Source organism: Clostridium sp. SGI.024 (assembly GCF_050315195.1).
In the GTDB taxonomy this organism is placed as follows: Bacteria; Bacillota; Clostridia; order Clostridiales; family Clostridiaceae; genus Clostridium.
Map to the genome: position 1 here is coordinate 1 of NZ_JBNPON010000001.1, position 57,671 is coordinate 57,671.

Genomic DNA, 57,671 nt, shown 5'->3' on the forward strand with positions numbered 1-57,671 from the left:
TATTCTTCTTTCATTCTCTCTATTGCTTCTTGTGGCGAAATTTCTCCCTTTTCTAATGCTTCTATAACATCACTAGTAGAGCTTTTTAAATTTTTAGAATTACTTTTATATCCTAATGAATTTATTACTTCATCCAGTTTTGCTCTAACTGTAGGATAAGAAATCCCTAGTTCTTTTTCTACATCCTTTATATTTCCTCTACACATAATAAAAACTTCTATAAACTTAAGTTGCTCCTTAGATAAGTACTCAAATTTAGAAAACTCAAATTCATTTTCAATAACAGTCTTACATGATGAACATTTTAATCTAGTTGCTTTCATTTTTTTATTGCATACTGGACAAGAAGTTATCACTTTATACATACTAATCTACCTCCTGTTAATTATATCTTATTCTCACTTACTAATTTTGTCAATATCAATATCAAATTTAATTATTATTTAATTAATAAAATTAATTTTTAACTTAAAATAACTTTATATTATTAATTTCCATATTAATTTTTTAAATAATATCTTAAAAACAGTATTTTTCTTTTATTAATATAAATATTAAAGAGGCTTAGTATTTAAACTAAACCTCTTAGAAATTAAATATTATATCTTGAAATTAAAATCTAAATTTTAATATATAGTGAATATATTTATATTACTTTACGAAATATCTTTTTTCCTTAATACTCTTAATAAAGATAAAATAGCTCCAATTAAAGATATAGTTGCGATACTTATAAAAACAAATCTCATTGCATAAATAAATACATCTGCTCTCCCTTCAACATAACCTGAAACTTTATAACCAATTTTATTACTCATAATTGAATATAAAATACTTGTTGAAAGGCCTATTCCAATTGTTATTCCTAAATTTCTTATTAATCCGTTAATACTTCCTGCAATTCCTAGTTTACTTTTATCAACAGTTGACATTATTAATGAGTTATTTGGTGATTGAAACATAGCATTTCCTAATGATACTAACCCTATAATAAGTGCCACTACAAATAATTGTGTATTTTCTTTAAACAATATTAAAGAAAATAAACCTAATGACATAATACTTAAGCCTAAAGCAGATATTTTCTCACTTCCTATTTTATCAGAAAGGTATCCACTCACAGGTGCAACTATTGAAAGTATTATAGGAGAAACTGTCATCATTAGCCCTGCTAAGCCTGGAGAAAGTTTTAGTACATCTTGAAGATAAAAAGGTAAAATTATATTTATAGCTCCAACTGATACAAAAGAAGTAAATCCACAAAATATACTTAATGAAAATAATTTATTTTTAAATATGTATAAGTCTAACATAGGATTATGTATTTTATCCTCAATCTTAATAAATAAAAATAATAAAAGAAGTGATAATACAAATGCACCTATTATAATAGGATTCGTAATACCTAAGCTTTGAGAAAAATTTATAGAACAAAAAAGTAAGATAATAGAAGTCATAAATAAAATATTTCCTTTAATATCAAAAGATATTTTTTCTTTCTTTTTACTAAAACTTAATATCTTTAACACTGCAATATATACTATAATTCCTATTGGTATGTTTATTAAGAATATATATTTCCAAGGTGCAACAGATACTATTAATCCTCCTAAAGTAGGTCCAACCATAGTTCCTAAAGCTACTGCTGTTCCTGACATTCCTAAAGCTCTTCCTCGTTCAGATGCTGGAAAAGTTTCTGTAATTATTCCTTGATTAGTTGCCATAGCTGCTGCAGCTCCTATAGCTTGAACTATTCTTGATATAATTAGCATTATTAGCGTGTTAGATAATCCGCAAAGTAAAGATCCAATTGTAAAAACTGCTATCCCTATTCTAAATACTCTACTTTTACCGATTATATCTCCAAATCTACCAAATAATAATATAAAAGCACATATTGTTATCAAATAACTAGTTACTACCCATTCGATGCCAGCCATAGTTGTTCCAAGTTCTCTTGCCATAGTTGGTAAAGCAACATTTACTATACTACTATCTAGAGTGATCATAAAAGTCATAGGTAAAACTACTAATAATATTGCCCATTGTTTCTTCATAGTTTCATCTCCTTGTAAAAAAATCATTAATCACTATATAATACTCCTATTTTTTTAAAATGAAAATCTATGAAAAAAAAGAAAATATTGAAATTTAGATAAATTTCTATATTTAACTTTAACTTTTTCATATTTTCATAAAATTTCTATGTTAAATACTTTCTTTATAATTAATTTATATTTATAACTTCTTTAAATATTTTTATTTTCAGAAAATATTGAGAATTTTGACACTAAATTTCCATATTAGAATATTAGAATATATGCTAAATAAAATTTAAAAGGAGAATTTATATGATAAAAGAATTAGGGGAGTATTAATTCATATCAACTAAAAAAATAGAGCATAAAATTTGCTCTATTTTTTAATATTATCCCTATACACAACTATGCTATTGCTTCTATTTTTCTTACTTCTTTAAGCTTTTCTTCAACTAATTCTATAAGCTTTTCTTTATCTTCCTCATTGTTTACAACATCCATTTTGTCCATGTCTATTATTAGAACTTCAGATGCATTATAACAATTTTGAACCCAATTATCATAATCTTTCCATAAAAAATGATAATATTCTCTTAAGCTATCATCAATTTCAAATTCTCTTCCTCTTAAAGCTATTCTATTTAAAACTGTTTCAAATGATCCCTTTAAATAAATCATAATGTCAGGTGCCTTCTTAGGAAGTTCTTCTAATTCTTCTAGCATATTGTTTAAAAGATCTTCATAAATCTTCATTTCTAACTCATTTATTCTTCCAAGCTCCATGTTTTTCTTGGCAAAATACCAATCTTCATATATTGATCTATCTAAAACATTATTATTGTTTACTAGTGCTTCTTTTATGCTTTTAAATCTTGTATTTAAAAAATAAAGTTGTAATAAAAATGGATATCTTCTTTTTTGAATTTCTTCTTCACTTTCGCTATAGAATAAAGGTAATATAGGATTATCATCTACACTTTCATAAAATACATCTGAATTGAAATGATTTCCTAGAATTTCAGCAACAGAACTTTTACCAAGTCCAATCATTCCTCCAACAACTATCAACATGCTTCACCTATCCTTTACTTTTTGTCTTTCTCTATATTACATAATAAAAAAATCACTTTCAAGTCTTGACTTTTATAATTTGTACTACATATGGTGCTATAAGTTTTAAAAACACTATATGTTGTGTAATTATCAAAATATTTTAAATCTTAGTTTCATAAATAAAAAGAGTCTTGATATTGATATTTTAATCAATGCTCAAAACTCTTATTATTTATATGTTAATCTACATTAAATTCAATATTTGCTTTTTTATATTTATAAATTCTTCAGTAGTAACTATATTTTCATTTCTTTCTTTAGGTAAATTAACTATAATCTCCCCCTTAATAATTGCAGGCTTTTCTGAGATTATATAAATTCTATTTGAAAGTAATATTGCCTCTTCTATATCATGAGTTATAAATAATATAGTTGAATTCATTTCTTTTGTTAAATCTAATAACCATCTTTGCATCTTCCTTCTTGTCATAGAATCTAATGCTCCAAAAGGTTCATCTAAAAGCATAATATCTTTAGATGTTAAATATGTCTTTAAGAAATTAGCTCTTTGCTTCATTCCACCTGATAATTGAGATGGATATTTATATTCAAAACCACTAAGTCCAAAGTCATTTATATGTTTCTTTACTTCTTCCCTAGAATCCTTCTTATTTTTACCCTTAAAAATAAGTGGAATACCTATATTATCTATTACCTTCTTCCACGGAACCATCATATCCTTTTGATACATATAGCTTATATCACCATTTATATTAATTTCACCATTATCACTGCTAATAATATTAGTTAATATATTAAATATAGTACTTTTTCCACTTCCTGAAGGTCCAAGTATTGAAATTAACTCTCCTTCATTAACTTCAATATTAATATCCTTTAATATTTCCATGTTATCAAAGGATTTAGAAATATTTTTTATTAAAATCTTATTTTGATAAGAATTCATTTGTATAAGCCTCGCTTGCTTTCATATCCTTATTAATTAATTTATTATCATACAAGAATTTAGTATAGTTATCCCATACACTATCCTTCATTTCTCCCCAAATATTAGTACCTTCCATATACTTATCAGCTAGATATTTTTGACTTTCTATTGCTAATTCTTCACTTATTTCAGGCACCTTGCTTACTAATAATTTAGCAGCTTCTTCTGGATTTGCTATTGCATCTTCATATCCTTTTGTAGTTGCTTCCATAAACTTTTTAGCTAAATCTTTCTTATTATTAACTGTATTCTCAGTTGTAGCAATAATAGGAGTATAGTAATCTAAAGCTGGATCTAAATCTCTAACTGGAATATAATTAATATCAAAACCTCTAAGCTTTGCTTCAATATTTGTCCAAGCTTCAAAAGTCCATTCAAAGTCTAAATTATTTTTGGTTGCTATAAAGAAATCTTCTGTACCTGCATCTACCATCTTTAATTTAGTAAAATCAGCTCCATTTTTCTCCATAACAGCCTTTAAAATAGCTTCTTCTGATGGACTTCCCCATCCACCGTAAACTTTATTTTCAAAGTCTTTTACAGTCTCTATTCCCTTTTCTTTAGGTGATGTAAAGCCTGATGTGTTATGTTGTATTATAGCTGCTATTGCCATAACAGGTAATGGACTATCTGATGTTCTAGCATAAGTTAAATCTTCTTGATAACTAACTGCAAAATCACCTTTTCCTGCAGCAAGAAGCTGTAGAGATGATCCTTCTGATGGCTGAATTATTTCAACATCTAAACCTAAATCCTTATAATATCCTTTTTCCTGTGCTACATAGAACCCAGTATGATTAGTATTAGGTGTCCAATCTAAAATTAATGTAACCTTTTGTAAATCTCCATCTTTGCTAGTTTCTTTATTATTACTACATCCTGTAAATAAAGTTAATGCTGCTACTGATGCTAATACTACTGATAATAACTTCTTTTTTATCATTATTTTCACCTCTAACTAATTATTTTCCCTTTTACTATTTGTTTTTTTATAATTCCATGGAGTAAAAATTTTTTCCATAATTGAAACTAAAATAAATATTGCCATACTTATAGCTACTATTATAACTATGGCTGCAAACATTTTATCTAAAGCATAGGCACTTCTTGCTCTTGTCATATATACGCCAAGTCCCTTATCTCCTCCAAGCCATTCTCCAATTACTGCTCCCATAATACTATAAGTTGCAGCTATTCTCATACCTGAGAAGAAACTTATCATTCCATAAGGAAGCTTTAAATGTATAAATATATTAAGCTTAGATGCTCCCATAAGCTTAAAGTGATTTATTAAATCCTTGTCTACACCTTCTAATCCATCTACTATACTTATTACTATTGGGAAAAAACATACAATTACAACTACAATTATTTTAGGTAAATAACCAAAGCCAAACCATATAATAAAAAGTGGTGCCAAAGCAATAGTTGGTATAGTTTGTGATATAACTAAAACTGGATAAAGAGCTTTCTTTATTAATGGAACCATATCCATAATTACAGCTAGTATAATAGATAGTCCTATAGAAATTATAAATCCAACAGAGCCTTCATATAATGTTGCTAGTATATGAGGTATCATGACTTTAAAGTCACTAATTAATACCTTAATAACATCCGTAGGAGCTGGCATAATGTATTTTTCTATTCCTCCTGCTCTTACAGCTACTTCCCATATGCTTAATAAAATTAATATAAATATTATAGGTGCAAGTTTATTCCCTATATTTTTTGATTTTTTCATCCATAGTCACGCCTTCTTTTTTATAGTCTATTTTAACCATAGAACAAACTCTTGATGCACCTTCTTCTGTACATATCTCTTGAGCCTTCTTCACTATCTCTAGTAAGTCATCTAGTTCTCCCTCCATTGTGGTTTCCATTGCTCCAACTTCATACTTTACTCCAGTAGAAGCAATATACTCAATAACCTTGTCCACTACAGGATAAATTCTTTCTTCACTAACTGAAGGTATTACCTGAAGACTTACATTGCAAAGTGCCATAAAAAATTCCTCCTCTATATTAAAATTAACTTAAATAATTTTTCCTAAATCTGATAGAGTATATAAAAACAAAAAAAACAGCATCCCTTGATAAGAATGCTGCTCAATAGCTTAATTTGTAATGAAAAACAATACTATTCTCCCTACGTTGGCATTATCCAAATCAGGTTTATGGGTCAAAATTGTATCAATTTTATCTCAGACAGTTCACTGCCCCCCCAGATAAATTATTAAGTTTATATATACATAGTATTCATTTTGGTTATAAATGTCAAGCTAATTAATAATAATTATTAATTATATACCTTTGTGGTTTATTATTACTTTATTTTCTATGCTCCATATATAACAACTAAAACTCCTTATTTAATAACCTTTTAAAATTTTCTTCAACAATGACTAAAAACTCATTCACATTAACATCCTTAAATTGAGCTACTTTCTCATATACTTTTATTATTTCACTTGGATATCCATACTCTCCATTAACCCATTCTAATGCTGTTGGTCCATCAGTTTCAATAAGTAATTTATCTATAGGTATTCTACTTAAGACTTCATAAGTTTTTTCTGAATATCCTATATCTACACTTATAGTAAAATAACATCCAAGATCAATTAACTTTTCTAGTGTATTTATATCCCCACTATACCAATGAATTATTGCTTTATTATAATTATATTTTTTAAGAGCCTCATATATCTCTTCTTCTGCATCTTTAGTGTGAAGGCTTATAACTTTATTTCTCTTAATGCTTTCTTCTAACATAAAGTAAAATATCCTTCTTTGTGGCTCAAAGGTACTCTTATCTTCTACCCAAAGATAGTCTAAACCTATTTCCCCTATAATTTCACTTTCTTCAATATATGGAATAAGCTCTTGTAAATCTTCCTTATATTCTGCTGCCTTCCATGGATGTATACCAAAACAAGGCATAATAAATTCACTTTTCTTACTGTACTCTTTATTTTTAATATAACTTTCTATATTCATACTATTAGCTATAGTAAGTATCTTATTATCATTAATATCGCTTATTGCTTCTTCAATTTTATCTTCAAAAAAATCTAAATGTGTATGACAATCTATATACATATAATCTCCTTTCATAAAGATGATTAATTAATATCTATATACTAAAGAGTAATTTATTATTCTTAATTATTTTTATTACTTAAATACTCAATGAGCTTTATTTCCCATTTAGAATCTGAAATATAGTCTTCTTTATTATCTAAATAATATTTAAGTAAATATATTTCTTCTTGTGAAAAAGCTTTAAATAATTCTATACTGTCTTCTCCCCAAAAGCACTCACTTAATATTTCTACTAAATCTCCTATACTTTTGACTTCTTGCTTTACAATAGATACTTTATCTGAAATAAATCTACAATCTTTTATTTCAGTAATTAAGTTACGTAGCTTTTCGTTATCCATAAGCTCATTATCTATAAATATATCTTTTTCAAAATTCTCTTCATTTTTGAAACTTAGAAATATATTTTCAATATCTCCTGTTAATAATCCAACTTCTATTCTAGGATAGATATTTATCACTGATTTTTTAATATATTCTATTTCTTCTTTATCGATTATGCCTATAGTGTTGCATACTCTATTGGATGAATTTATTAATTCTTCAATGATCTCTTCTTTAGATAGTCCTTTAAATATACTTAATAACATTTCTCTCTCTATTTCCGAAATATTTAATTTAAATATATCTCTGCCTAGAATTTCAAGTCCTATAGCATTTGTTAGTATAGGCTCAAAAATATTAATTAATAACCCTTTATAATCTTTGCAATACCCATTTAATATATTAATAATTTTATCCCTATGGAATGCTTTACAAAATTTATTTTCTATAAGCAATGATTTCAAATATTCATTTATATATTCAATTCCACAAAGGCTTTCAGATACAGGATTAGAAAGCTGATAATCTATGCTACATTCTATTTTATGAGCAAAGAATCTATAATCATATTTTTTAAATGATGCTTTTATTTCCTTTAATGTATCATTGTAAGATATGTTCCCAATATTAGATGAGTTTTTAAAACATCCTCTAATAGATTTTTACCTATTACAATCATAGACTCTATTATTTCCCATGAATCCTTTAATAAATCAATTAAATCTTTTTCCATTAAACTTTTAATTGGATCTTTTAATTTCTTTAATTCTAAACCAAGAGAAAAACAAATTGATTTAAGCAACTCTTCCGCAACTTCTATTGGAACTGAAGTACTATCTCCCATGGTATATCTTTCAGTCCATTTTCCAAGTAAATTGTAAATCTTTGCTTCAATTAACATTCTCTCTTCTTTAGTAATATTTCCGTCTATTTGTATTTCATCAGAAAATACTAATAAACTAGTATTATTTTCTTCCATAATACCTCCAAAACTTTATTCATACTTTTGCTAATCATTAATTAAATATTATAATATTTATTAAATATCAGTATATCTACCTCTAAATCCATATCTTGTATTTCTACAAAGCTCCTCTAAATTAGTTTCGCTCAAATACTCTAAGGATCCTTGGCACTCTTCATTAAAATGAATTTTCATAAAAGTGATAAGTTCGTCATCAGCTATTTGCTCCATAGCTTCACCTTTAAAGTAATAAAAGCAGTCTTGAAGTTCCATTAAAGTATCTTTATAATTTTGTTGCATTATATAAGGGGAATCACAAAAAGCTTCTACTATCTTTTTCATAACGCCTTCTGAAAATTCAATTCTTCCTGTATCCTTTAGTGCCTTAAAACGATACTCAACTAGCTCATTAATATCTTCATCAGATAAAGTTAAGCCGTATTTAATAGTTAGTTCATTGCAACCTTTAAGTTCTATTACAGCTTGCTTTTTTTGTATATTCTGAAATGCTAAAGTAATATTTTCATTCATGCAAATCACCTCTTTAATACACTCTACTCCTAACATAGCACTACTACAAGACTTGAAATTTTTAGAATTTTGTGGTAATATATAAGTGTAAAATAAATATTTTTATCAAATTTTCTTCATTTATAGTTTACTAACTTAAAATTAACATATATAAAAATAACTCTAAGTAGATGAACGACATAATCTACTTAGAGTTATTTTTAGTTTAAATTTAGCTTCTATCTAATATTAATATATTTTTATATATCCTAATCATAGTTTGCATATAATATGAGTTATAATTATCTATTGTATTTCTATCAGCATTAATTAATCTACTTTTAATCACAAAACTTTTGAAGGTCACTTTTTCCTCCTCCTATCTTTGATAAGTTATTTAATATATCATAGAAGAAGCTTTCTCTCGATTAATTTTTTTCTATACTATTTATAATATATCCATCTTTTAAAAATACAATTTTTTTATGTTAATTCATCTTCATTTAATTTACTTATATTTATTTGAATTAAGTTATTATAAATAAAAAAGATATCTTAGTAACCAACTAAATTACTAGGATATCTTCATTAATATTCAAATAAATCTTTTAAAAACTATCCATAAATAAGTTCTTTCCTTACTAATTTTTCTAAAGTTTCAGTGATCATAAATCCATAATTATGGTTTTATATTAATTACTATTTATAATCTCTGCTTCTATTAATTTGTTTGCTTCTAGCTCTTTTTCACGCTTATCTGTTATAAACTTCTCCATCTCAGCTTCTTTTTTCTTATCAAGAGGATAAAACATCATAGCAATAACTGAACATAAAAATGCAGCTGCTGGAATTAAGCTTTTCATGTATACAATTGCTTTTAATGTTTCTGGTGTTTGTTGTGTAAGATTTGCTGAATATCCTACAAACTGAAGGACATAACCCATTATAAATGCTCCAAATGCTTGTGAAAGTTTATTTACAAATGTAAATGTAGATGAAACTAATGCCGACCCATTTATACCAATTTTCCACTCTGCATAATTAGCAGAATCTAAAACAGCTGATCTACATAACATATTTGTAATAGCACCAATAAGAACTGATGATATTAAGAATATCATAATTAAAAAAGTATTTTTTACAGGAGCAAATATTAACCCAAGTGCTGGAATAATAGCTAGTGCTTCAGCTAAAATTATCCCCTTTCTCTTTCCAAGTTTACCTACATACCATCCAACTATAGCAATCAATACAAAAGAAAATATAGCGGTTGCCCATCCAAGATAACCCATGAGATGTTGTTTTTCTCCCATATTATATTTAAAAAAATACATATTTAGTCCATTTCCGATTTGAAGAGCTAAAGCATCTGTCCCAAAACTAATAAGTACCATTAATAAAGCTATATTAGAAGTAACAACTTTTATTTTATCTTTAAAAGGTATTTTCTTAGTTGATTGAGCTTTAGTATCTAGAGTAGGATTGTAAACATCAAGTTTTCTAACAGACATTGCAGATAATATAAACATTATTGTACAGAATATTGCAAAAATTACTGTTACTTTAAACCATGCATCTTTATTTCCATCACCACCAAACCACTTTAACATATAAATAGCTAATGATACAGCTGCTAAATTTCCTATATTGCCAAGGGCTTGGAAGATAGCTTGAACCTTTGTACGACGAGTTGTGCTATTACTCAAAATAATTGGAAGTGCAAGTTGCGGAATTTGTACAACTGTCCACGCTAAACTATACAAAATATAAGTTGTATATGCATAAACTATTTTTCCACTTACACTTAAATCTGGAGCCATAAACATTACTACAAATATAATTCCTAATACCGGTGCTCCAAATGTTATATATGGTCTATATTTACCAAATTTTTTAGTATTAGTTCTATCGATAATCATTCCCATAATTGGATCTGTTAATGCATCTATAAGTCTAGCTACCATAAATATTGTTCCTGCTACCGCAGCTGAAATACCTAAAACATTTGTGTAATAAAACATAATATATGTTCCTACAAAAGCGAATATTGCCGTATTAGCAATATTTCCTATACTATACAAGTAAACTTCCTTATTTGAAGCCTCTAATTTTTTCATAATTTTCCCCCCATTTTTATTAATTTTTAAATTATTTCCCCACAAGATGTAAATGTTATCATGAATTCTATTATGTTTTATTATAAAATATATTTTATATACTTATAAAATCACATAATAGTATTGAGTATCTTATAATATAAGGATACTTCATTTCTAAAATTCTATTTTTCTTTATAACTCCTCCCTATTCTATTATTTTTTGAAAACGATTTCTAAACCCTTCTGCAAATGTTAGTAGTTTTTATTTCCATTTTTTACCTTCTTATAATTAATTATAATTTTTAATTTTTAATTATTCAATATGTTTTTAAAAAAAATTAGTTATTCCTTTATTTTTATTTATTTATAATATTTTTTATACGATTAATTAATTATTATTTTTAATAAATAAGAGTGCTATACTTAATTCAAAACTAATATAAATTTAAATATATATCGATTTAAACTATAATTCTTAATGTTTTTCATATTTAAACCTTTACTGTTATACATAATTAATTAAAATAAATAATTAATTAAAATAAGTGATTAATTAAAATAAATAATTGATCTCATATTTAGGAGGTATTAAATTTTATGACTAATAAGAAAAACATAATTCTTATTTTATCTGATCAGCAAAGGTATGATACAGTTAGTGCTTATGGTCTAAACGATATATGTAAAACTCCTCATATCGATGCTCTTGCTAATGAAGGAATGAAGTTCACAAATGCATTTACATCATCTCCTATTTGCGCACCAGCTCGTGCAAGTGTTATGACTGGTCTTTATCCTCATAATCATGGTGTAATAGATAATTTTACAGATATCAAAGATGGTATTCCTGTACTTGGAAAGTGTATGAATGAACAAGGATATTATTGTGGTCTTGCTGGCAAATGGCATGTTTCTGCAACAAAAACACCTGAAGATTGTGGTTTTGAAGGAAAACCTTTTATGGGATATGGATTCCCTGGAAGCCAAGTATTTCCTAGCTTAATATTTAATCAACCACCTGATAACCTTCCTAATTACTATGAAGAATACTTAAGAGAAAACAATTTCAATATACCTGATGTTTCGAATGGCTTCTTAGGTAATAATCCTGCCCTTCAAATTCAAGAAATGTATGCTAAGCATGAAGGACCAGTAGAAAGTACTATAGAATACTTTGTTGCTCATGAAGCTAATCGTTTAATTGATGATGCTATTAGACAAGATAAACCATTCTTAATTTGGGCTAACTTCTGGGGTCCTCATTCTCCAAGTATTGTTCCTGAACCTTATTACTCTATGTATGACCCAAAAGATATTAAGGAACATCCAAGTTATAAAGATGATTTTAAGGATAAACCTTATGGCTATTACCTTACAGAAAAAATGTGGGGGCTTGGAGATTACGGATGGGATGGGTTTGCAGATATATCTGCTAAATACTATGGACATTGCACAATGATAGATGATATGGTTGGACTAATAGTTGATAAGTTAAAAAAACTAGGAATATATGATGATACTATTATTATATATGGTGCAGATCACGGTGATTGCCTTGGTGCACATAAGTTAATTGAAAAAGGTGCATTTACTTTCGATGAAATATATAGAATTCCAATGATAGTTAAAGGACTAGGAGATAAGGATAATGATAGCTTTGTTTATTTACAAGAAATCATGCCAACACTTTTAGAAATAGCAGGTACAAAACCACCTAAAGCAGTTGATGGTGAAAGTCTTCTTCCTTTAATGAATGGAACTAAGGAAAGCAATAATAGAACTGAAATATTTGGAGAATTCCATAATCACTTTTATGTATCACGTCAAAGAATGGTAAGAGATAATAAATACCAATTTACCTTTAATGAAAATGAAAAAGGTGAACTTTATGATTTTACCAACGATCCATATCAATTAAACAATTTATGTTATAATGAAAGATATAAAGATATAAAAAGCGAATATATGGAAAAGCTATCTCATCATTTGAAAGCAAGTAATGATCCAGCAAGCGTATGGTTTCATCGTATAAAAGAATTTTATTAAAAATATAAAATAGGAGTATAGATAGATTTTCACAAAAACAAATTTATCTATACTCTTCTTAGTATAAAATAGAAATTTTATTTTTAATTAATAAAGTAATCATAAACAACTCTAGCACTTGCTCCTATAGCTCCATTAATAGGTTTATACGTTACTAATTCTATATTAGAAAAATACTTATCTCCTATAAAACTTAAATCTTTTTCAATATATGATTTAAATTGATTAAATAAAGTCTTATCCTCAAATAATCGCCCATGCAAGAAAATTTTAGTTGGATTTATTATCATAGATAGATTTGAAATGGTCATACTTAAATATTTTAATGCTTCTATTATATATTGTCTTATAACTTCATCCCCTAAATTATATGCAGTTATAATATGTTCAATGTTCACCTCTTTATCTTCTTTCACTAAACTGTCCAAAATAATAGATGCTTTATTTTCAAGTAATATTTTCGCTGTTTTTATTAACCATCTTTCACTTGCATAAGTATTTAAACATCCATTTTTCCCACATTCACATCTCTTTCCATCTACCTTAACAATTGTATGTCCTATTTCTCCAGATATATAATCATTGCCTTGGAATAATTCTCCATTAATAACATTTGCGCAGTACATTCCAATGCCTAAATGAAAAAAAGAAAAATTTTCCGGACTTTTTTTAGGCTGAAATAAGTACATTCCCATAGCCATACACTTTACATTATTATCCATAACAATAGGTAAATTAAATCTCTCTTTAATTTTTTTAGGGAAAAAATTTTCCCATATATTAGAATCCGAAAATAGTTCTGTAGCGTTATTATTTATCTTACCTGGTACACCTATACCTATTCCTAAAATCTTATTATTTATATGTTTATTTTTTTGCATAAGTATTTGTGTATTTTTAATAATAAATTCTGTTATATTCGATATTTCATTATACGTTGTTGAATATATTAATTCATCTATAATATTACCTTTTAAATCAGCTATACAAAAAGATATATTTTTTTCATTAAATTCTATTCCAATTTCATAACAATAATTAGGATTTAAATCTATTAAAACACGCTTTCTTCCTGGCATATTATCACTTTGTTCAACTTCACCTAAATCTATAACAATTTCTTCGTTAATAAGTTCAGTTATTGTCATTGTTACTGTTGCAGGAGTAATATCGGTTTGCTCTGCTATAGTTGCTCTAGATACAGGAGCATTCCTAAAAATATACTCTAATATTCTACTTCTGTTAGTTCTTTTTATAGAATTCATATTCCCCCTCCTTTTCTACCTATATTTAATTAAATATATACTTATACCACATATATTTAATACCTTACTTTAATTTATTAAAATATTTTTATAAACTAAAAATTACCACAATCATATTATACATAAACATCTAAATTTATACAATTTATAGGATATCAACTATAAACTTTATCTTAATAAAAAGAAAGCTGTCTCATATGTAATTAATTAAATTACTGAGACAGCTTCTTTACTATTCAAATTTATTTGTTCTCTTTGCTATATATGGTAATATTAATCCTAATGCAATTAATATAAATGGAGTTATAATATTTAATAATAATTGGAATGTATCTTCTGAATACATTCCACCTATACAAGCAAATGCTGTAAAGGCAAAACACCAAGCACCAATAATTATTCCTAAAGTTCTATTTTTAACAAAATAGTATTCTCTTTGGAATTTGTCTCCTGCTTTCTTTAAAGCTATATATGCAACAAATACCCATAAGTATCTTAATGGCATACATACTGCATTTAGCTTTACTAACCATCTAACTAACTCATCAACACTACCTATTCCTATTGCTGGAACTATAATTAATATAGAAACTATAATAAATATTAACTTAAATCCATTAGTATATGCACCATTTTTATTTCTTACAAATAGTTTTTCTGGAATAAATCTTCTATCTCCACTATCAAGCAACATACGTAATGGAGCATCAATTGAAATTATTAGTACAGCAAATTGACCAATCATATTTGTAATTGCATAAGCTATAACAAATAAATTACCTACTCTATAATACTCACCTAACTTTTGGAATGCATAATATGCACCATTTGTCATTAAATCCTTAGGAATATTATTTGAATCAAACATCATTCCTAATGATATTGTTCCAAGTATTGCAGTAACTGCAACCATAATAGCTAATGCTATCATTCCCTTTGAAAAACCTTTTGCTGGATCTTTCATTTGATTTACATATGGTGATATTTTTTCACAGCCACCAACAGCAAAAACTAATATTGATAAACTCGTGAAAAATGCCATATCAAACTTTGGCATAAATGTACTTAATGACCAGTCAATTTGATTTAACTGAACATTTGTTATTGCTGGTGCTGCCATCATTAATAAAATAAATAGCATAGACATTACAAACATAGAAGTTCCTGCTAAAGAAGATAATTTCTTTAATGGATTTAATCCCTTAGATGCAATGTACATAGCAACTATAAAAATAATTAAACAACTTATTTGTAGTAATACTGTATTCATACTACTAATTCTACTATCTTGGAAGATAGCCCAACTTGTTGCAATCATAAAGCTATTAGGTTTTTGTGAAATGTATGGCATATGTACAATCCAATATGTCCACCCTGCATAATATGCTATCTTAGGTCCTATAGTTTCTCCAACCCAAGAACTAACTCCACCACCATGACTTTTGAATGCTGATCCTAATTCTCCTACCATTAAAGCATATGGTATAAAATATATTGCAAAAATTATTAACCAAGCAACAATTGCTTGTAGTCCATTGTATTCAGAAAATCCGTTGATTACATTACCAAATCCCCAAACACCTGAAAAGGCCATTAATGCAAGAGTATACCACATGATTTTTTTTCTTTCGTTTTCTAGCATAATTTTAACCTCACTTTAATAAAATAAAAAACTACAACTATTATAGTACCATATTTGTAGTTTTTTTTCATTATTTTTATACATTTTATTATTTATATTTATTAAATCCATTACTTTATTCTTGATAAATGACTTCGAAATCCTCAAAGACTACTAACATATCTTCAGTAAATTCATATCCAATTTCTTTTCCCTCATTGCTAAAAAATCTTATATGTCCTTCTCTCCAGCTTTCTAAGGAATCATCTTCTCCTTCTCGGCTACAGATATCGTAGGTAATATCTTTAAAGGGAATAATTGTAATATTCTTAGTTTCTATTATACATCTAGGATTTCCATCCCAATCAGTAACAATACTTAAATCTCCTATTTTAGGTAAATTGCTACCTTCTTTTTCATAAGCCTCAAAACTACTTGAAGTAGCTTTTTTCTTACCTTCAAGTACAAGCTTTAGTAATTTATTTGCTAAGTCTTCTGTTAATTCAAAATGAAAAGCCTCTAAGTATTTTGTATTCTTATCATATCCACTTTTCTCTAGGAATCTATTCCAAAATAAGTCTATTCTATTCATCTTTTATATTCCCTCAACCCTCTAAATAATTTTTTTAACTTAATTATCTAATTTATAACTTTAACATATAAAGAACTGCTTTTTCATTCATTTATCATATTAATAATAATTTGTCCATCCTCTTCAGTAATACCTATTTCTCCATTTACTCTAACTAAATGATTATTAATTTCTTTATTCTTTAAATCTAAATCATCTATAACAACATACTTCTCTATACTTTTATTATCATTTAACCATGCAGTAATTTCTTTAGCTTTTACATGACTAAAGGTTTTTCTACTTCGTATTTCTTCAGTACTAAAATCAAGTGTTTTTCCAAATAAGTTTATATTAAACTCACATAAAACTTCATATAGTTCTTTAGAATATCCATCCTGTGGAAGCATATTGTCATCAAACCATAATCTCCATCCAGATGACATAACAATAACTGCTCCAGTTTTATCAACTATACTTTTTAAAATGCTAACACGCTCTCTATCAACTACTTGACCTTTATTATTATTTAAAAACTTTTCCGAATTTAAAACACCATCTATATCAAGAAATATAACCTTCATACATTATACCTCCAAAGTATTTTTCATATTTAGTATTTAGTTTAATTAATTTACTTCATATATTTCGTAATAAACGTCATCTACTTCCAACCCACTATCTACATTTTTGTAATTTGTATAAGATACATGAAACTTATTACCACTATCACTCCATCCTGTTACCTGTAACCATTTATCATTACCTATTTTAGGTAATATTGAATTAGTTAATTCTTGAATATTAGATATTTTCAAATTCTCATCTATTCGTGCTAAGCTTATATTATTATTTTCAGTAAAAATATGATCCATATTTGAAATTATAATAAATTTTTTGTCTTTACTAATTTTAAAATAAGAGTAATCATATTTTAATTGTAATTGTTTTTCTAACTTCTTTGTTTCTATATTGTAATTCCAAATACCGTAATCCTCTTCAACATATCCCGAAAAAAGTATATTATTCTTACTATATACTACATCTCCTGTAACTCTAACCTTTATTTCACTATCCTCATCAAAAAACGTTATTAATTTATTATTTTCAATATATCCTAAAATGCTTACTTCTTTTTTTTCTCTATCAGTTAAAGAAACATAAATCTTGTTGTCTTCTGCCATTAAAATATTTTGCTGTTTATATTTAAAATTATCTAATAGTTTACTATCTACCTCATAATACTTACTATTTACTGTATCTACTATTAACATTTTTTCATAATTATCTTTATAATAAATTTCTAAATTATCATCAAAAGTTGACTTAAATGTATTTCTATCTACATTAGTATCTTTTATTATTTTTTCATATTCTGCAAATTCTTTCAAATTGTAATTTTCATCTAATGTATAAACTTTATCATCTTTTAATATTTTAAACTTTCCACCTGTCAATGCGTCCTCTGTAATTAATTGTCCATCAATCTCCTTATTTTCCCAAGTAACTACATTTCTATTATTTTGTATTTCATCTGTAATTGTTCCTATTGATAAACTACTAATATATTGCTTTTTAAATTGAACTGTAGAAATATCATTTATCTCTGTTTCTTCATTAAAATTTATATGAACTAATTTTCCATCCGATCTTAATATAGAAACATTTTTACTTCCTACAAGATTTTCAGTTGTTGCTATTTTAGTAATATTAATTTTATTATTTTTATTATTTTTATTAGCTGTGTCCTTTGCCTCTTCATCAATTACCACACTATCAATAACCTTTTCTTCACTTGAAATTTTACTTGTACAACCTATCATTATACTTGATGTAATAATCATTAAACCTATTAATAATTTTTTGTTTTTCATATTATCCCCCTTTCATACTTTAATTTTAATCAAGTATTATTTTTAAACTTGTTCTAACTTATTTCCAAGTTGTAAATTTTTAGGGATTTCTATAATAAATTTTGATTTATCATCCTCTAACATAAGATTAATCTTTCCTTTATGACCTAAAACAATATTTCTGCAAATATATAACCCTAATCCATTTGAGTTTTTAGATGAAAATCCTTTTTCTTCTACTTTTACAAAGGGTTCAAATATTTTATCTTTAAGCACATAAGGAATTTTCTTTCCTTTGCTTAAAATTGAAAAATGTAAATTGTTATTGTCTTCTTTTATTTCAATTATTATATTAGTCTTTTCATATGAATATTTAATTCCATTATCTATTAAATTACTAAATAATATTATTAAGTATTGTTTATTACCTCTAATATTTACTTCTTCAATATTTGTAATTATATTTAATTCCTTTTCTTTTATTTGTAGTGACTTTAAGCTTAGTAAATCCTCTATAATATTTTTTATGTTAACTTCTTGAAATGAATATTCTTCTAAATCACTGCTTTGCTTTGAAATATTAAGTAATGACATAACTAATTCATGCATTCTATTACTTTCAGATATTATTCTGTTTAAAGCCTTTTTCTTAAATGCTTCATCATTAAAATCATCTTGTATTAAGATTTGTGCATAACCTGAAATATTAGTTAATGGTGTTTTTAATTCATGAGTTATATTTCTAAAAATATTTTTTTCTTGATTATCCTTAAGCTTTAATTTTTCATTCATATCATTAAAGCTATTTATAAGTACACCTATTTCATCCTTAGAAGTACTTTTTATTTTTTCAGGATAATCTCCTTTACTAATTTCTAAAAGCTTGTCTTTCAATTTAATTATAGGTTTAATAATTGATGACGATAAAAAATATACACATATAAAAATTATAATAAATAACATAGAAACCATTATATTTATAATAGATTTTATATTTAGATTTCTTAAATAATCATTACTATAATCTTTAACTAAAACTAATACTCCTATTTTATTTTTCTCATTATAAATTGGAATACTTAACTTCCCAAGTACATTTCTATTTTTATTTATAATATCTACTACTGTTTTATTATTTTTAGTATTTTCAAAAGATGGTGGTAAATCTTTTATAATATTTAAATCTATACTTTCTCCATTATTTATTCCATTAGATATAACTTCACCTTTTATATTATAAAAAATCCCTTGACTATTAACTCTTTCAACAATAAAGCTCATAACTCTACTATTAAAATCCTCAGTAGTCATTTTACTTTTATCAATACTATTTAAAACTGTATAGTCTTCTAAGTTCTTACTTGATATTTTATAAATATCCTCCATGTCCTTTACTACAAATTCTTTAAAGCTCTTATCAAAGAATTTATTTAAAAGTATATTAAAAGTTATAAGTGATAATATAAAGACACTTCCTAAAACTAATCCATATTTTTTTCTAATCGTTAGCATTTTTCACCTTCAGCATATACCCAACCCCAAATATTGTTTCTATTTGAAATTCTCCACCTAACTTTTGTCTTAACCTTGTAATATGGACATCTATAGTTCTAGAGTCTCCCAAATAATCATATCCCCAAACTAAATCTAATAATTGATTTCTAGAAAAAACCTTATTAGGATTCTTTGATAAAAATAAAAGTAAGTCAAACTCCTTGGGTTTTAATTGAACTTCTTTTCCTAAAACACTTACACTTCTGCAATTTTCATTTACTTCTATATTATCTATAATAATTTCTTTTCTTTCTTTTAAATCCGATATTTTCTTAAATTCCTCTCTTCTTCTAAGTGAAACTCTAATTCTTGTAACTACTTCTCTTATATCAAATGGCTTTGTTATATAATCATCTGCTCCTAGCTCTAACCCCAATATTTTATCCATAATATCCACTCTAGCTGTAAGCATAATTATAGGTATTTTATAACTTGAAATCTTCCTACATACACTAAACCCATCAGTATCATTTAGCATTATATCTAATAATATTAAATCTGGATTAAATGCTTTTATTTCATCTTCAGCTTCTAATCCATTAGGATTTACTTTCACCTTATACCCTTCCTTAATTAAAGCAAACCTAAGTATTTCACTTATATCTTTATCATCCTCGATAATTAAAATATTCTCTCTCATTTTATTCTCCTAAAATTCTCTTTATATAAAGAATATACTATAAATATTAATATTCTTTTCTAAATTGTTTCCAGTTTGTAAATAATTCTATTAAATCATAAATTTATAAACTATAACCCCTAATAATAAAATCCAAACTAATACTACAGGTAATCCATATATATTACTTATTTATATATATTATACAATTTATTCCATTAGCTATAAACAAAATAAGACTATAAATATTATATTGGGTACACCTAGTAAAAACTCCAAGTCATCCTAATACAATATTTATAGCCTTCTATACTTAATGTAATAATTTAATTAGTCATCATGAAAAGTTAACTTTCATTGTGTACTTATATATTATTTATATCAAAAGATATTTCTATTCTCTTATTTTTAGGCTCTAATTTAGTCATCTTAACTCCAGCAGCACTAAACATTCTCTTTGATGCTTTAACTATATCTGTATCAGAATACTTATCTGATAGATAGACCACTTCCTTAATTCCTGATTGAATTATTGCTTTTGCACATTCATTACATGGAAATAAAGCAACATATATCTTTGTTCCTACTAAGTTACTTCCTCTACTATTTAATATTGCATTTAATTCAGCATGTACTACATAAGGATATTTTGTTTCTAGCATATCTCCTTCTCTACTCCAAGGAAATTCATCATCAGAACATCCTCTTGGTAATCCATTATAGCCTTGGCTTAATATCTTATTATCACTATCTACTATACAAGCTCCAACTTGAGTACTTGGATCTTTACTTCTCATTCCTGCTAAAATAGCAACTCCCATAAAATATTCATCCCAAGATATATAATCACTTCTTTTCACTTTAAATGCCCCCTTATCGCAATGAGAATACTATAATTAAACTAGTTACTTACTTTATTATATCTTATATATTATTTAATTTAAATACCTGTGTAACCTAGACAATATTAATTACTAAGGTTAAAATATCTATAATATAACTTTATTTTACTAAACTTTATATTTAAGGAAATAAATATACAATGGCGGTATGTACTTATGATTGATAAATTAAAAAATAATTATAAAAATATATTATTTATTTTTTTAGATACAGTAAATTCTACAAATACTTACTGTAAAGAAATAGCCGAAAAAGGCTTTAATAAAGAAACTTTGGTAATTAGTGATACACAAAGCAATGGAAAAGGTACAAAAGGTAGAAACTGGAGTTCTCCTAAAGGAAAAGGTCTTTGGTTTTCTATGTTATTAAAACCTTCTATAAAATTAGAAGATATAAACTTTTTAACAATTTTATCCTCTACAGCTTTACATAATACCTTTCAAGATTTTGGAGTAAATACTAAAATAAAATGGCCAAATGATATTTATTTAAATTCAAAAAAGCTATGTGGTGTACTTACAGAATCGAAAATTTCTAATAACAAACTTGAATATATAGTTATAGGAATAGGTATTAACGTAAATTTAGAATTAAATGACTTTAATGATGAACTAAAAAACAAAGCTACATCATTATTAACAGAAACCGGAAAATACTTTGAAAGAGAAGAAATTTTAAATAAATTCTTAGAAAACTTCTATGAACAATACAATGAATTACTAAATGAAAATAAAGATAAAATTCTAAAAATCTATAGAAATAATTCACTAATACTTAATAAAGAAGTTAACTTAGAATACAAGAATTCTATAAGAAAAGTTATCCCAATAGATATTTTAGAAGATGGATCTCTCTTAATTAAAAACTCAAATAATGAAATAGAAAAAATAATTTCCGGAGAAATATCTATCAGATTATAAACTCCGAACTCTGAGGAGTTTCTTCCTTTAGTATTATCGTGAAAGATATTATATTGTGGTGACTTGGAGCCTGCGACGGAACAAGCAATATAATATCTTTCGCGAATTTATTTAAATTTTCTAAACCTTTGATATCTTTCTTCTAATAATATATCTTTTGGTTTATTAAGTAAAATTTTAAATTCTTTAAGTAGTTCATCCTTTATAGAACTTGCAACTAAATCTAAATTTCTATGAGCTCCTCCCTTTGGTTCTTTTATTATTTTTTCAATTATTCCTCTTTCTAATAATTCATAGGAGGTTATTCCCATAATTTCTGCAACTTCCTTTGATTTTGATGGATCCTTTAATAATATAGAAGCAAATCCTTCAGGTGATAATATAGAATAAACGGAGTTTTCCAGCATCCATACCCTATCTCCACAAGCTAAGGCAATAGCTCCTCCGCTTCCACCTTCTCCAATTATTATAGAAATTATAGGAACAGTAATTTTAGATATTTCCATTAAATTTCTTGCAATTGCTTCTCCTTGCCCTCTTTCTTCTGCTTCTATGCCACAATATGCTCCAGAAGTATTTATAAAACATACAATTGGTCTATTAAACTTTTCTGCTTGCTTCATTAATCTTAATGCTTTTCTATATCCTTCTGGATGAGGAGAGCCAAAATTCCTCTCCATATTTTCCTTTAAATCCTTTCCTTTTTGAATACCTATTATAGTTGTAGGTCTACCATTTAAAAGTCCTATTCCACCAACTATAGATTTATCATCTCTAAATATTCTATCTCCATGTAATTCAAAAAAGTTAGTAAATATCTTATTTATATAATCTAGTGTAGTTGGTCTTTCTATCATTCTTGCAATCATTAATCTATCATAAGCCTTAATATCTTTCACCACTACACCTCCTTAACTATATGAAAATTTAGAAGAGCTGAAAGAGCCATTTTTAAATTATCTCTTTTTATAATATTATCTATAAATCCATGTTCTAATAAAAATTCTGCACTTTGAAAATCTTCTGGCAATTTTTCTTTTATAGTTCCCTCAATTACTCTTCTTCCTGCAAAGCCTACTAAAGCTTTGGGCTCTGCCAATATTATATCTCCAAGCATTGCAAAACTTGCTGTTACTCCTCCAGTTGTTGGATCTGTTAAAACTGTTATATAAAGTAATCCTGCATCACTATGTCTTGATAATGCACTACTAATTTTAGCCATTTGCATAAGAGAAAATATACCTTCCTGCATCCTTGCTCCACCTGAAGCTGTAAATATAATTATAGGCAGCTTTCTTTTTGTGGCTTCTTCTACTGCAATAGTAATTTTTTCTCCTACTACAGTTCCCATGCTTCCCATTAAAAAATTTGAATCCATAAAAGCTATAATGGCTTTATTTCCACCAATTTCACATTCTCCTGTTACAACCGCCTCATTAGTTTTACTTTTTTCTTTATTTGCTTTTAATTTTTCTTCATAGTTTTGAAAGTCCATTGGATTCTTTGACTTCATATACTTATTAAATTCCTTAAAGGTTCCTTTATCACAAATTTGATTAATTCTTTCATAACTACCAAGCCTAAAATGATAATTACAATTTAAACAAACACTATAATTTTCCTCTAAAGATTTTTTATATAGAATCTTTCCACAATTACTACACTTTATCCAAGTTCCATCTGGAACTACTGGTATATCCTTTTCTTCTAAATTAGTTATGTTTATAACTCCATATTGTCTTTTTTTAAAAATCCCCATACTTTTTCACCAACTATAAATTGTATTCTTTGCTTATAAAACTAGTATCATAGTCTCCTAAGCGAAATTTATTATTATTTAAAATATCTATCTGAAATTCAATATTATTGTCAATTCCTTCAATTACAAACTCCTCTAATGCTCTCAACATCTTATTAATAGCCTCTTCTCTATTATTTCCATAAGCTATTAATTTTGCTATCATAGAGTCATAAGTTGGAGGTATAGTATATCCTGTAAATACTGCAGTATCCACTCTTATTCCATTACCACCAGGTAAATTTAAAAATTCTATCCTTCCTGGAGAAGGTATAAATCCCTTACTAGGATTTTCCGCATTTATTCTGCATTCAATAGCATGCCCTTTAATTTTAATATCTTCTTGAGAAAAACTTAATCTTTCTCCATTAGCTATTTTTATTTGTTCCTTAACTATATCTATAGATGTTATCATCTCTGTTATAGGATGTTCCACTTGTATTCTAGTATTCATTTCCATAAAATAAAAATCTCCATGCTTATCTACTAAAAATTCTATAGTACCAGCATTTACGTAATTTACTGCTTTTGCTGCATTAATAGCAGCCTTTCCCATTTCACTTCTAAGATTTTCACTTAAAATCATTGATGGAGCTTCTTCTAACACTTTTTGATTTCTTCTTTGAACAGTGCAATCTCTTTCCCCTAAGTGAACTATATTACCATATTCATCTCCCAAAATTTGAAATTCAATATGTCTTGGATTTTCAATAAACTTTTCAATATAAATTGTATCATCTCCAAAATTTACTTTAGCTTCAGTTTTTGCAGTTAAATAAGCATTTTCTAAATCATTTTTACAATGTACTATTCTTATTCCTTTACCGCCTCCCCCTAAAGCTGCTTTTATCATTACTGGATATCCTATTTCTTCTGCTTCTAAATATGCATGTTCTAAACTTTTTACTATTCCATTGCTTCCTGGTATTATTGGAACACCTGCATTTTTCATAATTTCTCTGGCCCTAGACTTATCTCCCATTATTCCAATAGTCTTACTAGTAGGTCCAATAAATTTAATATTACATTCTTCACATATTGCAGCAAACTCCGAATTTTCAGATAAGAATCCAAAACCTGGATGTATTGCATTGCATTTAGTAATTACTGCTGCACTTATAATATTACTTTCATTTAAATATGAGTCCTTAGATTTAGGTTTTCCAACACAGATAGCTTCATCTGCTAACTGCGTATGCATAGCATCTTTATCAGCCTCTGAGTAAATGGCTACTGTCTTTATACCAAGCTCTTTACAAGCTCTTATTACTCTTACTGCTATTTCTCCTCTATTAGCTATTAATACCTTTCTAATCATAAAACACCTCTTTATTAACCAACCATAAAGGTTAGCTCTGCCTCACATACCTTTTTTCCATCTACATAAGCAATTCCCTTACCTATTCCTGCTACTCCCCTAATTTTAGTTAGTTCAACTTCTAATCTCAAAGTATCACCAGGCACTACTTTTTTTCTAAATTTAGCATTGTTTATTCCACCAAAATAAGCTATTTTCCCTTTAAATTCATCTCTTTTTAGTAAAGCCACTGCTCCAGTTTGAGCCAAAGCTTCTATAATTAATACACCTGGCATAACTGGTTCTGTTGGAAAATGCCCTTGAAAGAAATATTCATTCATAGTTACATTTTTTATGGCAACTATTTTATTATTTTCTAATTCTTCTACTTTATCTATTAATAAAAATGGATATCTATGTGGTATTATTTCCATTATCTCTTTTATATCCAAAGCTTTCACCTACTTTATCTTAAATAATTCCATTCCAAATTCAACTATATCTTCATCATTTCTTAATACTTCAACTATTTCACCATCAAATTCGGATGTTATTTCATTCATTATCTTCATAGCTTCTACTATACAAAGAACATCACCTTTTTTTACAGTATCTCCTTTTTTAACATAAGCCTTTCCTCCAGGTGTTCCAGAGGAATAGTAAGTTCCCACTAATGGAGATTTAACTATATTATAAGAAGTTTCACTAGAATCAATATTAATTTCATTACTACTTGATTCTTCTATATTATTATCTAAATACTTATTAATTTTAGGTAAGCTACCTTGTCTTTGTGATTTATTTACTTTATTATTATCTTCTTTATTACCATTAAAGCTTTCTTCGTTTTTACTTAATTTTAATTTAAAATCTTGGTCTTCTAATTCAAAAACCCTAAGAGAAGAGCAATCTATTGATTTTATTAAATCTTTAATTTGTTCATAAGTTAACATCTTATTTCCCTCTCCACTTTTTTAATATTATTGTTCCATTATGTCCACCAAAGCCTAGTGAATTTGACATAGCATATTCTATTTCTTCATTTTTCCCATTATTAACAACTAAATTCAAATCACACTCTTCATCTGGATTTAGATAATTTATATTTGCTGGTATAAATCCTTCTTCTAATGCCTTAATTGAAATTATAGCTTCAACTGCACCTGCTGCTCCTAGTAAATGCCCTGTCATAGCTTTAGTAGAACTTACATATACATTTTTTACTGCTTCTGAAAAAGCTTTTTTTATTGCTAAAGTTTCAACCTTATCATTTAATTCTGTAGAAGTTCCATGAGCATTTATATATCCAATTTTATCTGGAGATATGTTAGCATCTATTAAAGCATCTCTCATAGCTCTATAACCACCATCTCCATCTGATCTAGGGGATGTAATGTGATGAGCATCACAGGTAGTTCCATATCCAACTACTTCAGCATATATTTTAGCACCTCTACTTAAGGCGCTATCTAAATCTTCTAATAATAATGCTCCTGCACCTTCTCCCATTACAAAACCATTTCTATCTTTATCAAAGGGAATAGAAGCCCTATTTATATCTTCACTTTTACTAAGAGCAGTCATAGATTGGAACCCAGCAATACCAAACTTACATATTGATGCTTCTGTACCACCAACTATAGCTCTATCTAAGTATCCATCCTTTATGCTTCTATAGGCTTCTCCTATACAATGTGTGGATGATGCACATGCTGTAGTAATACTTAAACAAGTTCCTAGAACTCCTAATTCTATAGCAATTGCTCCAGCTGCCATATTGGAAATTATAGTTGGAATAGCTAATGGAGACACTCTACTAGGGCCCCTATTAATTAAGGCTGTCATTTGATTTTCTATAGTTATAAGTCCTCCTATTCCAGAACCAAATATAACTCCAAATCTTTCTTTATCAACAGACTCTAAATCAATATTACTATTTTTTATACACTCCTTTGCAGATATTAAAGCAAATTGTATAAATCTATCTAATCTTTTTGCATCTTTTTTTCCTAAATATTCTTCTGCATTAAAATTCTTTACTTCAGCTGCTACCTTAACTTTAAAATCTGTTGTATCAAAAGACTTAATTTTTTCTATTCCATTTTTCCCTTCCTTTACAGAATTCCAAAAGCTATCAATAGAATTACCAATTGGTGTTATAGCTCCTAACCCTGTAACCACAACTCTTCTTTTCATAATATTCTCTCCTTTAATGCATAACCATTCCACCATCTACATTTATCACTTGCCCTGTAATATAATTAGATAAATCAGATGATAAGAATAAAGCTAAATTAGCTATTTCTCTAGGTTCTCCTATTTTTTTCATAGGAATAGTTTTTAAAATCTCTTCCTTAACTTTTTCAGATAAACCATTAGTCATATCTGTATTAATATATCCTGGAGCTATTACATTTACATTAATATTTCTTGATGCAAGCTCTCTTGCTACTGATTTAGAAAAACCTATTACTCCAGCTTTAGAAGCTGAATAATTGCATTGACCAGCATTTCCAGCTACTCCAACTACAGATGAAATATTAATTATCTTTCCAAACCTTTGTTTAATCATTATTGATGATACAGCCTTTGTCATATTGAAGGTGCCTTTTAAATTTACATCAATAACATCATTAAAGTCCTTTTCACTCATTCTTAATAATAGTCCATCCTTCGTTATTCCAGCATTATTAACCAATATATCAACACTGCCAAAGTTATTCTTAACTTCTTTAATAAAATTATTAACTTCCTCATCATTTCTAACATCGCATTTTATAGCTAAAACATTAACTCCTAAAGACCTTAATTCTTCTACTAAATTTTCTACTTCTTCATTATATTTTCTATAATTAATTGCAATATTAGCTCCATTCTTTGCTAATGTTTTTGCTATTTCTTTTCCAATTCCTCTTGTTCCACCTGTTACTATTGCATTTTTATTAACAATCATTTAATACCTCAATCCCTTCTAATGTCTTTTTTAGAGATTTCATATCTTCAACATTAAATATATTAAGTTTTAAACCTTTTTCTCTACCTATTTCTTTTATAAATCCACTTAAAACTCTTCCTGGCCCAAGCTCTATAAAAGTATCTACTCCCATATCTATCATCTTATTTACACTTTCAGCCCATCTCACTGAAGATTTAATTTGTTTACAAAATATCTCTTTTATTTCTTCCTTATTTTCTATAATATCAGCAGTAACATTTGAAATTATATTAATTTCTGGTTTGTTAAATTCTATTTTATTTAATTCTTCTCTAAGCTTAACTGAAGCACTTTCTAATAAAGAAGTATGAAATGGTCCTGACACCTTAAGTTCCATTACTCTTCTAGCACCCATCTCTAAGCATAATTCCTTTGCTTTTTCAACTGCTACCCTTTCTCCACCAATGACTATTTGATTATTAGTATTATAATTAGATATTTCTACTACTCCAAATTCACTAGCTTTATCTATAGCCAAATTTATTTTATCTAAAGATAAGCCAATAACAGCTATCATTGATCCTTTTCCTATTGGAACTGCATTCTGCATAAATTTACCTCTTTTTCTTATTAGCGGGATAGCATCTTCAAAAGTTAAAGATTTTGCTGCAATTAAAGCAGAATACTCTCCAAGACTTAATCCAGCTACTACATCCGGCTTTACACCTTTTTCTTCTAAAGCTCTCATAGCCATAATTGATGTCACTAATATTGCAGGTTGAGTGTTTTCTGTAATATCTAATTCTTCTTTTTTACCATTAAAAATTAATTCTTTAATATCAAAATCTAATAAGTACTTTGCTTTATCAAGAGTATTTCTACAAACTAAAACATTATCGTATAATTCCTTACCCATGCCTATATATTGAGAGCCTTGGCCTGAGAAAATAAATGCTATTTTCATATTTTCATCTCTCCTTAAAAATTCCCCTTAATTTTTTCATATTCAAAGAAGATTTCTTCAATAATATCTCTAGCACTTTGTTTTTTTCTTACAAGTCCTGAAATTTGTCCAGCCATAATGGATCCATTTTCCATGTCTCCATCTTTTACAGCTTTTTTTAATGCTCCTCTTCCTAATTCTTCAATTTCTTCCAAGGATACATTTTTCTTTTCAAGATTAATATATTCTCTTGCTAATTTATTTTTAATAACTTGAACTGGGTGTCCTGTTGGTCTACCTGTTACAACTGTATCTATATCTTTAGCATTTATTACTGCTTCCTTGTAATTATCATGAATTGTACATTCATTAGCTACTAAAAATCTAGTTCCTAATTGAACTCCTTTTGCCCCAAGTATAAAAGCTGCAGCAACACCTCTTCCATCTCCAATTCCACCTGCGGCTATAACAGGAATATTTACAGAATCTACTACTTGTGGCAATAAAACCATAGTAGTTAGCTTTCCAATGTGACCACCAGCTTCGCATCCTTCTGCTATAATTGCATCAGCACCTGCTCTTTCCATTCTTTTTGCTAATGCTACTGACGCAACAACTGGAATTACCCTTATACCTGCCTTCTTCCACTTTTCAATATATTTCCCAGGATTTCCGGCACCTGTAGTAACAACCTTAACTCCTTCTTCTATTACAATATCTGATAGTTCATCAGCATTTTCAGATAGTAGCATTATATTAACTCCAAAGGGTTTATCAGTTAATTCCTTAGCTTTTATAATTTCCTCTCTTACAAAACTTGCAGGAGCATTTCCACCTGCAATTATTCCAAGACCACCAGCATTTGAAACTGCTGCCGCTAGAGAACTATCTGAAACCCATGCCATTCCTCCTTGAAAAATAGGATACTTAATATTTAACAAACTGCATATATTGTTATCCATGAGTCTTCCTCCATATAAATTTATATAAATATATCCTTATGCAATACTTTCAATATACTTAACTGCATCTCCAACAGTTTTAATCTTTTCTACGTTTTCTACCTTTACGTTAAAAGCATCTTCGATTTCCATAACTACTTGAAATAAATCTAATGAATCAGCTCCTAAATCTTCAATAAAGTTAGTTTCTAATTTTACCTCATCTTCATTAACTCCTAATTGATCAATAACTATTCCCTTAATTTTTTCAAATACCATTTTATTTTCCTCCTAAAATTTAATTAATGCTCCAGCCCAGGTTAATCCTCCCCCAAAAGCTGCTAATAATATTTTATCGCCTTTATTTATAAGCTTTTTTTCTAATAATTCACTTAAAACTATTGGTATACTTGCTGCAGAAGTATTTCCATATCTATCTACATTTACATAAAATTTTTCTTTATCTATTTTTAATCTTCTAGCAGCCTCATCTATTATTCTTAAATTTGCTTGATGTGGAACAATATATTTAATATTGTTTATATCCTCATTTGCCTTATCTAGTAATTCTTTAACTATTTCTGGCAAAATCGTAACTGCAAATTTAAAAACTTCTCCACCCTTCATTTCTATATATTTTTTTTCATCAGAATTATCAAAAGAAAAAGGAGTTTTTATTTTCATTTCTGCTGCTACTAAGGACTTTTCACCTAAGTTCCCATCAGCTCCAAAACAAGTACTTATAATTGAGTCTTCCTCTTCACATAATTCTATTACTGCAGCTCCTGCTCCATCACCAAATAATACACAGGTATTTCTATCGGACCAATCAATTATCTTAGATAAAACTTCAGAGCCAATAACTAAAGCCTTCTTTTTATCTGTTGTCTTAATTAAGCTTGATGCAACTATTAAAGAATATACAAAACCTGAGCAAGCTGCTGATATATCGAATGCTGCTGCATTCTTACATCCTAAAAGCCCTTGAATACTACAAGCTGTTGATGGCATTAGCTTATCTGGAGACGTAGTTGCAACAATTATTAAATCTATATCCTCTTCACTACATTTACTATTTCTTAAAGCATTAAGTGCTGCCTTATATGCTAAATCAACAGTACCTTCTCCAGTTGATATTCTTCTTTCTCTTATGCCAGTTCTTTTTACTATCCATTCATCTGTGGTTTCAACTATAGATTCTAAGTCTCTATTTGTAACTATATTACCTGGGCAATAATTACCAATCCCAAGTATTCTAACTCCTTTCATTATTCACCTCTTTCTGAAATACAAAAATTTCTTTTGGTACTTTTTACTTTCAAAACAAATTATTATACTATACAGATAAATTTAATTTTATTGTATTAACTACTCTACTCCCTACTAAAGCTGTTATTATTGATTTCAATAAGTCCCCTTGAAGAGTTAATAAAAATCCATTGTAAATTGCTAAACTTATAGTCATATTACTTCCTAAATAAAATTTATTAATTAGATAAAAATATGTTACTCCTATAAGATAAATAAATATAATGCCTAAAAAGTTTGCTAAAAGTAAATTTCTAAAGTTTTTCTTCTTTTTTTCAACCCTTTTTCCAATTACATATGCTGCTAATACTAATCCAATTAAATATCCAAAGGTTGGTTGAAATATATACTGTGGACCTCCACCTTTAGTAAATACAGGAATTCCTATAAGTCCTATAAAAATGTATAATAACTGTGATAATGCACCTTTCTTTCCTCCAAGAATAATTCCACTCATACTACAAAAGAAAAATTGCATTGTAAAAGGAACATAGGGTATAGGTATACTAATAAAGGCTCCAATAGCTGTTAAAGCTGCAAAAATTGATATTAATACCTTATCCCCTATTGTAAGATTCATTATGTCACCTCCTTCAAATATTTTGATTATCAAAATATTAAAATCATAATAATATTATTTCTTTATTTTGTCAATATTTAAATTATTTTTTATATTTATTGTATTTTTGAAATTTATAGACTATACTGTTAAATATACTTTGATAATCAAAATATTTTTAACAGTATGAAAGGAGTAAATTTATGAATATAAATCCATTAAAAATAGGAGATTTAGTTGCTAAAATCCCAATAATTCAAGGTGGTATGGGTGTTGGTGTATCTTTATCAAATCTTGCTGGAAATGTAGCAAAACATGGAGCAATAGGTGTAATATCAGCTGCTCATCCAGGATATCTAGAAGAAGATTTTGAAACCAATACTCTATCAGCTAATATAAGAGGATTAACTAAACATATAAAAAAAGCAAAAGAAATAAGTTCTAATGGAATAATTGGTGTTAATGTTATGGTTGCAATGAATAATTATATTGAACATGTTAAGACCGCTATAGAAGCAGGGGCAGATCTGATAATTTCAGGTGCTGGATTGCCTTTAAATCTACCAGATATAACAAAAGGTAGTTCTATAAAAATAGCTCCAATTGTTTCATCTTCAAAAGCTGCAAGAATAATACTTACTTATTGGAAAAAACACTTTAACAAAACAGCTGATGCAGTAATAGTTGAAGGTCCATTAGCTGGAGGACATCTTGGTTTTAAAAAAGACAAGATAGATGAGGAAACAAATAGTTTTGATAAAAATGTTCAAAGTGTAATAGAAGAAGTCAAAAATTTTGAAAATGAATTTAATAAAACTATCCCTGTTGTTGTAGCAGGTGGAGTATTTACTCACCAAGATATGATAAAATATTTAAACATTGGTGCTAGTGGAGTTCAAGTTGCAACTCCATTTGTAGCAACTTATGAGTGTGATGCTCACATAAACTTTAAAAATGCCTTTGTAAATTGTAAAAAAGAAGATATTGAACTTACTATAAGTCCTGTAGGTATGCCTGGTAGAGCTATTAAAAACAAATTAACAGAAACATTAAAAACTCAAAAGGTTAAAATAACTAAATGTTATAACTGCTTAATTCCTTGTAACCCTACTAGTACTCCTTATTGCATTAGTTCTGCACTAATAAAAGCTGTTAAAGGTGATGTAGAAAATGGATTAGTTTTTTGTGGTGCAAATGCATACAGAATAAATAAACTATCTTCTGTTAAAGAAATACTTAATAAGCTTATGAAAGCAACTTAATAAAAGTTATAGTAAAAAAGTTAATTCTGATAAAATAAAATTTTTAGTTTTTACACACAAAACACCTTTATAGAAAATTAAAAGATGTAGACATGTATTTACAGGAAAATAAAGTTGAAAATTTAAAATTAGCTCTAAAGAAACTTAATGGCTTAGAAATTAAGCCTGGAGAATATTTTTCTTATTGGAAAGTTATAGGCAAGCCAAGCTATAGAAAAGGATATAAAGATGGGCTTATTTTATGCCCTGATGGTAGCTTTAAACCTGGAGTTGGAGGTGGACTTTGTCAATTATCTAATTTAATCTATTGGATTACCCTTCATACTCCATTAACTGTAACAGAAAGATATAGACATAGTCATGATGTTTTTCCAGATGTAAAAAGAACACAACCCTTTGGTTCAGGTGCCACTTGTTTCTATAATTATTTGGACTTAGAAATTAGAAATACTACTAATACTAAATATCAGCTTATACTCTTTCTTACTGATAAATACTTAGTTGGTGAATGGAGAGCTTCTGCTCCTTGTAATTACAGATATGAAATTTACGAAAAAGAACATTCTATGACTCCTGGGTTCTTTGGACATTATATAAGAAATAATGTTATTTACAGAAAAGTGTACAACCTAGATAATGAATTAATAAATGACGAATACATTTGTGAAAACCATGCTTTTATGATGTATCAACCATATTTAGAGAATGTAAAATAAAAAGTGTAAAATGTAAAATTAAGGTGAAAACTTCTTCGGAGTTTTTGAATTAAAAAACTGCCTTTCGGCAGTTTTTTTATTTGTATGATTTCTTTAATGCTTTTAAGCTTACTTTTGGATCTTTCTTATATTGTGTAACTGGTATTACTTCTTTATGTTTAACACCTAACAAGGTATATACTGCTATTCTTGCAGCACGAACTGAAAATTCTTCTGTAAATACCATATCTTCAGGAATTTCAACAAATTGACTAGTCATAGCAAAGTTTGTTGAACCTTCTGGAACAACATTAGGTCTGTCAGTCATCTTTCTTGGTTGGAATTGTGAATCTATATATGGCATCATACATGGAATTACATTAACTACAGTTTCCATAATCTCTTCAATCTTATCTTCAAAATGAAGATGATATAATAACTCCGTTAATATTTCTTCACCAGTACATTTTCTCATTGGTTTCTTAACATAGTCACCAAGCTTATCTGTATATAGTCCATATCCCCAGAAAATAGTTGTATCCATTGGTTGATTTTTAAAATGAGGTTGTGCAGCAACTACAATACTCATTAACCAACTTGAATCCCTAAAAGTCATTAATGCACCACTTCCAGGTATATTCCCTGAAAATTGTTCTATAAGCTTTAACAATTTATTTCCTTTACAAGTTACAGTAAAGCTTTCCCAATTGGTATTGTCAGGATTACTAAAGAAAGGCGTAGGATTTCCTAACCCCATTTTCTTTTTTGCTACCTTTTCCCAAAGCTCTGCTGACATTGGTTTTTCAGGCTTATATTCTGGTGCTGTATTAAAATCTCCTAATGTTGCATTATCTGTCATACATCCATTAGTCATAATACATATATCATCATCTTTTAATTCTATTATTTTTTCATTTTCTCCATCATTTATATGAATTGCAGTTGCAGTTATCTCTTCTCCTGGTTTAAAATCTATATCTGTTACTATTGCATTTATGCTAAAATCTACATTATTTTTAGCTAAATATTCTTTTATAGGTAAAATAACTGATTCATATTGATTATATGGTGTACGAGTAACACCTTCTAAAGTTTCTATACGAGAGAATTCAAATATCATACGTTCCATATATCTTTTAAATTCAAATAAACTAGACCACTTTTGGAAAGCAAAGGTAGTTTGCCACATATACCAGAAATTTGTAGTAAAGAAATGTGGTGTATGTCTAAACCAATCTTCTATAGTTAAATCATCTAACTTTTCTTCTGGCATCATCATTAATTTACCTAAAGCTAAACGATCAGCATTATTAAATCCCATAGTTGTTACATCTATTTTATTTCCATACTTATCAACTAAACGTGCTTGTGCATGAGTTGGATGAAGATGATCAAAATTTAGTATTTCTTCAGTAACACTCATACCTGGCATATCAATTGATGGTATAGTACTAAATAATTCCCAGAAATTTTCATATGTTTCTTCATTCAACATTCTGCCACCACGAACAATAAATCCATTTGTAGCATCTCCAGCTCCATCATTACTTCCACCTAAAATATTAAGGCCTTCAATAATATGAATATTTTCTCCTTTAAAATTACAATCTCTTATTAAGTATGCTGCTCCTGCTAATGATGCTAATCCACCACCTACAAAATATGCTTGCCTTCCATCATTTTCATCAAAATTTTTACTAAATTTTATAAATGATTCTTTCTTTTCTTTATTATCTTTAAGCTTCTTTGCTGTTGCTGCTACAGCTGCTGCTCCTGCTATTGCTCCAACAACTAATAATGGATTAACTTTACTATTTCTTCGTTTATTGCTCATAAAAGCCTTACCTCAACTTTCATTATATATTTCTTTTTATATAAAATTATTATAGTTTATCTAATTGAAAAAGTATTTAGGCTATTGTTAATTTTTATATAAAATATTTTTAATTTATTCTTACTAAGTAACATTTTAAAATTTCTTAGCCAATATTTAATTTTAAAAAAAGGGCTGTTTCAACAGCTCCTTCTTATATTACTTCTTAGATAGTTCATCTAAGTATTTTACCGCACTAAGAGAAGCTATATTTCCTTCTCCTGCTGCTTTAATGTACTGATATGGTTTTCCTACACAATCTCCTGCTGCAAAACAACCAGGTATATTAGTTTTCATTAACCTATCTACATTAATATGTCCATCCTCTATAGCTAATCCTGGAACTAACTGCCCTGGAGAAATTGAATCTTTTAAAATAAATACAGCATTTGTTTCTATTTCGCTATTCTTTAAAATTAATTTCTTAACTTTTAGATCTCCAACAACTTCTTCTGGTTTATCTTCTATTAATGTTACATTCTCATTTAAATTATATTTTCCTTTATACATAGGAACATAATATACTTTTTCAGCAATTTCAGAAACATAATTGGTTTCATTTTCAGCTTCTTTGTTATGCCCTATTATAGTTACTATTTTATTTTTGTACAAAGGTGCATCGCAAGTTGCACAATATCCTACACCTTTTCCTAAAAATTCTTCTTCTCCTTTAATAGGTCTTGTATACTCTATTCCAGTAGCTATAATAATAGATTTTGCTTCAAAGGTTTTATCATTTGCCATTAAAGCGAAATAATCCCCCATAGCATATATACTATTTATTCTTTCCTCGCATATTTCAATGTTCATTGAATTTAAATGTTCTTGAAATTTTTCTTTTAATAATTCTCCTGTAACATCAGGAAAACCTAAATAATTATTTATTTTAGGGGCCTTAACTATCTTACTAGTTAAGTTTTTGTTGCCAAATATAATAAAATCCTTATTTCTTATTCTTGCGTTTAATGCAGCTGATATTCCTGCAGGTCCACTACCTATTATAGCAATATCATATCTTTTATCCAAAATTCTACCTCTATTATAGATGCTTAACTACAGCAGCCTTTAAAGAATCCTTTGGCATAAATCCTACTAAAGTATCAACTGGAGTACCATTTTTAAATATCATTAAAGTTGGAATACTAGAAATTTGATATTTATTTGCTAAATTTTCATTTTCATCAACGTCAATTTTTACAAATCTTGCATTGCTAACTTCCTTAGAAACTTCTTCAATAACTGGCGCAATCATCTTACATGGACCACACCAAGTAGCCCAGAAATCAACTAACACTACTCCTTCATAATTTAATACTACTTCATTAAAATCTACTTCTGATACATGTTGAACCATATAAATCTACCTCCTGATATACCCCTGCAGGGTATTTATTAATTAATTTTACTATATATTTATTTAATTAGTCAATATTCTCTATAGGTATTCTATCCATTATCCATAATTTTATTTCTTTAAATTTAAAAATTGTGATTCATATAATTCTTTATATAATCCACCATTTTCAAGAAGTTCTTCATGACTTCCTTTTTCTTCTATTCCCTTATCCGTTAGAACTAATATTTCATCCGCATTTTTTATTGTAGATAATCTATGTGCAACAACTATTGTAGTTCTTCCTTTAGATAATTCTTCTAAAGATTTCTGAATCATATATTCTGTAGTATTATCTAATGCAGAGGTTGCTTCATCTAAAATTAAAATAGGTGGGTTCTTTAAGAAAACTCTAGCAATAGAAATTCTTTGCTTTTGTCCACCAGAAAGTTTAACTCCCCTTTCACCTATGTAAGTATCATATCCATCTGGCAAGTTTATTATAAATTCATGTATATTAGCTCTTTTTGCAGCTATTATGACTTCTTCATCTGTAGCATCATGCTTACCATATAAAATATTTTCTTTAATAGTTCCAGTAAATAAGAAAACATCTTGTTGAACTATTCCTATATTTCCTCTTAAGGATTCTAAAGTAATTTTATATATACTTTTATTATCTATTGTAATATCTCCACTACTTACATCATAAAATCTAGGAATTAAATTACAAAATGTAGTTTTTCCTCCTCCAGAAGGACCAACTAATGCTAGCATCTTACCTGCTTCAATTTTTAAATTAATACCTTCTAATATATTTTTTTCATCGTAACTAAAGTGTACATCTTTAAATTCGATATCACCTTTAACATTCTTTAATTCTATATTACCGTCTTCCTCTATATCTTCATCTATTATAGATATAAATCTCTTAAATCCAGTCATACCATTTTGATATTGTTCCATAAAACTTACAAGTTTCTTAATTGGTTGAGTAAATAACTTTATATATAATAAGTAAGCAAAAAAGTCCCCTAAATTAATATAATTAAAGTAGGTAAATATTCCTCCTGCTATTAGTGATATATAATCCAATATATCTATACCAAATCCTACTCCTGCAGAATATTCAGCCATTACCTTATAAGCTCTTGACCTTGCATTCTTAAACTTCTTATTTCCTTTTTTGAACTTTTTTATTTCATATTCATGAGAAACAAATGCTTTTGTAATCCTAATTCCTGAAAGTGAATTTTCAAGATTTGAATTAACTGCGGAAGTTTCCACTCTAGTTTCCATAAAGGCATTAAGCATTTTATTCTTTTGTCTCCATGTAAATAAAACTATAAATGGAATAAATGCAAATATAATTAAAGTTAATGGAATATTTATTGTGCATAATACAACAAATGATCCTAAAAGCATAACAACAGAAATAAATAAATCTTCTGGTCCATGATGAGCTAGCTCTGATACTTCCATAAGATCATTTATCATTCTACTCATTAAATCTCCAGTTTTATTATTATCAAAATATGTATTAGGTAGTTTTTGTAAATGTAAAAACATATCCTTTCGCATATCTCCTTGCATATGAACCCCCATAACATGTCCATAATATTGCATGAAATATCCACAAGCTGCTTTAATTAAATAAATTATTATTAACATAATTGCAAAAACAATAAGCATTCTAATGTTCTTATTAGGAATACTATCATTTACTAATGTTCTAGTCATCATAGGATAAACTAAATCACAAGCTGCTGCTATAAAAGCTACTAACATATCTAAGAAAAATAATTTCTTATATGGTTTATAGTAACTAATAAATCTTTTTACCATATATAACCTCCTATATTACTACAAATTATTATTACTTAATAATATATTTATTTAGTAAACTTTTCAAGGTTAACTTTATAATTTACCTATATATATCCACTATTAAGCCTTGTATTTCATCTATTGATGCAGCTATATTTAAATTTTCCATCTCTCCCTTTAAAAGTGATTCTGTTAACTCCTCTAACTTTTTGTCTATTGTATCTACAGTTACGAAATACTGCGTTTGCCAAAAACTAATATCTTTTTTAGTATCATACATATACTTTAAGATTGATTCTAAATACTCTTTAATATTTTTTTTATAGGCAAGTACATCTCCATAAGTCTTAGTAATAACTAATCGACTTCCCTTTTTTTGAATATCTTCAATCATTTTTTTTAATTGTTCTTCAGATTTTCTATCTCTTGCCTGATTAAAACTTTGAGAAAAATCTTTTTTTTCAGAAACTATTTTTCTTTCTTGATTAATTATACTTTTTCTATTAACCCTTCCAATTTCCATAAATTTCACTCTCCTATAAATTATTATAACATTAAAAATTATTAAGCTATCACTTTTTATATGTATTATTATAAAGAAAAATAAATACAATATATTTATATAGGTTTTTCATAAATATATTTTGAAATTTGGAGGTATTTAAATGTGGTTTAACAAGAATTCTAAAGAAGTTATAAATGAACTGTCTACTGATTTAATAAATGGTCTTTCTTCTTCAGAAGCAAAATTAAGATTGACTAAATATGGATTAAATAAGATTCAAGGTAAAAAGAAAAAATCTATATTTCAACTTTTTTTAGCTCAAATTAATGATATTATGATTTATATTTTATTAATTGCCGCTATTATTTCTTTCGTTGTTGGAGAAGTTAGTGATTCAATTATTATATTAATAGTAATATTTATTAATGCCATTATAGGAGTTATACAGGAATCTAAGGCTGAAAAAGCATTAGAAGCATTAAAAAGCATGTCAACTCCAAAAGCAATTGTAAAAAGAGATGGTAATATTATAGAAATACCATCAGAAGAAGTAGTAATAGGAGATATTATAATTATTGATGCTGGAAGATATATTCCTGCTGATTTAAGAATAGTAGAAGCTGCTAATCTAAAAATTGAAGAATCAGCCTTTACTGGAGAGTCTGTCCCTTCTGAAAAAAATTCTAATACTATTACTGAAGGAAAAGATGTTCCTATAGGAGATCAGCATAATATGGCTTTTATGTCCACCTTAGTAACCTATGGTAGAGGTATAGGAGTAGTAGTTAATACAGGAATGAATACTGAAATAGGTAAAATAGCTAAAATGCTAGATTCAGAAGATGAAAATACTACACCTCTTCAAAAGAAATTAGCACAACTTGGAAAAATACTTGGTTTTGCTGCAGTTGGTATTTCAATAATAATGTTTCTAATATCTTTATTCCAAGGAAGAGATTTTTTAGAAATGTTTATGACTTCTATAAGTTTAGCAGTAGCTGCCATTCCTGAAGGATTACCAGCTATTGTAGCAATAGTATTAGCTCTTGGTGTACAAAGAATGATTAAAGAAAATGCAATTATTAGAAAATTGCCTTCTGTTGAAACCCTAGGTTCAGTTAATATAATTTGTTCTGATAAAACAGGTACATTAACTATTAATAAGATGACCGTAAAAAAATACTACGTAAATGGACAAATATATAATTTAAAGTCAATAGATATTAAAAATAAAGAAACTAAACTTTTAACTTATGGAATGATATTATGTAATGATGCAACCTCAAAGGATGGTGTTCAAACTGGAGATCCAACTGAAGTTGCCTTAATAGATGTTGGTAATAAAATAAATATATTTAAAGATGATTTAAATAAAGAATTTAAAAGAGTAAATGAAATTCCTTTTGACTCTGATAGAAAACTTATGACTACTGTAAATTCTTATGAAAATAAATATTATGTTTTTACTAAAGGTGCTATTGATAGCATATTAAAAATCTCAAATAAAATATTAATTAATGGTGAAATTAAAGATTTTGCTGATAAAGAAAAATCAGAAACCTTAAATGCTTCTAACTTAATGTCAGATGATGCATTAAGAGTTTTAGCTCTTGCTTATAAACCTATAGATAATGAACATGTTCCAATAGATGAACTTGAAAATGATCTAATTTTTGTTGGTCTTATGGGAATGATTGACCCTCCTAGAGAAGAAGTAAAAGGGTCTATAGAATTAAGTAAAAAAGCAGGTATTAGAACAATAATGATAACTGGAGATCATAAAAATACTGCTGTTGCTATTGCTAAGGAATTAGGAATTGTAGAAGATATTTCTCAGGCTATGTCTGGAAGTGAAATAGATAGCTATTCTGAAGAGGAATTTACTAAGATTGTTAATGATTTCAAAGTTTTTGCAAGAGTATCACCAGAACATAAAGTAAAAATAGTTAAAGCCTTTAAATCTTATGGAAACATAGTTTCTATGACAGGTGATGGTGTTAATGATGCTCCATCCTTAAAAGCAGCAGACATTGGTATTGCTATGGGTATTACTGGAACTGATGTTGCTAAAGGTGCTGCAGATATGGTGTTAACAGATGATAATTTTACAACAATAGTAAAAGCTGTAGAAGAAGGAAGAAATATCTTTAATAATATAAAAAAATCAATTATTTTTCTTCTAAGCTGTAACCTTGGTGAAATAGTTGCATTATTTTTTGCAATTCTACTTAATTGGCCTGCTCCTCTTTTACCTATTCATATACTTTGGGTAAATTTAATAACAGATAGTTTCCCTGCTTTATCTTTAGGTGTTGACCCTGGAGATAAAGGCGTAATGGATTTACCTCCTAAAGACCCTAAAGAAAGTTTATTTGCTGGAAGAGCAAGTATTTTATTAATATTAAATGGAATTCTCATAGGTGGTAGCACATTATTTGCATTTGTATTAGGAGAATATTTATCTCCTGACTCATTAAGACATGCTCAAACTATGGCTTTTGTTGTACTTAGTGTTTCACAACTCTTCTATTCTCTTTCTATGAGAAATGAAACTAAATCATTATTTCAAGTCGGTGTATTTAAGAATAAATGGCTAATAGCTTCAATATTATTTGGAATAGTAGTGCAACTAGCAATAATAACTATCCCATTTACAGCTAATATATTTAAGGTATATTCATTAGACTTTAAGGATTGGGGAATAGTAATATTAATTTCACTAATTCCTTTTGCAATTAACGAAATAGTTAAAATTTTCTTTAGAACTAATGATAAAAAAAGAGTTGCATAAGCAACTCTTCCTTACTTCTTCTCTATTCCATCCTAATTATCATTTTTAATTCTTTCATTATAAAAGTTTCCACTTGTTAATACTCCATTATTCATAGAGTAAATCTTATCTGCAACTTTCTCTGCAAAACTCATATCATGAGTTATAATTAACATACTCATTCCATCTTTAGCTAAAGATCTTATTAACTCTGAAACTTCTCCAGTTAATCCTGGATCTAAAGCTGATGTAGGCTCATCAAAACACATTAACTTTGGGTTTAAAGCTAAAGCCCTACCAATAGCAACTCTTTGTTTTTGCCCACCTGATAACTGATATGGATAACTACTTATCTTATCTCCAAGCCCTAAAAAGTTTAAAATTTCCTTTGCATTCTTAACAGCAACTTCTTCTGATTGTCCTAAAACTTTTTTAGGTGCTTCTATTAAGTTTTCTAATACACTCATGTGAGGGAAAAGATTAAAGTTTTGAAATACTAATCCAATTTCTCTTCTTGCCTCATTAAATTTATTTTTTTCTTCATATACTCCGTTTTTACATAAATATTTTTTATCTATTTCTATAGTTCCATTATCACAGTATTCTAGTCCATTTATACATCTTAATAATGTAGTTTTTCCACCACCAGAAGGTCCTACTATTACTACTACTTCACCAGAATTAACTTCTAAATCTATTCCTTTTAAAACTTCCGAATTTCCAAATTGCTTTTTTAATCCCTCAATTCTTAGCATAGTACTCCTCCTACTCATAATAATCAAACTTTCTTTCTATTAATTCTAATAATTTTGTTATTATTCCATTAAAAATTAAATATACAATAGCCACTACTACAAAAGGCATAATAGATGATATCCTATTAGATGCTATTTTAGCAATTTTTAATAATTCATCTAAACCTACAACATATATTAAAGCTGTATCCTTTACTAAAGTAACTACTTCATTTGCTACTGGTGGAAATATTCTTTTTAATGCTTGAGGCATTATTATTCTAAAAAATGTATCTTTCTTAGTTAATCCAAGAACCTCTGCTCCTTCAAATTGTCCTTTATCTATTGATAAAATACCTGCTCTAAATATTTCTCCAAAATAAGCTCCATAATTTAATACCATTGCTAGTATAGCTGCTGGGAATCTTGGAATATTTATATTTATTAATGGTAGTCCAAAAAATATAAATAATATTTGAAGCAATAAAGGTGTTCCTCTTAAAACTAACACATATATTCCTGTCAATGAATTAATTAACTTAATCTTAGATATTCTCCCAAGCGCAATTATTACACCTAAAGGTATTGATAATATTAATGTTATTGCAAAAATTTCAATTGTAACTTTTAAACCTTCTATTGCTTGAGGGAAAAAAGCTATTATTTCATTTATTAGTTCCAAAATAAACACCTCCTTGTTTTGAATTATTTAGCAATAATATCTTCGCCAAACCACTTCTTAGATATTTCTCCTGCTTTTCCTTCATTTATTAATTCCTTAAATGCTTTGTTAAAAGCTTCTACTAATTCTTTATCATCTTTTCTCATTCCTACTGCATATGCTTCTGAGCCAAAGTCTTCTTTTAATATCTTATACTTTTCAGCACCTCTTTGATTAGTATAATACTTAGCTAATATTTCATCAGCCACTACTGCATCTAATCTGCCTGCTTCTAAGTCCATTAAAGCTTCGTTGTTAGTGTCAAAAGTTATTATCTTACCATCCTTAAAAGATGCTTTTATATCACCATCAGCTTCTATAGCATCAACAGCGCTTGACTGATTTTGTGCGCCAACTACAGCCCCTGCCAAATCTGCTTTAGAATTAACATTAGAATCTGCTAAAGTAATTATAACTTGTCTATTGTTTAAATAAGGAGTTGAAAATTCAACCTTTTCTTTTCTTTCTTCTGTAACACTATATCCATTCCAAATAAAATCTATATTTCCATTATTAAGTTCTGTTTCTTTCATACTCCAATCTATTGGTTGAAGTTCTATTTCTTTCCCAAGTTTCTTTGATATTTCTTTTGCTAAATCTATATCAAAACCAACATATTCCCCATTTTCATCTTTAAACCCCATAGGTACAAAAGTATCATCAAAACCAAGTATTAATGTTTCTTTTTCTAGTGAACTTTCAACTTTTTTCTCACCACATGATATTAATGTAATTGGAAGTATTGACATTAATGCTATTGATAAAATCTTTCTCTTTATTTTTATATTCATATTGAATCCCCCTTAATATTTATCCCTTATTGCTTTTCTTATTCATTACTTTATCACAATAAAGTGATGAAGTCAACAAAATTTTATAAATTTTTTTTAAAATTTATTCACAGAATAATATTTTATGAATTCCTAGAAAATAAAAAAAGATAAGTATCATATTAGATATAACTTAATAAAGTCAACCTCATATGATATTTATCTCATTCAAATAATTAGTATTTTATTTTAATCTAGTTCCTTCTGTTTCTTGAATTATTTTACCTTCTTTCATTAAACCTCCAAGAGCCATTTTAAAGTAATTTTTACTTGTATTGAAAGTAGCTTTTATATCTTCTGGCTTAGATTTATCATTAAAAGGCATAAATCCACCATTTTTCTTTAAATACTTTAAAATATCCTCTTGAATTTTATCTCTTTCACTTAATCTTGTTTGTCTAGGAGTTAATCCAATTACTCCATCTTCATATATTCTTTTAACTCTTAGCTTCATTTCAGTTCCTGGATATATTTCTGTGTAATATTCATTTGGTAAAATTAATCCCCTATATTTTGAATCAATTGCAATGTGTACTGTTCCACCTTGAGTTTTACCATATACTTGACCTACTACTTCTTGCCCAACCTTATATTCTTTACCTTCTTCAATAGCATTTAAAATATAATCTTCAACATCTGTAGTTGCAGCTATTCTATCTGTTTTATCTAAATAAATGTAAAATAAATATTTGCTTCCTGTATGTAATTTATATCTTTGTTCTTTTAAAGGTACAAATATATCTCTATCTAGTCCAAAGTCTATAAAAGCACCAAATTCTGTTTGAAAAACTACTTTTAAATAACCGACATCACCAACAGTAACTAAAGGTTTCTTAAAGGTTGCAATTGGTCTATCCTTTGAATCTCTATAAACAAAAACATCTAATTTATCACCTATATTAATTTCTTTTCCCTCTGTCATTGACTTAGGTAATAATACATCAGTTTTACCTTCATCTCCTAAATAGTACCCAAATTCTTTTTCTCTTTTAACTTCTAATAAGTTATATTTTCCTATATTAATCATTTTACCTCCTGATTTTATAAGTATCTCCTGCTAATTTCCACATAATTTTTTGCAGACTGCTCTATATTCTTAATTTCATCTTCTGTAAGCTTTCTTACTACCTTAGCAGGACTACCCATAATAAGTACTCCTTCTTCAAATTCCTTATATTGAGTTACTAAAGATCCAGCCCCTATAATACTATTCTTTCCTATTTTTGCTCCATTTAGTATAATTGATCCCATACCAACTAAAACATTATCGCTAATAGTACATCCATGAATAATAGCTCTATGACCTATAGTTACATTTTTTCCTATATAAGTTTCACAAGGAAAATCTACATGGACAACTGAATTTTCTTGAATATTAGTATTTTCTCCAATATAAATTTTATTCATATCGCCTCTTATAGTAGTTCCAAACCAAATATTAGCATTCTTTTCTATTACAACGTCTCCTATTATATCAACACTTTCTGAAATATAGCAAGTCTTATCAATTGATGGTTTAATTCCATTAAAATCTAAAATCATTTCTACCCCTCCATATTATTTTATTTAAAGTTATTTTATCACTACTTAATATTATTGTCATTATTTATACTTGTTAAATACTATATATATAATATAACAATTTATTTTAAGGGGCTTAATTTGGGAAGAAAAAAGATTAAAGATATAGATAACTTCGATAAAACTAATATCAAATATTACTATGGAATTTCAAATTACGATACAATTTATTCAACTGGCAAAGCTTCTCCTATAGAAGCATATGAATATGCATATAAGATTGGATTAAATTTTATGTTTACAACAGATTATAATTACTACCTTTCTAATGAAGTATATTTAAAAGAAAGTAAATACTCAAAATTTCAAGGCAGTAAGATTTATGCAGCTAGAATAAGGAAAAAATACACTGATTTTATCCCTCTAGTGGGCTTTAAATGTAGCACTAATTCCTATGGTGATATAAATATTATTAATAGTAATAACTTTTTCACTAATATACTAGGAGATTTTAAAATTCTAGCATTATGGATGCTTAATAACATAGATGCATTTATAACATTCAGTCATCCAAATAAAAATACTAAATTACTTCCTTATAATGAAGTTTTAAACAAACTTATTACATCCGTAGAAATTAATGATAAAATACAAAAAAATGATAAATATTACTATAGCTTATTAGATTCTGGATGGCTGTTAGGTGCTATAAGTAACTATACTAATACTTTACTTAATTTAAGTGATTCTGAAAACTTAACTGCTTGCATTTGTAATACCCTCTCAACTTCAAATATAATTTCAGCTTTCAGAGAAAGAAGAACTTACTCAACTGAATCTAGATATCTTAAATTTTACTTTACAATAAATGATAAGTTTATGGGTGAAGAAATTTTTATATCCTCATCTAAAATAAGATTTATGATTTTTGCTGAAGATATTAAATACAAAATTAAAGAACTTCAAATAATAAGTAATAACGGAAAAACTATTAGAACAATTGAAAACATTAATTTAAATAGCATTAAATATTTATACGAACATAAGAAAGAAAATAATGAAACTTGGTATATTATTAAGATAATTGAAGATGATAATAGAGTAGCATTTAGCTCTCCAATTTTTATAAGTAACAATAGCCAAATAAATTAAATAAATAAACATGACATTATTTTAAAGAATGCCATGTTTATTTATTTTCAAAGCTTTTATTTTTTTTGATTTTGAATATGTTTTGCTCTATTTGGTTTAGCTTTAGGCCTAATCTCAATTTTCTTTTCCTTTTTCTTAGGTCCACCTGTGCTCTGAATATCTATAAACCACATAAAGAACCAAATTGTAAATATAGCAAATAACATAGTTATCCAAGGATTTTCAGGTTTAACAATTACCTGAAGCAATAATAAAGCTACAGATATTGCAAATATAATCCATTTGTTTACTCTTACTTTTGAAAATATATACTTTCTTCCAAATGTGAATGATAAAACCATTAATCCGATAGTAATAGCAATATATGCTATATAAAATAATAGGCTGTTCACAGTATAACTCCTCCTTTGAAAGCTTCTTATTATATATTAAAAGAAACACCTTATCTTTTCAATATAATTTAATATATATTTACTATAAATTAACTAATTATGTTATAATTAAAAATTTAATAAAGTAAAATTTAGTAAAATAATAATTATTACTAATATTTTTGTTAAATTTATTAAAATACCCTTCTAATTTAAATAATTATTTGATAAAATATATTAAGAAATTAAAAAATGTCAAAATGAGGTGATTTTATGAGTATAAACCTTACTAATCAATTAGATGAATTAGACTTTCAAATATTAGAATTATTAATAAAAGATTGTAGAACTCCTTACTTAGAAATAGCTAGAATATGTCATGTTAGTGGTGGTACTATTCACGTTAGAATGAAAAAAATGGAAGAACTAGGTATAATAAAAGGTACAAGAATCCTTTTAAATTTACCTAAGCTTGGTTATGACGTATGTTGTTTTGTTGGAATATATATAGACAAAACTTCTTCTTATGACTTAGTATTTGAAGAATTATCAAAAATTAAAGAAGTTGTAGAGTTACATCTAACTACTGGTACTTATAGTGTTTTTGCAAAAGTTGTATGTAGAAACATTTCTGACCTTCAAAACATATTATTGAATAAAATAAATCCTATTTCTGGAATACAAAGAACTGATACTATTATTTCTTTAAATCAACCTATAGACAGAAATATTACTATATAACGCATAAATCCTATTTCATTGGTTATACTATTATCATAACCAATAAAAGGGAGGATTTTTTATGAAGGTATTAGATTCAATTGTTCTTATCTTAGTTATTATCGGAGCTGTTAATTGGGGATTAATTGGATTTTTCCAATATAATCTAGTTAACAATTTATTTGGCTTTATGCCTGCTTTAGAAAGAATAATCTATGCATTAGTAGGTATTGCTGGACTATATTCACTTTCATTTTTCGGAAAAAACAGATATATTAGTTCAAATGAATAACATAAATATAAAGGGAGCATTTTAAATGCTCCCTTTATATTTCTCTAATATCACTAAATTTATAACCTAAATCATTTACTAAATTAACTATTTTCTTTAATATAGAATCTTCCTTATAATTATGTAATATTCTCCCACTATCCCTTACCCAAATGTCTATGCTTTTAATTTCTACAGTTAAATGATAAAAGAAGCTTAGTTCTCTACTATTATCATTTTTCTTTATTTCATTTATAATTCTTTCTCCATTATCATCATCCACATAGCCTAAAGGGGTTGGAATATATTTAGAATATTCATTATTATGACTAGTTATAATTTTTTTATTATAAATTCCTATAGCCGGTTCATATATTATTTTAAAATATTCCTCAAATATAGCTTGTTGTTTAGGTGTTGTTTTATAGTGTGGTGTTTCCCAATAACTTATGGGTATATTAATATCCTTTGCTACAGTTAATGCTTTTTCAACTCTATTCCTAATATCTTGTGGATTATTATATCCATTATCACCAAATTCATAACCAACCACACTATTGCTATCTTTATATTGATGAGTATAACCATGTATTCCTACTGAACCACCTCTATTCACAATATAATCTAATGTGAAAACAAAATTCGCATTTTTAATTGTTTCATTCTTAGAAATATCATTGTCAATATTACTATCTCTATTTATATATCTAGGTATCCAAGAAACACTAAAAGCTTGATTATTTTTATTCATATAATCAGTAACTAATCTTATCTTTTCTAATGCTCCCTTAGAAAGATAAACATCTCCTGCTGTAAAATCTTCAAATCTAATATAAGCTTTCTTATCATTTTTATTTTCCTTATAAGTTTTAATATGCTTGTCTATTTTATTGTCAATATAAATTGTATCATTATCATAGTTCCAAAAAGTAGTAAGATTAAGTATTTCACATAAATCAAATAAAGAAATATAGTATTCTCCATTTTCTACGAATAAATCACCTCTTAAAGGAATTTTATTCTTTTTCCTTTTAAAGGACTTTTCATTTACATCAATAGTAACTTTATCATTAATTATTATATTATTATCTTGAACTACTTCTTTGGAGTTAAGTTTGTTTACAATGTCTTTTAAACTTACATATATTCTATTATTTTTATATATAAGTTTATTTTCCAAATTAATTTTTTTATTTTCGTAAATAAAGTTTAAATTATATAGAACTTTTTTCTAATGTCACTTTCACTTCTTTTTTTCATTTAACTTTCTAACAAATTCTTGTCCTTGTGTATTGTAATATGCTTTATTTACAGCAAGACTAATATATGCCGGAAAGTTAAATAATGAAATAATAATGGAAAATGCAACTATGTTAGAAAACGTTTTTATTTTTCTTTTCACTTAAATACACCTCCTAATATTAATATATTAATATATTAATATTATTATTGTATACCTAATAAAGCCTACTTTTAAAGTAGGCTTTATTAATTATTTATTTAATTTTTTTTATAATATCAAATAACTCTATCGCAGCTTCTCTTGGTCCCTCTTTTTCTTTTCCTTCTAAAGCTAAACAAGTCTTAATTTGTCCAACTTTAACAGTTCCTTTAAACATGTTATCAAAATATTTTTCTATTAATTCATTAGTTTCTTCTTGCTTTTGAGCTGGTCCAAATGGATTGGCAAAGAAGCTTTCAACTAATCCTTTTTCTGATGTAGTTCCTTTAGCCATTCTAGCCCCTGCCTTAAAGACCTTTATTGCTTCTTCTGGAGTTTTAAAGTATTCAATTGACTTTTCTCCATCTTTTACTTCTGTATAGTTATTTGCATAAAGGAATAAATCAACTTCATATCCCTTAACAATTTCTTTATATGGCGCAACAGGCATTACTAATCTTGCATTAATTTTATCTGGATTCATAAATATACTTCTATCTATTTCCTTAAAGGCATATCCTTGATCCAAGTCATCTAGCCTTACAAAAGCACCTATTTCAGTTCCATATCCATAAATTTTACCATCTATTTCTTTAAAAGTTCCCATATCATCAAAAATAACAGTCATATCACTAATATAGTCCTCACTTAAAGTTCTAAAGGCTTCTAAGCTTTCTGACTTACCTGCTCCACTATCACCCATAATTACTACATTAGCTGTTTTTCCATCTTTAAGTTCGATATTAACCATAGCTCCGTGTATTGGTAAACATCCTCTCTTAATCATAACTAAGTTATGAAGTGTTAATGTCATTTTCTTCATATATCCAAAGTAATCTATTTCTTCTGAGTGATTAACATATCCTAACATAATATCATTTTCTTTATCATCGTAGAATACAGTTTTCTTTTTACCACTATTATCATTAGCACCAAATACATAAACTAAATCTGGTTTCTTACCTCTATATTCCTCTAATCTAGCCATTTCGAATAAATTACATAATGTTATTCCATGTTGCATAAAATCTCTATGGAAATAAATAAATGCAATTAATTCTCCTACCTTAGCTGGATAACAAAACCAATGATCTTTATTTAAGTAAGTATGAAGTAATGGATTTTCATTTACTTCAGTAAACATTCCACTCCTTGTATTTTTCTTAGGATATGTTATGAATGGAGTTTCTAACAATATACTATCTATAAATTCAATATCTTCAAGAGCTTCATATCCACTTGGTAATGGCCATAAAACTTTATTAATTATTACTGAAGCATTACCTCCAACTGGAATTTGTCTAAATACATTTGGTTTATAACCTAATATATTTTTCTCAATTTTTCTATATAATTTCAAGATTAAGTTAGATAATGAAGAATTTGCTTGAGTAAAACTAACTGCTGATAATCCATCCTGTAGCTTATTACTGTGTATAATAGTATATCTTTCTAACCTTCTCCAGAATAAATATAAATCTTCAATTAAAGCTATAAATTTGTCTTTATCTGAAAATAAATCTTTATATATAGGATTAGTTTCAACTATTTCCTCAACATTCATAACAGTAAAATACTTAAATATCTTAGTTAAATCAGCTGTTATTACACTTACATCTTCTGTCTTTAAGCTATCTTTTAAATATCTCCAACTTAATGTTACTTTTTTCTTTGATTTTTTTAAATATGTTTCAATTGTTTTACTAAACCCTTGACTTTCAACTAGTTCTTCAAATGTACTACAATATTTTGCAGTAAAATTAATTAATACCTTATCATTGCTTATAGAAAATTCTTTACGCATGTTTTGCCCCCTCTTTTTGAAATATACTTATTTATAAAATTTCATTTTCCTCTTGTTTTTTTATATTATAACACATAATATGCAAGTTTCGGAAGAATGTTTTTTCATTTTTTTTATAATTTATGATTTTTTAATATTAACACAAAAAGTAAACGTAATCATACCTATTTATAAAAATATTTTTTATAATTTATCAATATTACGAATTTTTTAAGGATTATTCTCATAATGTTTTATACTTATGCGAACCTTATATATACTGATTATATTATTGTTCATATTATTAGAATATCTTTAAGTAAAGTGTAAGATATAATTATTTTTCCAAAAATAAAGGAGCTATAAAAACAGCTCCTTTATTTACTATATTTTAATGAAGATTCTTTAATACTATTCCTCTAACCTTTTCCATTAATTCCTTTTCTTCTTCCCTAGTTAAATTTTCAGTATATATAGGTTCTCCAAAAGTAACAGTAATATCTATAGGTTTAAATTTCCTATCAATTTCATAAGCTCTATATGCACCATTTATTGAAACTGGAACAACAGGTGCTTTAGCCATAGTTGCAAGCTTAAGACTTCCTTTTTTAAATTCTCTAAGCTTTCCATCTTTACTTCTAGTACCTTCAGGAAATATTGCCATGCTATATCCATTTTTTATATTATTGGCACCTTCACGTATAGCTTTAATTGCTTCTCTAGCATTTTCTCTATCTAATGGAACACAATTATAATTCTTCATCCAATATCCTAATATCGGAGTTTTTACCATTTCTTTCTTAGCCACAAACCCCATACATTTACCAGCTGAATCAATTAATAGTGGTATATCTAATATACTTGTATGATTTCCTATATAACAACATGGTTCATCCGGTATATTTTCTTTACCAATAACAGTTACATTCATATTTAATGCTTTATGTATTGTATACCTTGCCCAGTCTTCACCTACTTTACCACTATAATCAATGGCAGCCCTTTCTCCTTTAGTTTTAAGTATATACCAATGTTTAATAGCTTTACACTGCATAAATAACATATAAAATCCATAGTTTATAATTTTATAAAACTTCATACAACCCACTCCCTGCATTATATTTTTTCTTTCTTTATTATAAATGCTAATTTTTCTTTCTTCAATTATATTTTTATTATGTATTGTCTATAATAAAAATATAAAATAGCTACTTATTCTATAAATTTATTTTATAATGGAGATTAAATGATAAAAAAATTTAAATTAATAAATAAAATTAAAAATATACTTATACCAATTTTAATATTTTTTTCACTCTGTTTATTTAAAGAACTTCTAAACAACAAGAGCTTTTCAATTAATCCTAACGAAATGAAAATTCACTTTATAGATGTTGGACAAGGAGATTCTATATTAATCCAAGTTAATAATAAGAATTTACTTATAGATTCTGGTTCAAAAAGTGAGAAAAAGAAATTAGAAAATTACTTAAAGTCAATTTATATTCCTCAATTTGACTATATAATCGCTACACACCCACATGAAGATCATATTGGAAATATGAATTATATTATTAATAATTATAAAATTAATAATTTTTATTCCCCTAAAATTCAAAGTAATACAACAGCCTTTGAAAGTATGGCAGAAGCTTTAGCTAGAAAAGATATTAAAATTAAAACATTAAAAGCTAATAATAATAATAATAGCATAGACCTTGGAGACAATACTTTAGTTGAAATTTTCTCTCCAAATTTAGATAGTTATGATAACTTAAATAATTACTCACCTATAATTAAAATTTCTTATGGTAATAATTCTTTTTTATTTACAGGAGATGCAGAAGAAGATGTTGAGGGAGAAGTACTTAGTAAATCTTTTAATTTAAAAAGTGATGTTTTAAAAATTGGGCACCATGGCTCCTCTACTTCAACTAGCAAAAATTTTTTAGATAGGGTAAATCCTGGAATAACTATAATATCAGTTGGAAAGGAAAATAGTTATGGACATCCATCTAATAAAACCTTAGAAAAAATTAAAGCCACAACTGTCTATAGAACTGATATAAATGGATCTATAGTTATTACTTCTGACGGGCAAACATTAAAATCTTCTTTCAAATGATAGATGCTCCTAAATACTTAGGAGCATCTATCATTTAAGAAGACTTTCTTAAATTAATATAAATTTATATTTATTCTCCTACTGCATCTTCTTGGTTAATTAAATTTTCTTCATTTTTCATTTCATTTATATCTATTATTTCACCATTAACAGTATCTAAGATTTCCTCTTGTACTTCTTTGATCTTAGTAGGCTTCTCGCTTTCATTAACTTCATTTAAATTATTTTTTTCATCATTATTCACATAAGATTTCCAAAGCATATATATATTATATAGATTAGTTACATCCTGTTCATTATATAATAATATTGTTTCTATTTTTTCCTTAGGCATCCTTAATATATAATCTTTATCTTTTAGTACTTTATTGAATGTCTTAGCAAGATTTGATCCACTTATGACTTCCCCTTCTCTATGAATATTAAAATCTTTTTCTAAATTCTTTAGGCCTATAGAATGTTTCATTTCTTTTTCATACTCTCTTTGAATATCTATATCTTCAAACTCTTTAGAAAAATTTAATTCAATTCCATATTTCTTAAATAAATAATTAATTACTGTATAATCATTATTTCCAGAAAAGGTGACAATAGCTTTTTTTCCTTTACTTTTCATCTTTAAAAAATATTTCTTTGCTAATTCTAATATTTGTATTGATTCATATTTATTTTCAATCATATACTGTGTTACAAATAGCTTACCATTTTCAAATACACAAGCACCAAAAACTCCTATACATTTGGGCTTTTTATATACATAATGTTCTAAATCAAAAAAAATAAGCTCTTCTGGTTGCCTACTTATATTAGCTGTTTTAAGCATAAATTCTCTGTTTCCAGAGTCTACCTCTATTATATTCTCTCTAATAATCACATTACCACTCTTTCTTCCTTATCATTATCACCTTTTAATTCCTTAATTTATCTTATAACATTATACCACCTTTTATAAGAATATAGAATAAAATTATAAGGCACTTTGCTCATATAACAGATATTATATAAATACAACACTTTATAATTACATAATATTATGTAATTTTTATTATGTTCATATAAATAGACATTAATTAATAAAAATTTTTACTTTATCTTATATATATATTTGACTATTATTTCGCACTTTGCTATTATTAAATTGTGATAATGATTTTCAATATTGATTTAATTATAAATATTATAGGTATATATTCTATACCATCTTTAATTAAATATTATATAAGAAGGTGTTTTAATGGAAATAATAATAACTTTAGTAATTGTATCTTTAGCAACATATATATTATTTAATACTTTTCACAATACCTCTAAAGGTAGCTGTAACTGCAAAAGCTGTTCTGACCATTGCCCAATGTACGAAGATAAATCTAATATACTAAAGATAGAAAAGGTTAAAAAAAATGCATAGCCATTGCTATGCATTTTTTTACATTTTATCTACTACTTCTATTCCAATTAAAGCTAATGAATTCTTAATTACTTGACATGTAGCTTTTACTAAATTAACTCTAGCTTCTTTTAAGCTATCATCTTCTAAATTTAATACTGAATGTGCATTATAGAATTTATTAAATAGTTTTGCAACTTCTATTGCATATCTTGTAATTATAGAAGGTTCTAATTTTTCTGTTGCTAAATGAATTTGCTTTCCAAAGCCTTCTAATGATTTAATTAGTTCAAACTCTTCCTTAGTATTCAACTTAGAATAGTCTGCAACTCCCTTTAATTCTCCAGCTCTAGTTAATATACTATTTGCTCTTGCATAAGAATATTGTACATAAGGACCTGTTTCACCTTCAAATGAAAGCATTTCCTTCCAATCAAATACAATGTCTTTTTCTCTTGAATTCTTTAGATATGTAAAGACTATTGCTCCCACACCTATTTTCTTTGCTACTTCTTCTTTATTATCTAAATTAGGATTTTTTTCATTAATAACCTCTAAAGTCTTATCTATAGATTCCTTTATTAAGTCATCTAATAATATTACTTCACCTTTTCTTGTTGAAAGCTTTCTATCAGCAAATTTAACTAATCCAAAGCCTACATGAACACAATCCTTAGCCCATTCATGTCCAGCAAGTTCAAGCACTTTAAATACTTGCTTAAAATGTAAAGCTTGAGGTGTTCCAACTACATATATGCTCTTATAGAAATCATAAGTTTTCTTTCTATACATAGCTGCTGCTAAATCTCTAGTTGCATATATTGATGCTCCATCACCTTTTAAAACAATGCATGGTGGCATATTGTAATCATCTAACATAACTACTTGAGCTCCATTACTTTCAACTAAAAGATTTTTTTCTTTTAGCTCCTCAACTACTACATCCATCTTATCATTATAAAAAGCTTCCCCAGCATATGAGTCAAATTTAACATCAAATATTTCATATATTCTTTCAAACTCTTTTAAGCTTAAATCTCTAAATCTCTTCCATAAAGCTTCAACTTCTTTATCACCTTGTTCTAAAGCTTTAAAATATGTTCTTCCTTCATCTTCTAAAGCAGGATCTTTTTCTGCTTCATCATGGAATTTAACATATATTCTTAATAATTCATCTATAGCATTTTTTTCTAAAGCCTCTTCATTTCCCCATCTTTTATATGCGGAAATAAGCTTTCCAAATTGTGTTCCCCAGTCACCTAAGTGATTAATTCCTTCTACAGTATATCCTTCCTTCTTAAAAAGCTTATATAGTGAATTACCTATTGCTGTAGTAAATAAGTGTCCTACATGAAATGGTTTTGCAATATTAGGTGATGAATATTCTACACATATAGTTTTCCCATTTCCAATATCACTTGAACCATAATTTTCACCTTGAGATAAAACTTTATCTATAGTATTTTTAGTAAACTCACCTTTGTCAACAAAGAAATTAATATATGGTCCTATATTAATTATTTTTTCAAAACCTTCATCATTTATTTTTTCTTTTAATTCTTCAGAAATCATATTTGGAGCTTTTCTAAAAGCTTTTGCTAATTGGAAACATGGAAATGCATAGTCTCCCATCTCACTTTTAGGTGGTATTTCAATTAACTTCTCAATACTTTCAATATCCATATCTACATGGTTACTTATAGCTTCAGCAACTTTCTTCTTATAATCCATTTTTATCCTCCTTACAATTTTAAGCATATTATAGATTTTCCAATCTTATAGCTGAAAAGATAAAGTTCTATATTTTATTCTTGGAAATATATTATGTAATATTATTTCCTAAAAAAATAAAAAACCGCCTCTTAAATATTATAAGAGACGGATAAATCCGCGGTACCACTCTGATTGCAATAAATGCCACTCAATGCTTTAACGCAGCAAACGAACTATCCTACTTAGTTTCAGTAGTTATCTCCAAGGCTCTCTTCCTATTATTCTATCTTATAAGGCTTGCACCATCCCTTACTCGCTAAAAAGACTCAAATATAGTACTCTTCTTTTCATAGATTTTAATATCTTCTTATATAATATCAACATTATACATAAATGAAAGA

At 27.2% G+C, this 57,671-nt stretch carries 58 protein-coding genes, 1 pseudogene, 1 riboswitch and 1 other annotated feature; of the genes and pseudogenes, 10 read left to right on the top strand and 49 right to left on the bottom strand.

The window, feature by feature from the left end; translation table 11 throughout:
• The 12 genes and pseudogenes from ACQRD5_RS00005 to ACQRD5_RS00060 form a co-directional block, all read right to left on the bottom strand.
• On the bottom strand, positions 1-365 hold a 365-nt coding region (locus ACQRD5_RS00005; protein ID WP_294363799.1), incomplete at its 3' end, for a DUF2089 domain-containing protein.
• Positions 366-656: 291 nt separating this feature from the next.
• Positions 657-2,057: an MFS transporter gene (locus ACQRD5_RS00010; protein ID WP_294363798.1), complete on the bottom strand. Its 1,401-nt coding sequence runs from the start codon at positions 2,055-2,057 to the stop codon at positions 657-659.
• 387 nt (positions 2,058-2,444) lie between these two features.
• Positions 2,445-3,110 (bottom strand): deoxynucleoside kinase, encoded by a 666-nt coding sequence (locus ACQRD5_RS00015; RefSeq protein WP_291630387.1) that lies wholly within the window; start codon positions 3,108-3,110, stop codon positions 2,445-2,447.
• Positions 3,111-3,336: 226 nt separating this feature from the next.
• On the bottom strand, positions 3,337-4,059 hold the full coding sequence (locus ACQRD5_RS00020; RefSeq protein WP_320628126.1) for an ABC transporter ATP-binding protein: 723 nt from the start codon (positions 4,057-4,059) through the stop codon (positions 3,337-3,339).
• Positions 4,040-5,044 (bottom strand): ABC transporter substrate-binding protein, encoded by a 1,005-nt coding sequence (locus ACQRD5_RS00025; RefSeq protein ID WP_320628125.1) that lies wholly within the window; start codon positions 5,042-5,044, stop codon positions 4,040-4,042. The genes ACQRD5_RS00020 and ACQRD5_RS00025 overlap by 20 nt, the downstream gene beginning before the upstream one ends.
• Before the next feature lie 15 nt (positions 5,045-5,059).
• Positions 5,060-5,845 (bottom strand): ABC transporter permease, encoded by a 786-nt coding sequence (locus ACQRD5_RS00030; protein ID WP_291630390.1) that lies wholly within the window; start codon positions 5,843-5,845, stop codon positions 5,060-5,062.
• Positions 5,817-6,107 carry an MTH1187 family thiamine-binding protein gene (locus ACQRD5_RS00035; RefSeq protein WP_294168345.1) on the bottom strand — a complete coding sequence of 97 codons (291 nt, stop codon included), beginning with the start codon at positions 6,105-6,107 and terminating at the stop codon, positions 5,817-5,819. Before ACQRD5_RS00035 ends, ACQRD5_RS00030 begins: the two co-directional genes overlap by 29 nt.
• 122 nt (positions 6,108-6,229) lie before the next feature.
• Positions 6,230-6,338, bottom strand: a riboswitch (TPP riboswitch).
• Positions 6,339-6,459: 121 nt separating this feature from the next.
• The gene (locus tag ACQRD5_RS00040; protein ID WP_320628124.1) at positions 6,460-7,203 is read right to left on the bottom strand and encodes a TatD family hydrolase; all 744 of its coding nucleotides are present in this window, start codon (positions 7,201-7,203) and stop codon (positions 6,460-6,462) included.
• 62 nt (positions 7,204-7,265) lie between these two features.
• A pseudogene (locus tag ACQRD5_RS00045) lies at positions 7,266-8,509 on the bottom strand (DUF6179 domain-containing protein).
• Between the two features lie 60 nt (positions 8,510-8,569).
• Positions 8,570-9,025 carry a DUF6323 family protein gene (locus ACQRD5_RS00050; RefSeq protein WP_320628123.1) on the bottom strand — a complete coding sequence of 152 codons (456 nt, stop codon included), beginning with the start codon at positions 9,023-9,025 and terminating at the stop codon, positions 8,570-8,572.
• 211 nt (positions 9,026-9,236) lie between these two features.
• Positions 9,237-9,371: a hypothetical protein gene (locus ACQRD5_RS00055; protein ID WP_291630394.1), complete on the bottom strand. Its 135-nt coding sequence runs from the start codon at positions 9,369-9,371 to the stop codon at positions 9,237-9,239.
• A gap of 325 nt (positions 9,372-9,696) precedes the next feature.
• Complete coding sequence (locus ACQRD5_RS00060) at positions 9,697-11,121, bottom strand: MFS transporter (RefSeq protein ID WP_291630395.1); 1,425 nt, start codon at positions 11,119-11,121, stop codon at positions 9,697-9,699.
• 579 nt (positions 11,122-11,700) lie between these two features.
• Between ACQRD5_RS00060 and ACQRD5_RS00065 the strand changes: the two genes are divergently transcribed.
• Entirely contained in the window at positions 11,701-13,149 is a 1,449-nt protein-coding gene (locus ACQRD5_RS00065; protein WP_291628568.1) for a sulfatase-like hydrolase/transferase, read from the top strand.
• 83 nt (positions 13,150-13,232) lie between these two features.
• Here the strand turns inward: ACQRD5_RS00065 and ACQRD5_RS00070 are convergent, their stop codons facing one another.
• The 8 genes from ACQRD5_RS00070 to ACQRD5_RS00105 form a co-directional block, all read right to left on the bottom strand.
• Positions 13,233-14,414 (bottom strand): ROK family transcriptional regulator, encoded by a 1,182-nt coding sequence (locus ACQRD5_RS00070; protein WP_291628570.1) that lies wholly within the window; start codon positions 14,412-14,414, stop codon positions 13,233-13,235.
• A gap of 232 nt (positions 14,415-14,646) precedes the next feature.
• Positions 14,647-16,056: an APC family permease gene (locus ACQRD5_RS00075; protein WP_291628572.1), complete on the bottom strand. Its 1,410-nt coding sequence runs from the start codon at positions 16,054-16,056 to the stop codon at positions 14,647-14,649.
• 115 nt (positions 16,057-16,171) lie between these two features.
• Positions 16,172-16,627, bottom strand: coding sequence for an ASCH domain-containing protein (locus ACQRD5_RS00080; protein WP_427746381.1), 456 nt, complete (start codon positions 16,625-16,627; stop codon positions 16,172-16,174).
• 83 nt (positions 16,628-16,710) lie between these two features.
• Positions 16,711-17,190, bottom strand: coding sequence for an HAD domain-containing protein (locus ACQRD5_RS00085; RefSeq protein ID WP_427746382.1), 480 nt, complete (start codon positions 17,188-17,190; stop codon positions 16,711-16,713).
• Between the two features lie 45 nt (positions 17,191-17,235).
• Positions 17,236-18,480, bottom strand: a complete 1,245-nt coding sequence (locus tag ACQRD5_RS00090; protein WP_427746383.1) for a hypothetical protein — start codon at positions 18,478-18,480, stop codon at positions 17,236-17,238.
• A gap of 42 nt (positions 18,481-18,522) precedes the next feature.
• A complete protein-coding gene (locus ACQRD5_RS00095) occupies positions 18,523-19,971 on the bottom strand; it encodes a HAMP domain-containing sensor histidine kinase (RefSeq protein WP_320628122.1) in 1,449 nt (482 codons plus the stop codon).
• A complete protein-coding gene (locus tag ACQRD5_RS00100; protein WP_291628580.1) occupies positions 19,958-20,653 on the bottom strand; it encodes a response regulator transcription factor in 696 nt (231 codons plus the stop codon). Before ACQRD5_RS00100 ends, ACQRD5_RS00095 begins: the two co-directional genes overlap by 14 nt.
• 344 nt (positions 20,654-20,997) lie before the next feature.
• Positions 20,998-21,492 carry a deoxycytidylate deaminase gene (locus tag ACQRD5_RS00105; RefSeq protein ID WP_291628582.1) on the bottom strand — a complete coding sequence of 165 codons (495 nt, stop codon included), beginning with the start codon at positions 21,490-21,492 and terminating at the stop codon, positions 20,998-21,000.
• A gap of 198 nt (positions 21,493-21,690) precedes the next feature.
• Here ACQRD5_RS00105 and ACQRD5_RS00110 point away from each other — a divergent pair, with 198 nt between their 5' ends.
• The gene (locus tag ACQRD5_RS00110; RefSeq protein ID WP_291628584.1) at positions 21,691-22,455 is read left to right on the top strand and encodes a biotin--[acetyl-CoA-carboxylase] ligase; all 765 of its coding nucleotides are present in this window, start codon (positions 21,691-21,693) and stop codon (positions 22,453-22,455) included.
• A gap of 107 nt (positions 22,456-22,562) precedes the next feature.
• Here the strand turns inward: ACQRD5_RS00110 and ACQRD5_RS00115 are convergent, their stop codons facing one another.
• The 12 genes from ACQRD5_RS00115 to ACQRD5_RS00170 all read right to left on the bottom strand — a co-directional run bounded on the left by ACQRD5_RS00115 (position 22,563) and on the right by ACQRD5_RS00170 (position 32,257).
• Positions 22,563-23,324 (bottom strand): acetyl-CoA carboxylase carboxyltransferase subunit alpha, encoded by a 762-nt coding sequence (locus ACQRD5_RS00115; protein WP_374044455.1) that lies wholly within the window; start codon positions 23,322-23,324, stop codon positions 22,563-22,565.
• Positions 23,325-23,356: 32 nt separating this feature from the next.
• Positions 23,357-24,214, bottom strand: a complete 858-nt coding sequence (gene accD / locus ACQRD5_RS00120) for an acetyl-CoA carboxylase, carboxyltransferase subunit beta (protein ID WP_320628121.1) — start codon at positions 24,212-24,214, stop codon at positions 23,357-23,359.
• 13 nt (positions 24,215-24,227) lie between these two features.
• Positions 24,228-25,571 carry an acetyl-CoA carboxylase biotin carboxylase subunit gene (locus tag ACQRD5_RS00125; RefSeq protein ID WP_291628590.1) on the bottom strand — a complete coding sequence of 448 codons (1,344 nt, stop codon included), beginning with the start codon at positions 25,569-25,571 and terminating at the stop codon, positions 24,228-24,230.
• A 14-nt stretch (positions 25,572-25,585) separates the two neighbouring features.
• On the bottom strand, positions 25,586-26,011 hold the full coding sequence (gene fabZ, locus ACQRD5_RS00130) for a 3-hydroxyacyl-ACP dehydratase FabZ (protein WP_291628591.1): 426 nt from the start codon (positions 26,009-26,011) through the stop codon (positions 25,586-25,588).
• Positions 26,012-26,503, bottom strand: coding sequence for an acetyl-CoA carboxylase biotin carboxyl carrier protein (accB, locus tag ACQRD5_RS00135; protein ID WP_291628596.1), 492 nt, complete (start codon positions 26,501-26,503; stop codon positions 26,012-26,014).
• 1 nt (position 26,504) lies between these two features.
• Entirely contained in the window at positions 26,505-27,746 is a 1,242-nt protein-coding gene (fabF, locus tag ACQRD5_RS00140) for a beta-ketoacyl-ACP synthase II (protein ID WP_291628601.1), read from the bottom strand.
• A 13-nt stretch (positions 27,747-27,759) separates the two neighbouring features.
• The gene (fabG, locus tag ACQRD5_RS00145) at positions 27,760-28,503 is read right to left on the bottom strand and encodes a 3-oxoacyl-[acyl-carrier-protein] reductase (RefSeq protein WP_291628603.1); all 744 of its coding nucleotides are present in this window, start codon (positions 28,501-28,503) and stop codon (positions 27,760-27,762) included.
• The gene (gene fabD / locus ACQRD5_RS00150) at positions 28,493-29,449 is read right to left on the bottom strand and encodes an ACP S-malonyltransferase (RefSeq protein WP_427746384.1); all 957 of its coding nucleotides are present in this window, start codon (positions 29,447-29,449) and stop codon (positions 28,493-28,495) included. The genes fabG and fabD overlap by 11 nt, the downstream gene beginning before the upstream one ends.
• A gap of 14 nt (positions 29,450-29,463) precedes the next feature.
• Entirely contained in the window at positions 29,464-30,390 is a 927-nt protein-coding gene (gene fabK / locus ACQRD5_RS00155; RefSeq protein ID WP_291628607.1) for an enoyl-[acyl-carrier-protein] reductase FabK, read from the bottom strand.
• Between the two features lie 36 nt (positions 30,391-30,426).
• Positions 30,427-30,648 (bottom strand): acyl carrier protein, encoded by a 222-nt coding sequence (gene acpP, locus ACQRD5_RS00160; RefSeq protein WP_294363204.1) that lies wholly within the window; start codon positions 30,646-30,648, stop codon positions 30,427-30,429.
• A gap of 12 nt (positions 30,649-30,660) precedes the next feature.
• Complete coding sequence (locus tag ACQRD5_RS00165) at positions 30,661-31,638, bottom strand: beta-ketoacyl-ACP synthase III (RefSeq protein WP_320627900.1); 978 nt, start codon at positions 31,636-31,638, stop codon at positions 30,661-30,663.
• Positions 31,639-31,705: 67 nt separating this feature from the next.
• Positions 31,706-32,257, bottom strand: a complete 552-nt coding sequence (locus tag ACQRD5_RS00170; protein ID WP_320627901.1) for a biotin transporter BioY — start codon at positions 32,255-32,257, stop codon at positions 31,706-31,708.
• Positions 32,258-32,439: 182 nt separating this feature from the next.
• Here ACQRD5_RS00170 and ACQRD5_RS00175 point away from each other — a divergent pair, with 182 nt between their 5' ends.
• Positions 32,440-33,498 (top strand): NAD(P)H-dependent flavin oxidoreductase, encoded by a 1,059-nt coding sequence (locus ACQRD5_RS00175; protein WP_291628621.1) that lies wholly within the window; start codon positions 32,440-32,442, stop codon positions 33,496-33,498.
• A 92-nt stretch (positions 33,499-33,590) separates the two neighbouring features.
• Positions 33,591-34,214, top strand: a complete 624-nt coding sequence (locus tag ACQRD5_RS00180) for a VanW family protein (protein ID WP_427746385.1) — start codon at positions 33,591-33,593, stop codon at positions 34,212-34,214.
• A 76-nt stretch (positions 34,215-34,290) separates the two neighbouring features.
• Here the strand turns inward: ACQRD5_RS00180 and ACQRD5_RS00185 are convergent, their stop codons facing one another.
• The 5 genes from ACQRD5_RS00185 to ACQRD5_RS00205 form a co-directional block, all read right to left on the bottom strand.
• Positions 34,291-36,027 carry an oleate hydratase gene (locus tag ACQRD5_RS00185; RefSeq protein WP_427746386.1) on the bottom strand — a complete coding sequence of 579 codons (1,737 nt, stop codon included), beginning with the start codon at positions 36,025-36,027 and terminating at the stop codon, positions 34,291-34,293.
• 198 nt (positions 36,028-36,225) lie between these two features.
• Positions 36,226-37,092: an NAD(P)/FAD-dependent oxidoreductase gene (locus ACQRD5_RS00190; RefSeq protein WP_291628624.1), complete on the bottom strand. Its 867-nt coding sequence runs from the start codon at positions 37,090-37,092 to the stop codon at positions 36,226-36,228.
• Between the two features lie 13 nt (positions 37,093-37,105).
• Positions 37,106-37,420, bottom strand: coding sequence for a thioredoxin (gene trxA / locus ACQRD5_RS00195; protein WP_291628625.1), 315 nt, complete (start codon positions 37,418-37,420; stop codon positions 37,106-37,108).
• Between the two features lie 111 nt (positions 37,421-37,531).
• Entirely contained in the window at positions 37,532-39,244 is a 1,713-nt protein-coding gene (locus tag ACQRD5_RS00200) for an ABC transporter ATP-binding protein (RefSeq protein WP_291628626.1), read from the bottom strand.
• Positions 39,245-39,326: 82 nt separating this feature from the next.
• Positions 39,327-39,749 carry a YaaR family protein gene (locus ACQRD5_RS00205; protein ID WP_294170722.1) on the bottom strand — a complete coding sequence of 141 codons (423 nt, stop codon included), beginning with the start codon at positions 39,747-39,749 and terminating at the stop codon, positions 39,327-39,329.
• A gap of 142 nt (positions 39,750-39,891) precedes the next feature.
• Here ACQRD5_RS00205 and ACQRD5_RS00210 point away from each other — a divergent pair, with 142 nt between their 5' ends.
• Positions 39,892-42,522, top strand: a complete 2,631-nt coding sequence (locus ACQRD5_RS00210; RefSeq protein WP_427746387.1) for a calcium-translocating P-type ATPase, PMCA-type — start codon at positions 39,892-39,894, stop codon at positions 42,520-42,522.
• Between the two features lie 32 nt (positions 42,523-42,554).
• Here the strand turns inward: ACQRD5_RS00210 and ACQRD5_RS00215 are convergent, their stop codons facing one another.
• The 5 genes from ACQRD5_RS00215 to ACQRD5_RS00235 form a co-directional block, all read right to left on the bottom strand.
• The gene (locus ACQRD5_RS00215; protein WP_294169572.1) at positions 42,555-43,256 is read right to left on the bottom strand and encodes an amino acid ABC transporter ATP-binding protein; all 702 of its coding nucleotides are present in this window, start codon (positions 43,254-43,256) and stop codon (positions 42,555-42,557) included.
• Between the two features lie 10 nt (positions 43,257-43,266).
• Positions 43,267-43,908, bottom strand: a complete 642-nt coding sequence (locus tag ACQRD5_RS00220; RefSeq protein WP_291628649.1) for an amino acid ABC transporter permease — start codon at positions 43,906-43,908, stop codon at positions 43,267-43,269.
• Positions 43,909-43,940: 32 nt separating this feature from the next.
• On the bottom strand, positions 43,941-44,747 hold the full coding sequence (locus tag ACQRD5_RS00225; protein ID WP_291628631.1) for an amino acid ABC transporter substrate-binding protein: 807 nt from the start codon (positions 44,745-44,747) through the stop codon (positions 43,941-43,943).
• Between the two features lie 223 nt (positions 44,748-44,970).
• A complete protein-coding gene (locus ACQRD5_RS00230) occupies positions 44,971-45,813 on the bottom strand; it encodes a CvfB family protein (RefSeq protein WP_294167063.1) in 843 nt (280 codons plus the stop codon).
• Between the two features lie 14 nt (positions 45,814-45,827).
• Positions 45,828-46,328, bottom strand: coding sequence for a gamma carbonic anhydrase family protein (locus tag ACQRD5_RS00235; protein WP_291628635.1), 501 nt, complete (start codon positions 46,326-46,328; stop codon positions 45,828-45,830).
• Positions 46,329-46,448: 120 nt separating this feature from the next.
• On the opposite strand from ACQRD5_RS00235, the gene ACQRD5_RS00240 reads away from it, so the two are divergent.
• Positions 46,449-47,459, top strand: coding sequence for a histidinol phosphatase (locus ACQRD5_RS00240; protein WP_320900848.1), 1,011 nt, complete (start codon positions 46,449-46,451; stop codon positions 47,457-47,459).
• 56 nt (positions 47,460-47,515) lie between these two features.
• Here ACQRD5_RS00240 and ACQRD5_RS00245 read toward each other — a convergent pair whose 3' ends face one another.
• A complete protein-coding gene (locus tag ACQRD5_RS00245; protein WP_291628639.1) occupies positions 47,516-47,851 on the bottom strand; it encodes a hypothetical protein in 336 nt (111 codons plus the stop codon).
• A 252-nt stretch (positions 47,852-48,103) separates the two neighbouring features.
• Between ACQRD5_RS00245 and ACQRD5_RS00250 the strand changes: the two genes are divergently transcribed.
• Both ACQRD5_RS00250 and ACQRD5_RS00255 read left to right on the top strand, forming a co-directional pair.
• Positions 48,104-48,571, top strand: a complete 468-nt coding sequence (locus tag ACQRD5_RS00250) for an Lrp/AsnC ligand binding domain-containing protein (protein WP_291628641.1) — start codon at positions 48,104-48,106, stop codon at positions 48,569-48,571.
• A gap of 61 nt (positions 48,572-48,632) precedes the next feature.
• Positions 48,633-48,842 (top strand): DUF378 domain-containing protein, encoded by a 210-nt coding sequence (locus tag ACQRD5_RS00255; protein WP_291628643.1) that lies wholly within the window; start codon positions 48,633-48,635, stop codon positions 48,840-48,842.
• Between the two features lie 34 nt (positions 48,843-48,876).
• On the opposite strand, the gene ACQRD5_RS00260 is transcribed toward ACQRD5_RS00255, so the two are convergent.
• The 4 genes from ACQRD5_RS00260 to ACQRD5_RS00275 all read right to left on the bottom strand — a co-directional run bounded on the left by ACQRD5_RS00260 (position 48,877) and on the right by ACQRD5_RS00275 (position 53,144).
• A complete protein-coding gene (locus ACQRD5_RS00260) occupies positions 48,877-50,025 on the bottom strand; it encodes a DUF2334 domain-containing protein (RefSeq protein ID WP_427746413.1) in 1,149 nt (382 codons plus the stop codon).
• Positions 50,026-50,064: 39 nt separating this feature from the next.
• On the bottom strand, positions 50,065-50,223 hold the full coding sequence (locus tag ACQRD5_RS00265) for a hypothetical protein (RefSeq protein WP_427746388.1): 159 nt from the start codon (positions 50,221-50,223) through the stop codon (positions 50,065-50,067).
• Positions 50,224-50,317: 94 nt separating this feature from the next.
• Positions 50,318-52,066, bottom strand: a complete 1,749-nt coding sequence (locus ACQRD5_RS00270) for a phosphoenolpyruvate carboxykinase (RefSeq protein ID WP_291628647.1) — start codon at positions 52,064-52,066, stop codon at positions 50,318-50,320.
• Positions 52,067-52,436: 370 nt separating this feature from the next.
• Positions 52,437-53,144 (bottom strand): lysophospholipid acyltransferase family protein, encoded by a 708-nt coding sequence (locus ACQRD5_RS00275; RefSeq protein ID WP_294169740.1) that lies wholly within the window; start codon positions 53,142-53,144, stop codon positions 52,437-52,439.
• 147 nt (positions 53,145-53,291) lie between these two features.
• Here ACQRD5_RS00275 and ACQRD5_RS00280 point away from each other — a divergent pair, with 147 nt between their 5' ends.
• Complete coding sequence (locus ACQRD5_RS00280) at positions 53,292-54,170, top strand: ComEC/Rec2 family competence protein (protein WP_427746389.1); 879 nt, start codon at positions 53,292-53,294, stop codon at positions 54,168-54,170.
• Positions 54,171-54,240: 70 nt separating this feature from the next.
• On the opposite strand, the gene ACQRD5_RS00285 is transcribed toward ACQRD5_RS00280, so the two are convergent.
• Positions 54,241-55,044 (bottom strand): ribonuclease H-like domain-containing protein, encoded by an 804-nt coding sequence (locus tag ACQRD5_RS00285; protein WP_427746390.1) that lies wholly within the window; start codon positions 55,042-55,044, stop codon positions 54,241-54,243.
• 360 nt (positions 55,045-55,404) lie between these two features.
• Here ACQRD5_RS00285 and ACQRD5_RS00290 point away from each other — a divergent pair, with 360 nt between their 5' ends.
• Positions 55,405-55,578 (top strand): FeoB-associated Cys-rich membrane protein, encoded by a 174-nt coding sequence (locus tag ACQRD5_RS00290; protein WP_294362732.1) that lies wholly within the window; start codon positions 55,405-55,407, stop codon positions 55,576-55,578.
• 18 nt (positions 55,579-55,596) lie between these two features.
• Here the strand turns inward: ACQRD5_RS00290 and argS are convergent, their stop codons facing one another.
• Positions 55,597-57,288: an arginine--tRNA ligase gene (argS, locus tag ACQRD5_RS00295; RefSeq protein ID WP_427746391.1), complete on the bottom strand. Its 1,692-nt coding sequence runs from the start codon at positions 57,286-57,288 to the stop codon at positions 55,597-55,599.
• Positions 57,289-57,428: 140 nt separating this feature from the next.
• Positions 57,429-57,630 (bottom strand) — a binding site (T-box leader).
• Between the last annotated feature and the right edge of the window lie 41 nt (positions 57,631-57,671).

Coding starts and splice junctions, on each gene's coding strand:
- ACQRD5_RS00010 (WP_294363798.1), bottom strand. CDS start 2,057: ATGAAGAAACAATGGGCAATATTATTAGTAGTTTTACCTATGACTTTT.
- ACQRD5_RS00015 (WP_291630387.1), bottom strand. CDS start 3,110: ATGTTGATAGTTGTTGGAGGAATGATTGGACTTGGTAAAAGTTCTGTT.
- ACQRD5_RS00020 (WP_320628126.1), bottom strand. CDS start 4,059: ATGAATTCTTATCAAAATAAGATTTTAATAAAAAATATTTCTAAATCC.
- ACQRD5_RS00025 (WP_320628125.1), bottom strand. CDS start 5,044: ATGATAAAAAAGAAGTTATTATCAGTAGTATTAGCATCAGTAGCAGCA.
- ACQRD5_RS00030 (WP_291630390.1), bottom strand. CDS start 5,845: ATGAAAAAATCAAAAAATATAGGGAATAAACTTGCACCTATAATATTT.
- ACQRD5_RS00035 (WP_294168345.1), bottom strand. CDS start 6,107: ATGGCACTTTGCAATGTAAGTCTTCAGGTAATACCTTCAGTTAGTGAA.
- ACQRD5_RS00040 (WP_320628124.1), bottom strand. CDS start 7,203: ATGTATATAGATTGTCATACACATTTAGATTTTTTTGAAGATAAAATT.
- ACQRD5_RS00050 (WP_320628123.1), bottom strand. CDS start 9,025: ATGAATGAAAATATTACTTTAGCATTTCAGAATATACAAAAAAAGCAA.
- ACQRD5_RS00060 (WP_291630395.1), bottom strand. CDS start 11,121: ATGAAAAAATTAGAGGCTTCAAATAAGGAAGTTTACTTGTATAGTATA.
- ACQRD5_RS00065 (WP_291628568.1), top strand. CDS start 11,701: ATGACTAATAAGAAAAACATAATTCTTATTTTATCTGATCAGCAAAGG.
- ACQRD5_RS00070 (WP_291628570.1), bottom strand. CDS start 14,414: ATGAATTCTATAAAAAGAACTAACAGAAGTAGAATATTAGAGTATATT.
- ACQRD5_RS00075 (WP_291628572.1), bottom strand. CDS start 16,056: ATGCTAGAAAACGAAAGAAAAAAAATCATGTGGTATACTCTTGCATTA.
- ACQRD5_RS00080 (WP_427746381.1), bottom strand. CDS start 16,627: ATGAATAGAATAGACTTATTTTGGAATAGATTCCTAGAGAAAAGTGGA.
- ACQRD5_RS00085 (WP_427746382.1), bottom strand. CDS start 17,190: ATGAAGGTTATATTTCTTGATATAGATGGTGTTTTAAATTCGGAAAAG.
- ACQRD5_RS00090 (WP_427746383.1), bottom strand. CDS start 18,480: ATGAAAAACAAAAAATTATTAATAGGTTTAATGATTATTACATCAAGT.
- ACQRD5_RS00095 (WP_320628122.1), bottom strand. CDS start 19,971: ATGCTAACGATTAGAAAAAAATATGGATTAGTTTTAGGAAGTGTCTTT.
- ACQRD5_RS00100 (WP_291628580.1), bottom strand. CDS start 20,653: ATGAGAGAGAATATTTTAATTATCGAGGATGATAAAGATATAAGTGAA.
- ACQRD5_RS00110 (WP_291628584.1), top strand. CDS start 21,691: ATGATTGATAAATTAAAAAATAATTATAAAAATATATTATTTATTTTT.
- ACQRD5_RS00115 (WP_374044455.1), bottom strand. CDS start 23,324: ATGATTGCAAGAATGATAGAAAGACCAACTACACTAGATTATATAAAT.
- accD (WP_320628121.1), bottom strand. CDS start 24,214: ATGGGGATTTTTAAAAAAAGACAATATGGAGTTATAAACATAACTAAT.
- ACQRD5_RS00125 (WP_291628590.1), bottom strand. CDS start 25,571: ATGATTAGAAAGGTATTAATAGCTAATAGAGGAGAAATAGCAGTAAGA.
- accB (WP_291628596.1), bottom strand. CDS start 26,503: ATGTTAACTTATGAACAAATTAAAGATTTAATAAAATCAATAGATTGC.
- fabF (WP_291628601.1), bottom strand. CDS start 27,746: ATGAAAAGAAGAGTTGTGGTTACAGGGTTAGGAGCTATAACACCAATT.
- fabG (WP_291628603.1), bottom strand. CDS start 28,503: ATGATTGTTAATAAAAATGCAATAGTAACAGGTGGAACAAGAGGAATT.
- fabD (WP_427746384.1), bottom strand. CDS start 29,449: ATGAAAATAGCATTTATTTTCTCAGGCCAAGGCTCTCAATATATAGGC.
- fabK (WP_291628607.1), bottom strand. CDS start 30,390: ATGGATAACAATATATGCAGTTTGTTAAATATTAAGTATCCTATTTTT.
- acpP (WP_294363204.1), bottom strand. CDS start 30,648: ATGGTATTTGAAAAAATTAAGGGAATAGTTATTGATCAATTAGGAGTT.
- ACQRD5_RS00165 (WP_320627900.1), bottom strand. CDS start 31,638: ATGAAAGGAGTTAGAATACTTGGGATTGGTAATTATTGCCCAGGTAAT.
- ACQRD5_RS00170 (WP_320627901.1), bottom strand. CDS start 32,257: ATGAATCTTACAATAGGGGATAAGGTATTAATATCAATTTTTGCAGCT.
- ACQRD5_RS00175 (WP_291628621.1), top strand. CDS start 32,440: ATGAATATAAATCCATTAAAAATAGGAGATTTAGTTGCTAAAATCCCA.
- ACQRD5_RS00180 (WP_427746385.1), top strand. CDS start 33,591: ATGTATTTACAGGAAAATAAAGTTGAAAATTTAAAATTAGCTCTAAAG.
- ACQRD5_RS00185 (WP_427746386.1), bottom strand. CDS start 36,027: ATGAGCAATAAACGAAGAAATAGTAAAGTTAATCCATTATTAGTTGTT.
- trxA (WP_291628625.1), bottom strand. CDS start 37,420: ATGGTTCAACATGTATCAGAAGTAGATTTTAATGAAGTAGTATTAAAT.
- ACQRD5_RS00200 (WP_291628626.1), bottom strand. CDS start 39,244: ATGGTAAAAAGATTTATTAGTTACTATAAACCATATAAGAAATTATTT.
- ACQRD5_RS00205 (WP_294170722.1), bottom strand. CDS start 39,749: ATGGAAATTGGAAGGGTTAATAGAAAAAGTATAATTAATCAAGAAAGA.
- ACQRD5_RS00210 (WP_427746387.1), top strand. CDS start 39,892: ATGTGGTTTAACAAGAATTCTAAAGAAGTTATAAATGAACTGTCTACT.
- ACQRD5_RS00215 (WP_294169572.1), bottom strand. CDS start 43,256: ATGCTAAGAATTGAGGGATTAAAAAAGCAATTTGGAAATTCGGAAGTT.
- ACQRD5_RS00225 (WP_291628631.1), bottom strand. CDS start 44,747: ATGAATATAAAAATAAAGAGAAAGATTTTATCAATAGCATTAATGTCA.
- ACQRD5_RS00230 (WP_294167063.1), bottom strand. CDS start 45,813: ATGATTAATATAGGAAAATATAACTTATTAGAAGTTAAAAGAGAAAAA.
- ACQRD5_RS00235 (WP_291628635.1), bottom strand. CDS start 46,328: ATGATTTTAGATTTTAATGGAATTAAACCATCAATTGATAAGACTTGC.
- ACQRD5_RS00250 (WP_291628641.1), top strand. CDS start 48,104: ATGAGTATAAACCTTACTAATCAATTAGATGAATTAGACTTTCAAATA.
- ACQRD5_RS00255 (WP_291628643.1), top strand. CDS start 48,633: ATGAAGGTATTAGATTCAATTGTTCTTATCTTAGTTATTATCGGAGCT.
- ACQRD5_RS00270 (WP_291628647.1), bottom strand. CDS start 52,066: ATGCGTAAAGAATTTTCTATAAGCAATGATAAGGTATTAATTAATTTT.
- ACQRD5_RS00275 (WP_294169740.1), bottom strand. CDS start 53,144: ATGAAGTTTTATAAAATTATAAACTATGGATTTTATATGTTATTTATG.
- ACQRD5_RS00280 (WP_427746389.1), top strand. CDS start 53,292: ATGATAAAAAAATTTAAATTAATAAATAAAATTAAAAATATACTTATA.
- ACQRD5_RS00290 (WP_294362732.1), top strand. CDS start 55,405: ATGGAAATAATAATAACTTTAGTAATTGTATCTTTAGCAACATATATA.
- argS (WP_427746391.1), bottom strand. CDS start 57,288: ATGGATTATAAGAAGAAAGTTGCTGAAGCTATAAGTAACCATGTAGAT.